The sequence below is a fragment of the Kineococcus deserti genome, from assembly GCF_050871945.1.
Classification (GTDB): Bacteria; Actinomycetota; Actinomycetes; order Actinomycetales; family Kineococcaceae; genus Kineococcus.
In genome coordinates, this window is record NZ_JBJLSI010000017.1 from 1 (window position 1) to 57,272 (window position 57,272).

The 57,272-nt window shown below is 74.0% G+C and carries 50 protein-coding genes, 2 pseudogenes and 1 riboswitch (1 of these 53 running past the window's edge); of the genes and pseudogenes, 23 read left to right on the forward strand and 29 right to left on the reverse strand.

Annotated elements, in window-relative coordinates; translation table 11 throughout:
• Positions 1–65 precede the first annotated feature (65 nt).
• Both ACRYR2_RS14010 and ACRYR2_RS14015 read left to right on the forward strand, forming a co-directional pair.
• Positions 66–716 carry an amino acid ABC transporter permease gene (locus ACRYR2_RS14010; protein ID WP_432563493.1) on the forward strand — a complete coding sequence of 217 codons (651 nt, stop codon included), beginning with the start codon at positions 66–68 and terminating at the stop codon, positions 714–716.
• Entirely contained in the window at positions 713–1,603 is an 891-nt protein-coding gene (locus tag ACRYR2_RS14015; RefSeq protein WP_432563494.1) for an amino acid ABC transporter permease, read from the forward strand. Before ACRYR2_RS14010 ends, ACRYR2_RS14015 begins: the two co-directional genes overlap by 4 nt.
• Before the next feature lie 19 nt (positions 1,604–1,622).
• Here ACRYR2_RS14015 and ACRYR2_RS14020 read toward each other — a convergent pair whose 3' ends face one another.
• From ACRYR2_RS14020 to recA, 3 genes are read right to left on the reverse strand one after another with little or no spacing between them, the layout of a single operon-like run.
• Complete coding sequence (locus ACRYR2_RS14020) at positions 1,623–1,916, reverse strand: putative quinol monooxygenase (protein ID WP_432563495.1); 294 nt, start codon at positions 1,914–1,916, stop codon at positions 1,623–1,625.
• A 9-nt stretch (positions 1,917–1,925) separates the two neighbouring features.
• Entirely contained in the window at positions 1,926–2,444 is a 519-nt protein-coding gene (locus tag ACRYR2_RS14025) for a regulatory protein RecX (protein WP_432563578.1), read from the reverse strand.
• Positions 2,441–3,481, reverse strand: coding sequence for a recombinase RecA (recA, locus tag ACRYR2_RS14030; protein ID WP_432563496.1), 1,041 nt, complete (start codon positions 3,479–3,481; stop codon positions 2,441–2,443). The genes ACRYR2_RS14025 and recA overlap by 4 nt, the downstream gene beginning before the upstream one ends.
• Before the next feature lie 197 nt (positions 3,482–3,678).
• Between recA and ACRYR2_RS14035 the strand changes: the two genes are divergently transcribed.
• Positions 3,679–4,653: an SMP-30/gluconolactonase/LRE family protein gene (locus ACRYR2_RS14035; RefSeq protein WP_432563497.1), complete on the forward strand. Its 975-nt coding sequence runs from the start codon at positions 3,679–3,681 to the stop codon at positions 4,651–4,653.
• Positions 4,650–5,171: a DinB family protein gene (locus ACRYR2_RS14040; protein WP_432563498.1), complete on the forward strand. Its 522-nt coding sequence runs from the start codon at positions 4,650–4,652 to the stop codon at positions 5,169–5,171. Before ACRYR2_RS14035 ends, ACRYR2_RS14040 begins: the two co-directional genes overlap by 4 nt.
• Positions 5,172–5,181: 10 nt before the next feature.
• Here ACRYR2_RS14040 and ACRYR2_RS14045 read toward each other — a convergent pair whose 3' ends face one another.
• A complete protein-coding gene (locus ACRYR2_RS14045) occupies positions 5,182–5,406 on the reverse strand; it encodes a DUF3046 domain-containing protein (protein ID WP_432563499.1) in 225 nt (74 codons plus the stop codon).
• A gap of 55 nt (positions 5,407–5,461) precedes the next feature.
• Here ACRYR2_RS14045 and ACRYR2_RS14050 point away from each other — a divergent pair, with 55 nt between their 5' ends.
• Positions 5,462–10,177: an ATP-dependent helicase gene (locus ACRYR2_RS14050; RefSeq protein WP_432563500.1), complete on the forward strand. Its 4,716-nt coding sequence runs from the start codon at positions 5,462–5,464 to the stop codon at positions 10,175–10,177.
• Positions 10,178–10,194: 17 nt separating this feature from the next.
• Complete coding sequence (locus ACRYR2_RS14055; RefSeq protein ID WP_432563501.1) at positions 10,195–11,082, forward strand: DNA-formamidopyrimidine glycosylase family protein; 888 nt, start codon at positions 10,195–10,197, stop codon at positions 11,080–11,082.
• A 252-nt stretch (positions 11,083–11,334) separates the two neighbouring features.
• Here ACRYR2_RS14055 and ACRYR2_RS14060 read toward each other — a convergent pair.
• From ACRYR2_RS14060 to ACRYR2_RS14085, 6 genes and pseudogenes are all read right to left on the reverse strand, one after another.
• Positions 11,335–11,706: pseudogene (locus ACRYR2_RS14060) on the reverse strand (helix-turn-helix domain-containing protein); the annotation flags it as partial.
• Between the two features lie 218 nt (positions 11,707–11,924).
• On the reverse strand, positions 11,925–12,398 hold the full coding sequence (locus ACRYR2_RS14065; RefSeq protein ID WP_432563502.1) for a CinA family protein: 474 nt from the start codon (positions 12,396–12,398) through the stop codon (positions 11,925–11,927).
• Entirely contained in the window at positions 12,395–12,967 is a 573-nt protein-coding gene (gene pgsA, locus ACRYR2_RS14070; protein WP_432563503.1) for a CDP-diacylglycerol--glycerol-3-phosphate 3-phosphatidyltransferase, read from the reverse strand. The genes ACRYR2_RS14065 and pgsA overlap by 4 nt, the downstream gene beginning before the upstream one ends.
• The gene (gene rimO, locus ACRYR2_RS14075; RefSeq protein ID WP_432563504.1) at positions 12,964–14,433 is read right to left on the reverse strand and encodes a 30S ribosomal protein S12 methylthiotransferase RimO; all 1,470 of its coding nucleotides are present in this window, start codon (positions 14,431–14,433) and stop codon (positions 12,964–12,966) included. Before rimO ends, pgsA begins: the two co-directional genes overlap by 4 nt.
• A gap of 35 nt (positions 14,434–14,468) precedes the next feature.
• Positions 14,469–15,287 carry an NYN domain-containing protein gene (locus ACRYR2_RS14080; protein ID WP_432563505.1) on the reverse strand — a complete coding sequence of 273 codons (819 nt, stop codon included), beginning with the start codon at positions 15,285–15,287 and terminating at the stop codon, positions 14,469–14,471.
• 82 nt (positions 15,288–15,369) lie between these two features.
• Positions 15,370–18,141 carry an FtsK/SpoIIIE family DNA translocase gene (locus ACRYR2_RS14085; protein ID WP_432563506.1) on the reverse strand — a complete coding sequence of 924 codons (2,772 nt, stop codon included), beginning with the start codon at positions 18,139–18,141 and terminating at the stop codon, positions 15,370–15,372.
• A 124-nt stretch (positions 18,142–18,265) separates the two neighbouring features.
• Here ACRYR2_RS14085 and ACRYR2_RS14090 point away from each other — a divergent pair, with 124 nt between their 5' ends.
• The 5 genes and pseudogenes from ACRYR2_RS14090 to ACRYR2_RS14110 form a co-directional block, all read left to right on the forward strand.
• On the forward strand, positions 18,266–19,402 hold the full coding sequence (locus tag ACRYR2_RS14090; protein ID WP_432563507.1) for a heparan-alpha-glucosaminide N-acetyltransferase domain-containing protein: 1,137 nt from the start codon (positions 18,266–18,268) through the stop codon (positions 19,400–19,402).
• Positions 19,378–19,486: riboswitch (TPP riboswitch) on the forward strand. It overlaps the preceding gene by 25 nt.
• Before the next feature lie 54 nt (positions 19,487–19,540).
• Complete coding sequence (locus ACRYR2_RS14095) at positions 19,541–20,194, forward strand: YkoF family thiamine/hydroxymethylpyrimidine-binding protein (protein WP_432563508.1); 654 nt, start codon at positions 19,541–19,543, stop codon at positions 20,192–20,194.
• Complete coding sequence (locus ACRYR2_RS14100; protein ID WP_432563509.1) at positions 20,191–20,793, forward strand: ECF transporter S component; 603 nt, start codon at positions 20,191–20,193, stop codon at positions 20,791–20,793. Before ACRYR2_RS14095 ends, ACRYR2_RS14100 begins: the two co-directional genes overlap by 4 nt.
• A gap of 2 nt (positions 20,794–20,795) precedes the next feature.
• Complete coding sequence (locus tag ACRYR2_RS14105) at positions 20,796–22,409, forward strand: ABC transporter ATP-binding protein (RefSeq protein WP_432563510.1); 1,614 nt, start codon at positions 20,796–20,798, stop codon at positions 22,407–22,409.
• 59 nt (positions 22,410–22,468) lie between these two features.
• Positions 22,469–22,957, forward strand: a pseudogene (locus ACRYR2_RS14110) (energy-coupling factor transporter transmembrane component T family protein); the annotation flags it as partial.
• 198 nt (positions 22,958–23,155) lie between these two features.
• Here ACRYR2_RS14110 and ACRYR2_RS14115 read toward each other — a convergent pair.
• The 5 genes from ACRYR2_RS14115 to ACRYR2_RS14135 form a co-directional block, all read right to left on the reverse strand.
• The gene (locus ACRYR2_RS14115; RefSeq protein WP_432563511.1) at positions 23,156–25,039 is read right to left on the reverse strand and encodes an FtsK/SpoIIIE domain-containing protein; all 1,884 of its coding nucleotides are present in this window, start codon (positions 25,037–25,039) and stop codon (positions 23,156–23,158) included.
• Between the two features lie 19 nt (positions 25,040–25,058).
• Complete coding sequence (locus ACRYR2_RS14120) at positions 25,059–25,667, reverse strand: hypothetical protein (protein ID WP_432563512.1); 609 nt, start codon at positions 25,665–25,667, stop codon at positions 25,059–25,061.
• A 279-nt stretch (positions 25,668–25,946) separates the two neighbouring features.
• Complete coding sequence (locus ACRYR2_RS14125; protein WP_432563513.1) at positions 25,947–27,632, reverse strand: ribonuclease J; 1,686 nt, start codon at positions 27,630–27,632, stop codon at positions 25,947–25,949.
• 49 nt (positions 27,633–27,681) lie between these two features.
• On the reverse strand, positions 27,682–28,608 hold the full coding sequence (gene dapA / locus ACRYR2_RS14130; protein ID WP_432563514.1) for a 4-hydroxy-tetrahydrodipicolinate synthase: 927 nt from the start codon (positions 28,606–28,608) through the stop codon (positions 27,682–27,684).
• A gap of 176 nt (positions 28,609–28,784) precedes the next feature.
• A complete protein-coding gene (locus tag ACRYR2_RS14135; protein ID WP_432563515.1) occupies positions 28,785–29,474 on the reverse strand; it encodes an HAD-IA family hydrolase in 690 nt (229 codons plus the stop codon).
• Between the two features lie 43 nt (positions 29,475–29,517).
• On the opposite strand from ACRYR2_RS14135, the gene ACRYR2_RS14140 reads away from it, so the two are divergent.
• Entirely contained in the window at positions 29,518–31,302 is a 1,785-nt protein-coding gene (locus ACRYR2_RS14140; RefSeq protein ID WP_432563516.1) for a bifunctional sugar phosphate isomerase/epimerase/4-hydroxyphenylpyruvate dioxygenase family protein, read from the forward strand.
• 3 nt (positions 31,303–31,305) lie between these two features.
• Here ACRYR2_RS14140 and ACRYR2_RS14145 read toward each other — a convergent pair whose 3' ends face one another.
• Positions 31,306–32,214: an NADP-dependent oxidoreductase gene (locus ACRYR2_RS14145; RefSeq protein WP_432563517.1), complete on the reverse strand. Its 909-nt coding sequence runs from the start codon at positions 32,212–32,214 to the stop codon at positions 31,306–31,308.
• Positions 32,215–32,489: 275 nt separating this feature from the next.
• Here ACRYR2_RS14145 and ACRYR2_RS14150 point away from each other — a divergent pair, with 275 nt between their 5' ends.
• Together ACRYR2_RS14150 and ACRYR2_RS14155 are read left to right on the forward strand one after the other, a co-directional pair.
• Complete coding sequence (locus ACRYR2_RS14150; protein ID WP_432563518.1) at positions 32,490–33,599, forward strand: S1C family serine protease; 1,110 nt, start codon at positions 32,490–32,492, stop codon at positions 33,597–33,599.
• A gap of 57 nt (positions 33,600–33,656) precedes the next feature.
• Positions 33,657–34,640: a TIGR03557 family F420-dependent LLM class oxidoreductase gene (locus ACRYR2_RS14155; RefSeq protein WP_432563519.1), complete on the forward strand. Its 984-nt coding sequence runs from the start codon at positions 33,657–33,659 to the stop codon at positions 34,638–34,640.
• Here the strand turns inward: ACRYR2_RS14155 and ACRYR2_RS14160 are convergent.
• Positions 34,609–34,917 carry a DUF6343 family protein gene (locus tag ACRYR2_RS14160; RefSeq protein WP_432563520.1) on the reverse strand — a complete coding sequence of 103 codons (309 nt, stop codon included), beginning with the start codon at positions 34,915–34,917 and terminating at the stop codon, positions 34,609–34,611. The genes ACRYR2_RS14155 and ACRYR2_RS14160 overlap by 32 nt on opposite strands.
• 105 nt (positions 34,918–35,022) lie before the next feature.
• Between ACRYR2_RS14160 and ACRYR2_RS14165 the strand changes: the two genes are divergently transcribed.
• Complete coding sequence (locus ACRYR2_RS14165; RefSeq protein WP_432563521.1) at positions 35,023–35,310, forward strand: DUF2795 domain-containing protein; 288 nt, start codon at positions 35,023–35,025, stop codon at positions 35,308–35,310.
• A gap of 9 nt (positions 35,311–35,319) precedes the next feature.
• Here the strand turns inward: ACRYR2_RS14165 and ACRYR2_RS14170 are convergent, their stop codons facing one another.
• A complete protein-coding gene (locus tag ACRYR2_RS14170; protein ID WP_432563522.1) occupies positions 35,320–35,970 on the reverse strand; it encodes a phosphoribosyltransferase in 651 nt (216 codons plus the stop codon).
• An 18-nt stretch (positions 35,971–35,988) separates the two neighbouring features.
• Positions 35,989–36,381: a phage holin family protein gene (locus ACRYR2_RS14175; RefSeq protein ID WP_432563523.1), complete on the reverse strand. Its 393-nt coding sequence runs from the start codon at positions 36,379–36,381 to the stop codon at positions 35,989–35,991.
• Between the two features lie 313 nt (positions 36,382–36,694).
• On the opposite strand from ACRYR2_RS14175, the gene ACRYR2_RS14180 reads away from it, so the two are divergent.
• The 3 genes from ACRYR2_RS14180 to ACRYR2_RS14190 all read left to right on the forward strand — a co-directional run bounded on the left by ACRYR2_RS14180 (position 36,695) and on the right by ACRYR2_RS14190 (position 41,278).
• Positions 36,695–37,831 (forward strand): glutathione-independent formaldehyde dehydrogenase, encoded by a 1,137-nt coding sequence (locus ACRYR2_RS14180; protein ID WP_432563524.1) that lies wholly within the window; start codon positions 36,695–36,697, stop codon positions 37,829–37,831.
• A 340-nt stretch (positions 37,832–38,171) separates the two neighbouring features.
• Positions 38,172–38,930 carry an HAD family hydrolase gene (locus ACRYR2_RS14185; protein ID WP_432563525.1) on the forward strand — a complete coding sequence of 253 codons (759 nt, stop codon included), beginning with the start codon at positions 38,172–38,174 and terminating at the stop codon, positions 38,928–38,930.
• Complete coding sequence (locus ACRYR2_RS14190) at positions 38,927–41,278, forward strand: glycoside hydrolase family 65 protein (RefSeq protein WP_432563526.1); 2,352 nt, start codon at positions 38,927–38,929, stop codon at positions 41,276–41,278. The genes ACRYR2_RS14185 and ACRYR2_RS14190 overlap by 4 nt, the downstream gene beginning before the upstream one ends.
• 6 nt (positions 41,279–41,284) lie before the next feature.
• Here the strand turns inward: ACRYR2_RS14190 and ACRYR2_RS14195 are convergent, their stop codons facing one another.
• From ACRYR2_RS14195 to ACRYR2_RS14225, 7 genes are all read right to left on the reverse strand, one after another.
• Complete coding sequence (locus tag ACRYR2_RS14195) at positions 41,285–42,445, reverse strand: PP2C family protein-serine/threonine phosphatase (RefSeq protein ID WP_432563527.1); 1,161 nt, start codon at positions 42,443–42,445, stop codon at positions 41,285–41,287.
• Positions 42,446–42,455: 10 nt separating this feature from the next.
• Positions 42,456–42,902, reverse strand: a complete 447-nt coding sequence (locus ACRYR2_RS14200; RefSeq protein WP_432563528.1) for a hypothetical protein — start codon at positions 42,900–42,902, stop codon at positions 42,456–42,458.
• Positions 42,903–42,914: 12 nt separating this feature from the next.
• Entirely contained in the window at positions 42,915–43,655 is a 741-nt protein-coding gene (gene dapB, locus ACRYR2_RS14205) for a 4-hydroxy-tetrahydrodipicolinate reductase (protein WP_432563529.1), read from the reverse strand.
• Positions 43,652–45,025 (reverse strand): M16 family metallopeptidase, encoded by a 1,374-nt coding sequence (locus ACRYR2_RS14210; protein WP_432563530.1) that lies wholly within the window; start codon positions 45,023–45,025, stop codon positions 43,652–43,654. The genes dapB and ACRYR2_RS14210 overlap by 4 nt, the downstream gene beginning before the upstream one ends.
• A gap of 1 nt (position 45,026) precedes the next feature.
• Positions 45,027–47,282: a polyribonucleotide nucleotidyltransferase gene (locus ACRYR2_RS14215; protein WP_432563531.1), complete on the reverse strand. Its 2,256-nt coding sequence runs from the start codon at positions 47,280–47,282 to the stop codon at positions 45,027–45,029.
• Positions 47,283–47,498: 216 nt separating this feature from the next.
• Complete coding sequence (gene rpsO / locus ACRYR2_RS14220) at positions 47,499–47,768, reverse strand: 30S ribosomal protein S15 (protein ID WP_432563532.1); 270 nt, start codon at positions 47,766–47,768, stop codon at positions 47,499–47,501.
• A 100-nt stretch (positions 47,769–47,868) separates the two neighbouring features.
• The gene (locus ACRYR2_RS14225; protein WP_432563533.1) at positions 47,869–48,840 is read right to left on the reverse strand and encodes a bifunctional riboflavin kinase/FAD synthetase; all 972 of its coding nucleotides are present in this window, start codon (positions 48,838–48,840) and stop codon (positions 47,869–47,871) included.
• 72 nt (positions 48,841–48,912) lie between these two features.
• On the opposite strand from ACRYR2_RS14225, the gene pgi reads away from it, so the two are divergent.
• Positions 48,913–50,598, forward strand: a complete 1,686-nt coding sequence (pgi, locus tag ACRYR2_RS14230; protein ID WP_432563534.1) for a glucose-6-phosphate isomerase — start codon at positions 48,913–48,915, stop codon at positions 50,596–50,598.
• Between the two features lie 53 nt (positions 50,599–50,651).
• Here pgi and ACRYR2_RS14235 read toward each other — a convergent pair whose 3' ends face one another.
• Both ACRYR2_RS14235 and ACRYR2_RS14240 read right to left on the reverse strand, forming a co-directional pair.
• Entirely contained in the window at positions 50,652–51,494 is an 843-nt protein-coding gene (locus ACRYR2_RS14235) for a hypothetical protein (protein ID WP_432563535.1), read from the reverse strand.
• Between the two features lie 161 nt (positions 51,495–51,655).
• Entirely contained in the window at positions 51,656–52,348 is a 693-nt protein-coding gene (locus ACRYR2_RS14240) for a GNAT family N-acetyltransferase (protein WP_432563536.1), read from the reverse strand.
• Between the two features lie 183 nt (positions 52,349–52,531).
• On the opposite strand from ACRYR2_RS14240, the gene ACRYR2_RS14245 reads away from it, so the two are divergent.
• From ACRYR2_RS14245 to ACRYR2_RS14260, 4 genes are read left to right on the forward strand one after another with little or no spacing between them, the layout of a single operon-like run.
• Entirely contained in the window at positions 52,532–53,563 is a 1,032-nt protein-coding gene (locus tag ACRYR2_RS14245; protein WP_432563537.1) for an NAD(P)-dependent alcohol dehydrogenase, read from the forward strand.
• Positions 53,560–54,330 (forward strand): SDR family NAD(P)-dependent oxidoreductase, encoded by a 771-nt coding sequence (locus ACRYR2_RS14250; RefSeq protein WP_432563538.1) that lies wholly within the window; start codon positions 53,560–53,562, stop codon positions 54,328–54,330. Before ACRYR2_RS14245 ends, ACRYR2_RS14250 begins: the two co-directional genes overlap by 4 nt.
• Positions 54,331–54,352: 22 nt before the next feature.
• Positions 54,353–56,371 (forward strand): TPM domain-containing protein, encoded by a 2,019-nt coding sequence (locus ACRYR2_RS14255; protein ID WP_432563539.1) that lies wholly within the window; start codon positions 54,353–54,355, stop codon positions 56,369–56,371.
• Entirely contained in the window at positions 56,371–57,048 is a 678-nt protein-coding gene (locus tag ACRYR2_RS14260) for a class I SAM-dependent methyltransferase (protein WP_432563540.1), read from the forward strand. The genes ACRYR2_RS14255 and ACRYR2_RS14260 overlap by 1 nt, the downstream gene beginning before the upstream one ends.
• A 31-nt stretch (positions 57,049–57,079) precedes the next feature.
• Here ACRYR2_RS14260 and ACRYR2_RS14265 read toward each other — a convergent pair whose 3' ends face one another.
• Positions 57,080–57,272: the 3' portion of a phytanoyl-CoA dioxygenase family protein gene (locus ACRYR2_RS14265; protein ID WP_432563541.1), read on the reverse strand. The gene runs 677 nt beyond the window's last position; the window shows 193 of its 870 coding nt (coding positions 678–870); its start codon lies beyond the right edge, outside the window; the stop codon is at positions 57,080–57,082.

The following is a 57,272-nucleotide window of genomic DNA, read 5'->3' on the forward strand; positions in this document are numbered from 1 at the left end:
GGGGTGGGTGGTCGCCCCGGTGACCACCCACCCCACGGGTCCCCCCACCCCAGGAGGCGGTCCGCGTGGATCCCGTGATCGACAACCTCGATCTGTACGCCGCAGGCTTCCTGCGGTCCCTCACCCTGGCGGCCTGGGCCGGCGTCGGCAGCCTCGTGCTCGGCACCCTGCTCGCGGTCTGCCGGGTCAGCCCCGTCCCCGTGCTGCGCGGGGTCGGCGCCGCCTACGTCACGCTGCTGCGGAACACCCCGCTGGTCATCGTGCTGTTCTTCTTCGTGTTCGGCGTCCCCACCCTGGGCTTCAACGCCTCGAACTACACGCTGGCCGTGCTCGGGCTCATCGTCTACACGGCCTCGTTCGTCTGCGAGGCCGTGCGCTCGGGCATCGCCACCGTGCCGGCCGGACAGGCCGAGGCCGCGCGGGCCATCGGGTTGCCGTTCGGCCTGACCCTGACCCAGGTGATCCTGCCGCAGGCGTTGCGGGCGGTCATCCCGCCCGTCGGCAACGTCCTCATCGCGATGATCAAGAACTCCGCCGTCGCCGGCGCCATGGGCGTCGGCGGGGACCTCTTCAGCGTCTACGCGCGGTTGGCCAGCGCTCAGGGCCTGCCCCGGCTGCCCGTCATCACGGGCATGGCGATCGGATACCTCATCATGACCCTCGGCGCCGCGCTCCTGCTGGCCCTGGCCGAACGGCGTACGGCGGTGGCCCGGTGACCGCCCCGACCGCCGTCCTGTTCGACGAGCCCGGCCCGGTCGCCCGGCGTCGCACCCGCACCGGCAGCATCGTCGCCGGCGTCCTGCTGCTCGCCACGCTGGTCCTCATCCTGATCCGGATGCAGCAGCAGGGGCAGCTGGACCCGGAGAAGTGGGGGCCGTTGATCGACCCCACGAACGCCGACTTCGCCGCCGTGTGGCAACTGCTCGGCCCGGCTCTGGGTGTCACGCTGCGGGCCGCGGCGGTCGCGATCGTCGCCTCGATCGTGCTGGGGCTCGTCATCGGCGCCCTGCGTCTCCTGCTGCCACGCGCCGGGCGGGTTCCGCTCATCGGGATCGTGGAACTGCTGCGCGGGCTCCCCGTCGTGGTCACGATCCTCTACGTCGACGTCCTGCTGCGGACCCTGGGCGTGCACCCGGGATCGTTCTGGGTCCTCGTGGTCGGCCTGACGCTCTACAACTGCGTGATCATCTCCGAGATCGTCCGGGCCGGCGTCCAGTCCCTGCCCAGGGGGCAGGTCGAGGCCGGGCTGGCCATCGGGATGACTCCCGCGCAGGTCATGGGGCAGATCCAGCTGCCGCAGGCCGTCCGCGCGATGCTGCCGGCGTTGATCAGCCAGATGATCGTCGTGCTGAAGGACACGGCGCTGGGCAGCGTCGTGCTGGTCTCGCTCGGCGACCTCGGCGAGATCGCGAACCGGTTGCGTCAGGTGCTGGACAACTCCGTCCAGACCTACCTCGTCGTCGGCCTGATCTTCGTCGTCATCAACCTGCTGCTCGACCTGCTGGCCCGTTGGGTGCAACGTCGCCTGTCCGGCAGTGGGCGCTCGACGGCCAAGGTCGAGGTCGACAACGGGATGCAGATGACCGGCGGCTCGAACACCTGAGCCACCGGTCACCGGAGCATCAGATGTCGTCGCGGACCGTGTACAGCGTGAGCTTGCGGTCCGCGACGATCGTCCCGAGCCGGGAGGAACCCTCGGGGGTCTGGCGGAACGCGCGGTAGGCGTTGTCGTTCTCGACCGACTCCCAGCGCTCGACGATCGACACGTGCGTCTCGTCGGCGTTGTCGAAGAGCACCTCGCAGCCGAGGTTGCCCTCGAAGGCGCGGGTGGCCTCGAGGGTCTCGGTGAGGATGGCCGGGGCGTCGGCGACGTTCTCGGGCTTGATGGTCAGTTCCAGGATGGCGATGGTGGTCACGCGCGGAATCTACGCCTGGTCCCGCAACTCCTCGCGCACGACCCGCAGGACCACGTCCGTCGGGAAACCCCGGCGGGCCAGCATCCCGAACAACCGGCGCTCCCGGACGGCGGGCTCGAGCCCGGCCGTGGAGCGCAGCTTGCGCCGCACCAGGTTCCGGGCCGCCTCGGTCTGCGACTCCCCGTCGACCACTTCGAGCGCCTCGGCGGCGGTCTCGTCGTCGACGCCCTTGCGCCGCAGTTCCTGCGCCAGCGCCCGCCGCCCCCGTCCGCTGCTGCGGGACTGCACGTAGCCGGCGGCGAAGGCGCGGTCGTCGACGAGGCCGACCTCTTCGAACCGGTCGAGCACCTCGACCGCGACGTCCTCGGGGACGTCCTTGGCGGCCAACTTCTGCTCCAGTTGCGCACGGCTGCGGGGAGCCATCGTCAGCTGGCGCAGGGCGATGGTGCGGGCGACCTCGCGCGGGTCGGCCTCCCGGTCCGGGTTCTCGTCCGGACCGGGAGGGACCTGCTCGTGGCGACGGCTCAGAAGTCGACCTTGGCGTCGGGCTCGGCCGGGGCGTCGAGGCGGGCACCGATGCCGAGCTTCTCCTTGATGCGCTTCTCGATCTCGTCGCCGAGGTCGGGGTTGTCGCGCAGGAAGGCCCGGGCGTTCTCCTTGCCCTGGCCGAGCTGGTCGCCCTCGTAGGTGTACCAGGCGCCGGACTTGCGGACGAAGCCGTGCTCGACACCGAGGTCGATGAGCCCGCCCTCGCGGGAGATGCCCTGGCCGTAGATGATGTCGAACTCGGCCTGCTTGAACGGCGGGCTGACCTTGTTCTTGACGACCTTGACCCGGGTGCGGTTGCCGACCGGGTTGGTGCCGTCCTTGAGCGTCTCGATGCGACGCACGTCCAGGCGGACCGAGGCGTAGAACTTCAGCGCCTTGCCGCCCGTCGTCGTCTCCGGAGAGCCGAACATGACGCCGATCTTCTCGCGCAGCTGGTTGATGAAGATGGCCGTCGTGCCGGAGTGGTTCAGCGCACCGGTGATCTTGCGCAGCGCCTGCGACATGAGGCGGGCCTGCAGACCGACGTGGCTGTCACCCATCTCGCCCTCGATCTCGGCCTTGGGCACGAGCGCGGCGACGGAGTCGATGACGATGATGTCGAGCGCACCGGAGCGGATCAGCATGTCCGCGATCTCCAGCGCCTGCTCGCCGGTGTCGGGCTGGGAGACCAGCAGCGCGTCGGTGTCCACGCCCAGCTTGGCCGCGTAGTCCGGGTCCAGAGCGTGCTCGGCGTCGATGAACGCCGCGATGCCGCCGGCGCGCTGGGCGTTGGCCACCGCGTGCAGGGCGACGGTCGTCTTGCCGGAGGATTCCGGGCCGTAGACCTCGACCACGCGGCCACGCGGCAGGCCGCCGATGCCGAGGGCGACGTCCAGGGCGATCGCGCCGGTCGGGATGACCTCGATGGGCGGGCGGACGTCGTCGCCCAGCCGCATGACCGAGCCCTTGCCGAAGTTCTTGTCGATCGCTGCGAGGGCGGCGTCGAGGGCCTTCTCGCGGTCCGCAGGAGCGGGCATGTCCTCACCTCAGGGTCTGGGTTCCAACTGACTGCGGGGAACGCTAGGACAGACCTCCGACACGACCCCCGTACGAGCGGGAGGGTGTGGACGAGCTGCCCGGCGAGCCCCCTGTGGACACCGCGATGCTATCCGTACACGTGTTCGATCCCAAGTCCTGCGACCGTGCGTGTCGGGAGATCACTAGGCTGCGCGGCGTGACGCAGACGTCTGCTCAGATCCTGGACCCGCGCGGTGCCGCCCTCGTCCCGGCCGGTGCCGTCCTCGAACGCCTCGGCTCGGGCAGCACCTGGGCCGAGGGCCCGCTCTGGCTGCCGCAGGAGCGGGCGCTGATCTTCAGCGACATCCCCGGCAACCGGATCCTGCGCTGGGACGAGAGCAGCGGGGTGGACGGTGGCCTGACCGTGCACCGCGACGACGTCGAGTTCACCAACGGCCGCACGCTGGACCGGCAGGGACGGGTCGTGGCCTGCTCGCACGGCCGCCGCGCGCTCGAGCGCACCGAGGCCGACGGCACCACGACGGTGCTCGTCGACCGCTTCGGCCAGGCACGCTTCAACTCCCCCAACGACGTCGTCGTCGCCTCCGACGGCGCGATCTGGTTCACCGACCCGCCGTACGGCATCACCGTGGCCGTCGAGGGCCACGAGGGCTTCCGCGAGTACGGCGACAACTTCGTCTTCCGCCTCGACCCCGACTCCGGCGAGCTGCGCGTCGTGGTCACCGACGTCGAGGAGCCCAACGGTCTGGCCTTCTCCCCCGACGAGAGGCTGCTGTACGTGGCCGACACCTCGGGGGCCGGCACGCCCGGCAACGGCACCCACCGGCTCATCCGCGTCTACGACGTGCTGACCGGGATCCGCGGCGGCCGCGGCCCGCAGGCGCGGCCGTCGGGACCGGTCGTCAAGAACGGGCGCGTCTTCGTGGAGGTCGACCGGGGTCTGGCGGACGGTTTCCGCGTCGACACCGCCGGCAACGTCTGGACCTCCAACGGCGACGCGGTCACGGTGTTCGCCCCCGACGGCACGCGCCTGCTCGAGGTCGTCGTCGGCGAGGTCGTCGCCAACGTCTGCTTCGGCGGGGCCGACGGCAGCGACCTGTTCGTGGCCGCCTCGACCAGCGCCTACCGGCTGCGGACGAACGCCGTGGGTGCGGGACTGTGGTGGCTGTGACGTTCACCGTTCCCGCCGCGCCGGAGCGCGAGGAGGCGCCGTACGTGGGCGACGAGCGCGCGACGCTCGAGGGCTTCCTGGACTACCACCGCGCCACCTTCGCCCGGAAGGTCGAGGGGCTGACCGCCGAGCAGTTGCGGCTCCGCTCCGTCGAGCCGTCGTCGATGTCGTTGCTGGGCATGGTCCGCCACCTGGCCGACGTGGAGCGGGGCTGGTGGCAGGGCGGGGTCGCCGGCGAGGACGTGGCGCCCCGCTACTGGTCCGAGGCCGATCCGGACGGCGACTTCGACGACGTCGACGACGCCGACCCGGCCGTCGACCTGGCCGAACTGGCCACCCAGCAGGACCTCGCGCGCGCCGTGCTGGCGGCGCACTCCCTCGACGACACCTTCGAGCACTCCCGGCAGGGCACCACGAGCGTGCGGTGGGTGCTCGTGCACCTCGTCGAGGAGTACGCGCGGCACAACGGCCACGCCGACCTCCTGCGCGAGCGGATCGACGGCGCCACCGGGGAGTAGCCGGCAGCGGTCACGGGCGGGGAGGGCGGCGGTCCCTGCCCAGGCGGCGCGAGTCCGGCACGTCCATCGCGTCGCACAGCGCCAGCCAGATCTGCTTGGGCTCCACGCCGGCGTCCAGCGCCTCGCGCGCGGTGCGGTCGTCCAGGGCCAGCAGGTGCTGGTCGGCCGCGAGCGACCGGCCGTAGCCGACTCCGAACTCGTCCTCCACCAGGGTCCAGAACTCGCTGACGCGCATGGGGCACAGAGTGCCACGGGGGGCACGTGTCGGAGGCGGGTGGTGTCATGACGACATGAGTCCGAAGAGCCCGCAGCCACCGTCCGCGCAGGAGGTGATGGGTCGCTTCTCCGAGGCCACCCGGGCGTGGTTCACGGGTGCCTTCGAAGCCCCGACCCCTGCTCAGCTGGGCGCCTGGGACGCCGTCAGCCGCGGGCAGCACGCCCTCGTTGTGGCCCCGACCGGTTCGGGCAAGACGCTCTCGGCGTTCCTGTGGGCCCTGGACGGCCTGGCGGGCGAACCGGTTCCGGAGGACAAGGACCACCGCTGCCGGGTGCTGTACGTCTCCCCCCTCAAGGCCCTGGCCGTCGACGTGGAACGCAACCTGCGCTCCCCGCTCACCGGGATCCGGCAGGCCGCCCAGCGCCTCGGGCTGCCCGTGCCCGACGTGCGCGTCGGCGTGCGCTCGGGGGACACCTCGACGGAGGAGCGGCGCGGGTTCACCCGCACTCCCCCCGACGTCCTCATCACCACGCCCGAGTCGTTGTTCCTGCTGCTGACGTCCAAGGCCCGCGAACAGCTGCGCGGCGTGCGCACCGTCGTGCTCGACGAGGTGCACGCCATGGCCGGGTCCAAGCGCGGCGCGCACCTGGCGATCTCGCTGGAACGCCTCGACGCGCTCGTCACCCAGGCCGGTGGCGAACCCACCCAGCGCGTCGGCCTGTCCGCCACCGTCCGTCCCGTGCAGACGGTGGCCGAGTGGGTCTCCGGTGGGCGGCCGGTCACCGTCGTGCAACCGCCCTCGACCAAGGAGTTCGACCTCAAGGTCGTCGTCCCCGTCGAGGACATGAGCGAGCTGGACGCCTCCGGTCGCGGCGCCGAGGACCCCGACGACCTCACCGGCCAGGCCGCCGGGAACCCCCGCCGGGCGAGCATCTGGCCGCACGTCGAGGAACGCATCGTCGACCTCGTCGCCGACCACCGGTCCACCCTGGTGTTCGCCAACTCCCGCCGGTTGTCCGAGCGGCTCACCGCCCGGCTCAACGAGGTCTGGGACGAACGGATCGACCCCGAGGACCCCGAGGAGACCGGCACCCCGGGCCGGGTCGCACCGGCCGAACTCATGGGTCAGGCCGGTCAGGCGGAGAACAAGCCACCCGTGCTGGCCCGCGCCCACCACGGCTCGGTGTCGAAGGAACAGCGGTCCCTCATCGAGGAGGACCTCAAGGCCGGCCGGCTGCCCGCCGTGGTCGCCACGTCCAGCCTGGAACTGGGCATCGACATGGGTGCGGTCGACCTCGTCGTCCAGGTCGAGTCCCCGCCCAGCGTCGCCAGCGGCCTGCAGCGCGTGGGCCGCGCCGGGCACCAGGTCGGCGCCGTCTCGCGCGGGGTGCTGTTCCCGAAGTTCCGCGGCGACCTGCTGCAGACGGCCGTCGTCGTCGAACGCATGCGCGACGGGCGTATCGAGGAACTCAAGATCCCGGCGAACCCGCTGGACGTCCTGGCCCAGCAGATCGTCGCGATGGTCGCCATGGACGAGTGGACGGTGCCCGACCTGCTGGCGCTGGCCAAGCGCGCCGCACCGTTCGCGACGCTGTCCCGGCCGATCCTCGACGCCGTCCTCGACATGCTGTCCGGCCGCTACCCCAGCGAGGAGTTCGCCGAGCTGCGCCCGCGGCTGGTGTGGGACCGGGTCACCGACGGCCTCACCGGACGCCCCGGGGCGCAACGGCTCGCCGTGACCAGCGGCGGCACCATCCCCGACCGCGGGTTGTTCGGCGTGTTCCTGGCCTCCGGGGAGGGCCCGGGCCGGCGCGTCGGGGAACTCGACGAGGAGATGGTCTACGAGTCGCGGGTCGGAGACGTCATCACCCTGGGCTCCTCGGCGTGGCGGATCGAGGACATCACCCACGACCGCGTCCTGGTCACGCCCGCCCCCGGCCAGCCGGGCCGGTTGCCGTTCTGGCACGGCGAGGCGCTGGGCCGGCCGGCCGAGCTGGGCCGGGCCCTGGGCGAGTTCGTCCGCGAACTCGGCTCCCTCGACGGCGGTTTCGCCGGCGACGCCGCCCGCGCGCGCGTGCACGAGGCCGGCCTGGACGACTGGGCGACGGACAACCTGCTCGCCTACCTGACCGAGCAGCAGGAGGCGACCCGGCTCGTCCCCGACGACCGGACCATCGTCGTCGAGCGGTTCCGCGACGAGCTGGGCGACTGGCGAGTCTGCATCCACTCCCCCTTCGGCGGCCAGGTCCACTCCCCGTGGGCGCTGGCCCTGGGGGCACGGATGCGCGAACGCTTCGGCGTCGACGTGCAGGCCATGCCCGCCGACGACGGCATCGTCCTGCGGCTGCCCGACCTGGACCTGCCCGACGGCCAGGCCCCCGACGTCGCCGACCTGGTGGCCCTGGAGGCCGACGAGGTCGCCGAACTGGTGACGGCCGAGATCGGTGGGTCGGCGTTGTTCGCCTCCCGGTTCCGCGAGTGCGCGGCCCGGGCGCTGCTGCTGCCGCGCCGCCAGCCGGGCCGCCGGCAACCGCTGTGGCAGCAGCGGCAGCGGGCGGCCTCGCTGCTGCAGGTGGCCAGCCGGTTCGCGAGCTTCCCGATCGTGCTGGAGACCGTGCGCGAGTGCCTGTCCGACGTGTTCGACGTGACGGGTCTGGAACAGCTCATGAAGGACCTCGCGGCCCGCACGGTCCGCGTCGTCGAGGTCGAGTCCCCGCAACCGTCGCCGTTCGCCCGCGGGTTGATGTTCGGGTACGTGGCCCAGTTCCTCTACGAGGGCGACTCCCCGCTGGCCGAACGGCGCGCCGCGGCGCTGGCCCTCGACCCGAGCCTGCTGGCCGAACTCCTCGGCCGTGGGGAAGGCGCCGCGCTGCGCGACCTGCTGGACCCGGCCGCGGTGCAGCGCACCGAGGAGGAACTGCAGCGGCTCGTGGCCGAGCGCAGGTGCACCGACGCCGAGGACGTCGCCGACCTGCTGCGCGTGCTGGGCCCGCTGACGACGGCCGAGGTCGCCGCCCGCAGCGAGGGCGAACCCTCGCGCTGGCTGGCCGGGCTGGAGGAGGCCCGCCGGCTCATCCGCGTCCGCATCGCCGGCCAGGAGCACTGGGCGGTCATCGAGGACGCCGGCCGGTTGCGCGACGGCCTGGGCACGCCGCTGCCGGTGGGGATCCCCGAGGCGTTCACCGAACCGGTCGCCGATCCGCTGGGCGAGCTGTTCGGCCGGTACGCCCGCACCCGCGGGCCGTTCACGGTCTCCGACGCCGCGGCGAGGTTCGGCGTCGGCCGCGCCGTGGCTCACGACGCGTTGCGCCGGCTGCAGGCCTCCGGCCGCCTCGTCGAGGGCGAGCTGCGGCCCGGCGGTACGGGGCTGGAGTTCTGCGACGCCGACGTGCTGCGCATCCTGCGCCGCCGCTCGCTGGCGGCCCTGCGCGCCGACGTCGAACCCGTCGCCCCGCGCGACCTCGCGCGGTTCCTGCCGGCCTGGCAGGGCGTGAGCACCGGGCTCCGGCAGCGTCTGCGCGGCGTCGACGGGGTGCTGCGCGCCGTGGAGCAGCTCGCCGGTGCGGTGGTCCCGGCCAGTGCCCTGGAACCGCTCGTGCTGGCCTCCCGGATCGAGGGGTACAGCCCCTCGATGCTGGACGAGCTCACCGCGGCCGGTGAGGTCGTCTGGTCCGGGCACGGCAGCCTGCCCGGGGACGACGGCTGGGTCTCGCTGCACCCGGCCGACCTGGCGCCGCTGACGCTGCCCGACCCGGACGACTCCGAGGTCGAGGTGGACACCGAACTGCACCGCGCCGTGATCGACGCGCTCAGCGGTGGCGGGGCCTACTTCTTCCGGGCGCTGTCGGAGGCCGTCGGCTCGACCGACGACACCGGGCTGACGACGGTGCTGTGGGACCTGGTGTGGGCGGGCCGGCTGACGAACGACACCCTGGCCCCGCTGCGCAACCGCATCGGCGGGCGCGGGGCGCACAAACCCCGCACCAGCGCGCCACGGACCCGGTACGCCCGGCCCGGGCGCGCGGCCCGCGGGGTGCGGCGGATGGAACTGCCCTCCCGCAGCGGTCCGCCGTCGGCGGCGGGGCGGTGGTCGCTGCTGCCGCAGGTCGAGACGGACGCGACGGTCCGCGCGCACGCCAGCGCCGAGGTGCTGCTGGACCGGCACGGCGTGCTGACCCGCGGTGCGGTCGGCAGCGAGCGGGTGCCCGGGGGTTTCGCCGCGGTCTACAAGGTGCTGGCGGCCTTCGAGGAGGCCGGCCGGGCCCGCCGGGGCTACTTCGTCGAAGGGCTGGGTGCGTCCCAGTTCGCCACGACGGGTGCGGTGGACCGGTTGCGGGACAGCGCCAGACCGGTCGGCGGGGCCAGTCCCTCGCAGCAGCGCGGCAAGGACCGCGACCGCGGACCCGGCGCGCTGGTGCTGGCGGCCACCGACCCGGCCAGCCCGTACGGCGCGGCACTGCCGTGGCCCGAGCGTCCGGAGGTGACCGCCGGGGCGAGCGGCCACCGGCCCGGCCGCAAGGCCGGCGCCCTGGTGGTCCTCGTCGACGGCGACCTGGTGCTCTACGTCGAACGCGGCGGCCGCTCGGTGCTGTCCTGGACGCAGGAGGAGGACCTGCTGCAGCCGGCCGCGGACGCCCTGGCGCTGGCGGTGCGCGACGGGGTGCTGGGCAAGCTGACCGTGGAGAAGGCCGACGGCAGCGGCGTCCTGTCGGCGCAGTCGCCGCTGGGCCAGGCGCTGGAGGCGGCCGGTTTCCACGCCACCCCGCGCGGCCTGCGGATCCGCTCGTGAGGGGCAGGAACTGAGGCGTGCCCGAGGGTGACACCGTCTGGCGGACCGCGGACCGCCTGCACCGGGCGCTGGCCGGACGCGAACTGCTCGGCAGCGACCTGCGCTGGCCCAGCCTGGCCACGGTCGACGTCTCGGGCCGCGAGGTGCTCGAGGTCGTCGCCGCCGGCAAGCACATCCTGACCCGCCTCGCCGCCGGCGGTGACGATCCCCCGCTGACCCTGCACAGCCACCTGAAGATGGAGGGTTCCTGGTACGTCGAGCGCACGGGCGATCCCCACGGCCGGCGGTCGGCCTCGGGGATCCGCGCGGTCCTGACGACGCGGGAGTGGAGCGCGGTCGGCCACAAGCTGGGGATGCTCGACCTGGTCCCCACCGAGGCCGAGCACGACCTCGTGGGTCACCTCGGCCCCGACCTGCTCGGTCCGGGGTGGGATCCGGCCGAGGCCCAGCGGCGGCTGACCGCACGTCCCGAACGCGAACTGGGGGCGGCCCTGCTGGACCAGCGGGTCCTCGCCGGCGTCGGCACGTTCTACATGGCCGAGGCGTGCTTCCTCGCCCGCCTCACGCCGTGGTCACCGGTGGCCGACCTGGCCGACCCGGCCGCGTTCGTCGCGCTGCTGCACCGGCTGCTGGACGTCAACAAGCACCGCGCGGACCAGGTGACGACGGGCGACCTGCGCCGGGGGCGGGAGAAGTTCGCGCACGCCCGGTCGGGCCTGCCGTGCCTGCGCTGTGGCGGCACCGTCCGCGTCGCGCCGATCGGGACGCCACCGCAGGAGCGGACTGCGTTCTACTGCCCGGGCTGCCAGCGCGGCCCGACGCCCACGGACGACGGGCGACCCCAGCGTCCGCTGGGCAGCTCCGGCCGGCCCACCGCGGCCCGGTCGTACCGCACCCGCAGATGACGAACCCCTGCGTGATCATGCACAATCGTGCTTGATCACGCAGGGGTCGCCAGGACGTCAGGCGGCGGAGACCAGACGGCGGCGCAGGATGAGCTCGAGCTCGTCGGGCAGACCTTCGAGCTCGACGGCGAACTCGCGGCCGTCGTGCGACACGCCGCCGGACAACGCCGAGTCGATGACGTGGTCGACGACGTGGTCGACGGCCTGCTCCACGAGGCTGTCGAGGTCGTCGTGCGGCTCGGGAGCCACCTGGGCGGAGGCGGGAACCGCCGGCTCGGTGACGGCCTCGGCCACGGGGGCCGGCGTGACCTTGGCCGGGGCCACCTTCGCCGGTGCGGTGGGTGCGGGGACGATGCCCTCGGCGGCGTAGCGCTGGCGGGCGCCGCCGCCCTCCTCGTCGGCGATGCGCCGGGTCACCTCACCCAGCACCTGGGACAGCGGGACGTCGAGGGCGGTGCAGATGGAGGCGAGCAGTTCGCTGGAGGCTTCCTTCTGGCCGCGTTCCACCTCGCTGAGGTAACCCAGCGAGACGCGTGCGGTCGAGGAGACCTCGCGCAGCGTCCGCTGCTGGCCGCGCCGTTCATCGCGCAGCACGTCACCGATCGTCCGGCGGAGCACGACCATGCGGCGGCCTCCCTCAGGGAGTCGAGGCGGCAGTCCTCGCAGCACCGGACGTCCGTCCGGCCCCACTCGGTGGCTGCCAGTAGTGGAGTCACTACCGTACCCCGGGCGGGGCGTCACGGCAGTGGCGGGAGCGGAGTTGCGCACGTCTGGCTCAACTCCTGGCGGGCCGATCCTGTTCCGAAGCGACGTTCCGCATCCGCGCCGGCACCGTCCGCCGCTCACCGGAGCAGCCGCGCGACCTCCGCCAGGGCGTGGTCCACCGTGGCCCGCCGGATGGCCGCGCGGTCCCCCGACAGCGCCAGCCGGACGTGGACGGCCCCCTCGGGCAGACCGTCGGCGGCCAGCCCGAGGAAGACCGTGCCCGCCGGGAAGCCGTCCGCGGGCCCCGGTCCGGCAACCCCCGTCGTGGCCACCCCGACGTCCGCGCCCAGCCCTCGCCGGGCGCCGCGCGCCATCTGCTCGGCGACCAGGCCGTCGACCGGCCCGGTGCGGGCCAACGCGTCCGCGTCGACGCCGAGCACCGAGGCCTTCAGCTCGGTGGCGTAGGCGACGATGCCGCCGCGCACGACCGCCGAGGCGCCGGGGACGTCGACCAGCGTCGCGCACAGCAGACCGCCGGTGAGCGACTCGGCGGTGGCGACGGTCGTCCGGCGCTCGATCAGCGCGGAGACGACCTGCTCGGCGGACGTCACCGGCGCAGCAGCCGCGCCCCGGCGACGAAGTAGGCCCAGGCGCTCCAGATCGTCAGGACGACGGCCACCCCCATGACCGCGGTGCAGAACGGGTCCAGCGCCGCCGGCAGCGGCAGGACGAACAACCCGACCGCGATGGTCTGCACGACCGTCTTGATCTTGCCGCCCTTGGCCGCGGGGATCACCCCGCGGCGGATGACGATGAAGCGCAGCAGGGTGACGAGCAGTTCGCGGGCGAGGATGACGACGGTCATCCACCACCACAGGCGGTCCTGCAGGGACAGCACGATCAGCCCGGCGCCGATGAGGGCCTTGTCCGCGATGGGGTCGGCGATCTTGCCGAAGTCGCTGACCACCTCCCACCGCCGGGCCAGGTGGCCGTCGTAGCGGTCGGTGATGCTGGCGGCGATGAAGACCGCCGACGCCGCCGTGCGCCACTTCCAGTCCGTGCCGCCGTCGGCGGCCAGGAACCACACGAAGACGGGGACGAAGACGATCCGCAGGACGGTCAGCGCGTTCGGCAGGTGCAGCTTGTGCGCCTGCCAGTCGGTCCCCGCCCTGGTGCTCATGCTCCGACCGTAACCCTCACGGGTTCGGCCAGCAGGTCCGCACCGGCGACGCCGGTGACCCGGGCCCGCACGACGTCACCGACGGCCACGGCGAACCCCGGCGGCAGGTCCAGCTCGGTCTCCCCGTCGACGTCCGGCCCCTGGTGGGCGGCGCGGCCCACGACGTGCGGATCGCCGTCCTCGTCCACGACCGACTCCACGAGCACCTCGACGACCTCGCCGAGGCGTTCCTCGGCGCGCTGGGCGACCAGTTCCTCGACCAGCCGGCTGACGCGGTCGGTGCGGGCGGCCACGACGTCCTCGGGCAGCTTGCCCTCCAGCGTGGCGGCCTCGGTGCCGTCCTCGTCGGAGTAGCCGAACACGCCGACGACGTCCAGGCGGGCCCGTTCGAGGAAGGAGCACAGCTCGTCGACGTCGTCCTCGGTCTCGCCGGGGAAGCCGACGATGACGTTGGAGCGGATCCCGGCGGTCGGGAAGCGTTCGCGGACCTGCTCCAGCAGCGCCAGGAAGGACTCGGTGCTGCCGAACCGGCGCATGCGGCGCAGCACGTTCGGCGCGGAGTGCTGGAAGGACAGGTCGAAGTAGGGCACGACGCCGGGGGTCTGCGTCAGCGCGTCCAGCAGCCCGGGCCGCACCTCCGCCGGCTGCAGGTAGGACACGCGCACCCGCTCGATGCCCTCGACGGCCGCCACGCGCGGCAGCAGCGCCTCCAGCGCGCGCAGGTCGCCGAGGTCCTTGCCGTAGGAGGTGGTGTTCTCGCTGACGAGGAACACCTCCTTGACGCCCTGCTCGGCCAGCCACTGCGTCTCGGCGAGCACCTCACCGGCGGGCCGGGACACGAAGGAGCCGCGGAAGGCGGGGATGGCGCAGAAGGAGCACCGGCGGTCGCAGCCGGCGGCGATCTTCACCGGCGCCCACGGGCCGGAGCCGAGCCGGCGGCGCACCACGCGCGGTCCGCTGGCCGGGGCCAGGCCTTCGGGCAGGTCCGGCTCGACGATCCTCGCGGCGCGCGCGGCCTGGCGTTCGGCCGGGGCCAGCGGCAGCAGCGTGCGCCGGTCGCGCGGCACGTGCGAGGCCGGCTTCTCCCCGTGCAGGATCGCCTCGAGGTGGCTGGACAGGTCGCCGTAGGAGTCGAAGCCGAGGACGGCGTCGGCCTCGGGCAGCGACTCGGCCAGGTCCTTGCCGTAGCGCTCGGCCATGCAGCCGACGGCCACGACGGCCCGGGTGCGGCCGGCCTCCTTGAGGTCGGCGGCGGCCAGGACCGTGTCGATGGAGTCCTTCTTGGCCTGCTCCACGAACCCGCAGGTGTTCACGACGGCCACGTCGGCGCCGTCGGCGTCGTCGACCAGCGTCCAGCCGGCGTCGGCGAGCCGGCCGGCCAGTTCCTCGGAGTCGACGTCGTTGCGGGCGCAGCCGAGCGTCACGAGCGCGACGGACCGCTGCGGTGTTGCGGGGGTGGGAAGCACGTTCCCAGGGTACGTGCCGCGGGAGGTCCCGGACCTCAGGCGGTGCCTGCCCGCTGGCCGTGCGCAACGGGCACCCGGCCCAGGTCCCCGACCTCCGGCGGCGGTGCGTGCGCGGACTCCTCGGCACCGGCCTGCGCGCCCGGGTCGTTCCCGCGCAACGAGTGGTCCAGCGGACCGGAGTCGTCGAGCAGGGCCCGCATGGGCCGGGTCGGGCGGAACCAGCCCCCGTCCGGCGGCAGGGCCGTCAACCGGGTGCGCCCCAGGGAGACCTGGAACGCGCCGGGCACGTCCTCGAGGTCGACGAACTCGATGAGCGGCGACTCCTGCGCGTACCCGGCGACCTCGGCGAAGGAGAGCACGACGACCCGCACCCCGGCCCGGTGCAGTTCCTCCAGCGGTGTCAGGAAGTTGCGCCCGTCCCCGCTGGCCACGACCAGCCGGCGCAGGCGGTGGCTGGCCTGCCGGGAGGCGATGTGCTGCAGCATCGCGTCGTCCACGTCGTCCTCGGGATGCACCTTGGGCCGGGCGAACACCGAGTAGCCGAAGCTGCGCAACGCCTCGATCCACCCGCGCAGCGAGACCGCGCTCGTGGGGTGCACGTTGGTGAACACGCACCCCTCGACCTCGTGGTCGGCGGCCTCGGACAGGAACCACCGGGCGATCGCGTCGAAGCGCGGCCGGTCGGAGGAGGCCGGCCGCGATCCGAGGATCGAGGACAGCGTCATGTCGATGTTCGGGGCGTCCCAGACCAGCAGGTCCAGGTCGCGTCGCTCCCCCGGCCGGTCGGCTGCCCGCTCGTGCGGTCGCTCGGGGGAGTCCCGCCGGACCGGCTCGTGTGGGCGCGGCGAGTCCATGACTCAAAGTTACACGGAGAGTCACCGATGTGCGACAGATTGCTCGCTCTCCGTGATGTGTCGTTTCCCGCGGCGGGGCCGCTCAGCGACGGTCGAGCAACTCCCACGCGTCCTCGTCGCCACCCTCGACCACGACGACCTCCGCCTCCCCCGACGGCTCCAGGGCGGTCGGCGGCTCCTCCCCGCGCATGAGGGCGAGCGTGGCCGGCAGGTCGTCGGGGCGCACGAGCACGTCCCGGGCCTTGGACCCCTCGCTCGGACCCACGACGCCGCGCGACTCGAGCAGGTCCATCAGCCGTCCGGCCTTGGCGAACCCGACACGCAGCTTGCGCTGCAGCATCGACGTCGACCCGAACTGCGTCGTCACGACGAGCTCGGCGGCCTGCAGCAGCACCTCGAGGTCGTCGCCGATCTCCTCGTCGACCTGCTTCTTCTGCGTCGGGGCCACGACGTCGTCGCGGTACACCGGCTGCAGCTGCGACTTCACGTGCGAGACGACGGCCTCGATCTCGCTCTCGGTCACCCAGGCGCCCTGCACGCGCATCGGCTTGGACGCCCCCATCGGCAGGAACAGGGCGTCACCCTGCCCGACGAGCTTCTCCGCGCCCGGCTGGTCCAGCACGACGCGCGAGTCGGCCAGCGAGCTCGTCGCGAACGCCAGCCGCGAGGGCACGTTGGCCTTGATCAGACCGGTGACGACGTCGACCGAGGGGCGCTGGGTCGCCAGCACCAGGTGGATGCCCGCGGCGCGGGCCAGCTGGGTGATGCGCTGGATCGAGGCCTCGACGTCGCGGGGGGCGACCATCATGAGGTCGGCCAGCTCGTCGACGATCACCAGCAGGTACGGGTAGGGCTGCAGCACGCGCTGCGAGCCCTCCGGCACCTGCACCCTGTCGGCTCGGACGGCCTTGTTGAAGTCGTCGATGTGCTTGAACCCGAACTGCGCGAGGTCGTCGTAGCGCTGGTCCATCTCGCGCACGACCCACTCCAGGGCCTCGGCGGCCTTCTTGGGGTTCGTGATGATCGGCGTGATGAGGTGCGGGATGCCCTCGTAGATCGTCAGCTCCACGCGCTTGGGGTCGACGAGCACCATGCGCACCTCGTCGGGCGTGGCCCGCATGAGGATCGAGGTGATCATCGAGTTCACGAAGCTCGACTTGCCGGCGCCGGTCGCACCGGCGACCAGCAGGTGAGGCATCTTCGCCAGGTTGGCGATGACGAACCCGCCCTCGACGTCCTTGCCGACCCCCATGACCATCGGGTGCTCGGTCGAGGTGGCCACGGTGGAGCGCAGCACGTCCCCGAGGGAGACCGTCTCGCGGTCGGTGTTCGGGATCTCGATGCCGATCGCGGACTTGCCCGGGATCGGCGACAGGATGCGCACGTCGGCGCTGGCGACGGCGTAGGCGATGTTCTTGCTCAGCGCGGTCACCCGCTCGACCTTCGTGCCCCGGCCGAGCTCGACCTCGTACCGGGTGACGGTCGGGCCCCGGGAGAAACCGGTGACCGAGGCGTCGATGTCGAACTGGTTCAGCACCTCCGACAGGGCCTCGACGACCCGGTCGTTGGCGGTGCTGCGCTCCTTGGGCGGCGTGCCCGGCACGAGCGCGGCGGCCTCGGGCAGCGTGTAGGTGACGTCGGGCGCCAGGGTCAGCTGCTCGATGCGCGGCGGCATCGGCGTGTGCGGCGGGGCCGGCAGGTCCTTCGGCTTGCTGGCCGGGACGGAGGCACCGTCGACCAGCGGGGCCCGGTCCTCGAGCTGCTCGCGCACCGAGGGCGGGTCGGACGGGACCGGCCGCCGCTCCCCCGGCCGGCGCCGGGGGCCGGAGTCCTCGACGTCGGCGGGCACCTCGGTCGTCCGGTCGGTGAGGGCGGCCTGCTCGAAGGCCTCGTCACCGACCCGGCCCTCGTCCTTCCTCCTGCGCCGCCTGGGCTTGTCCTGCGCCTCGTCCGGATCGGGAGCCGCCTCGAGCGCGCGGGCCGCCCGCTGCCGGGCCAGCGCCCGCGCCGGCAGGTCCCCGCGGGAGGACCGCGCCTCGGGTTCGGGCCGGTGCGGGTGGTGGGTCAGCCGCTCGTAGGCCTCCTGCAGCCGGGAGGGGATGGCGTGCACCGGCGTCGCGGTCAGGACGAGGACGCCGAAGAACCCGAGCAGCACCAGGATCGGCACCATCACCCACGAGGTCAGGGCCGTGGTGAGCGGTCCGGCGACGAGGAAGCCGAGCATCCCGCCGGCGTCGGTGACGACCCCGGCGCCCTCGGGGCCGGTCGGCGAGGGCGCCCCGGTGGCCAGGTGCACCAGGCCGGCGGCCGACAGCGTCAGCGCGATCGACCCGACGACGGCCCGGGTGGTGGTCTGCGTGTGGTCGGGGTGGCGCAGCAGGTGCACGGCCAGGCCGAGGAGGACGACGGGCAGCGCGAGCGCGACCTCACCGAACGTTCCGGCCACGACCGTGTGGATGATCTGCCCCGCGGTCCCCGGCAGGCCCCACCACTCCCGTGCGGCGACCACGATCGCCAGCGCCAGCAGGGCGAAGCCGGCGCCGTCACGGCGCAGGTCGGGGTCCAGGTCGCGGGCTCCGGAACCGAGGCGGCGGGCGGCGCCGCCGACGAGGTGCGCACAGCCCATCCAGGTGGCCGACACGGCGCGGACGGGCCACGAGGGGCCGCTGCGGACGGGGCGGGCGGGCGGGCGCTTGGCCGCCGTCTTGGCGGGAGTGCGGTTGCCCGCCGGCCGGGACGTGCCACGCGCAGGTGCCTTGGCAGCGGGCTTGGCGCCACCCCGAGAGCCTCCGGTCGCCACCTTGCTGGCCCCTCCCCTACCGCTGGTCGTGCGCGTGTTCGTCCGGGTGGCCATGCGATCACGGTACCCGGGCGCGACTGCTCCGACCGGGCGAGCACCCAGCCGGATCTCAGCCTGCCCCGGGGCCGGGCGGGGACCGCGGGCGACACGCCGGGACCCGGCCGCCAGACTGTCGGCCGTGACCTCCGGACGAGTGGTGCCCTCGGGCCGCCTGGTGGGTGTCGACCTGGCCCGGGCCGTCGCCGTCGTCGGGATGATGTCGATCCACGTGCTGCCCGGCGAGGAGGTCGGAGGGTTCGCCGGCGCCCTGTACTCCGTCTCCCACGGCCGGGCGTCGGGGTTGTTCGCCGTCCTGGCCGGCCTCTCCCTGGGCCTGGCCACCCGCCGCGGCGGCGACGCCCGCGCCGCCGCCCGCACCGGCGTCCTGGTCCGCGGCCTGCTCATCGCCCTGCTCGGGCTGGTCCTCGTCGACGCCGGCAGCCGGGTCGCCATCATCCTGGCCTACTACGGCGTCGCCTTCGTCGTCGTGCTGCCCTTCCTGTGGTGGCCGGCCCGCCGCCTGGCCGTCCTGGCCGGCGCCTGGCTCGTGCTGGCGCCGCTGCTGTCCTTCGCCGTGCGCGGCGCCTCCGGTCTGGACGCGCAGTACGAGCAGCCGACCCTGGGCTGGCTGGCCCGCCCCGGTGACCTGCTGGAGACGCTGGCGCTGACCGGGTACTACCCCGTCGTCGGCTGGGCCGGCTACCTGCTGCTGGGGCTGGCGGTCTCCAAGGTCGACCTGCGCGAGAGCACCGTCGCGATGCGGGTCGCCGGCGCCGGGGCGCTCGCCGCCGGCTCCTCCTGGATCGTCAGCGGTCTGCTGCTCGGGCCGGGCGGTGGCCGCGCCGCGCTCACCGGGCGCTTCGGGGCCTCCGCCCTGGACGCGCAGGACTACTACGGCACCGTCCCGACGGACTCGCGGTGGTGGCTGGCCGTGGTGGAACCGCACTCGGGCACACCGCCGGACCTGCTGCACACCGCCGGCACGGCGCTCGCGGTCGTCGGGGTGTGCTGCCTGCTGCCCTCGACGCTGACCCGGTTCCTCCACCCGGTCGCGGCGTTCGGCAGCATGCCGCTGACCCTCTACACCGCCCACGTGCTCGCGCTGGCCGCGTGGCCGCGGGAGACCACGACGCTGCTGGCCGTGCACGTGCTCCTGGGGATGCTGTTCGCCACCACCTGGCGGCTCGCCGTCGGCCGCGGGCCGCTGGAGCAGGTCGTGGGCCGGGCCGCCGCTGCGGCGGGTGCTAGGGTCCCGCGCAGCACGGGAGTCCGGTGAGCCGGGCTGAGAGGGAGTTCTCGAACTCCGACCGTTGAACCTGATCTGGATCATGCCAGCGCAGGGAGCGACCAGCACGGTTCCACCGTGCCCTCTCCGGAACCCCGCTCGTGCCCGCTGGACACGAGGACGGACGACGTGACGGGAACTCCCCTGCTCGACGACCGCGCGCGCCTGCGCGCCGACCCGCTGGCCTTCGGCGTGGGCGCCCGCGTCACCGTCGCGGTGATGGCCGACCGCTACGCCGACGTCATCCTCGGCGCCGTGCGCGGCGCCGACGCCACGGGGCTGGTGCTGGACACCGGCGACGTCAGCACCTACGCCGGAGGGTCGGAGGCGGACCTGCTGCGCTGGCTCACCGACCTGTCCGCGGCCGTCGCGGCCTCGGGTGAGCACGCCGCGATCGCGGTGCACCTGTCGCGCGGCTGCCCCGGGGAGGCGGTGTGCGAACTGCCCGGCGGCGCCGGTCCGCGCAGCACGGACGTTCCCGCCGGTCGCGAGACGGGGACCTTCGCGTCGGCGGAGTGGGCGCTGTACCCGCTGGCCGACCAGGTCACGGCCGGGGTCGAACCCGACCACATGCGCGACATCCACGCCGCCATCGACTTCGCGCGCGGCAACGGGACGTTCCGGAAGTCCGAGCACTTCGTGACGCGCCTGGAGGGTGACCTCGGCCGCGTCCTGGAAACCGTGCTGGCCGGGTGGACGATGGTCGGCCGCAGCGTCCAGCACGTCACCAGCCACCTGACGATCTCGGTGAACAGCCCCAGCCACCGCGGGGCGCGGCCGTGAGGCGACTGGAACTGCGGGACGTCGTCCTGCTGGTGGTGCTCGGCGTCGTCTTCGGGTTCCTGTACTGGGCGCTGGTGCAGGGCTGGAACGTCCTGGCCGTCGCGATGGGACCGGCCGGTGACCTGGCCCAGCACGTGCTGCTGGGCGGCTGGCTCATCGTGGCTCCCCTGGCTGTGGCGGTGGTCCGCCGCCCCGGCGTGGGGATCCTGGCCGAGGTCATCGCCTCGGTCGTGGAGGTGGTGTTCCTCGGCTCGGCGGTCGGTCCGATCCTGCTGGTGGCCGCGGCGCTGCAGGGTCTGGGCAGCGAACTGCCCTTCGCGCTGACCCGCTACCGCCGGTTCGGCTGGGGGGTGTTCGCGCTGTCGGGGATCTGCGGCGCGGCGCTGGTGTTCTTCTTCTCGGCCGTGCGCTTCGGCTGGTTCGGCCAGGACATCCTCGCCCTGCGGTTCGGCCTGCAGGTCGTCTCGGGCCTGCTGCTGGGCGGCTTGCTGGCGAGGGTCCTCGTCGAGGCGCTGCGCCGAACCGGGGTCGTGGACAACTTCGGCATCGTCCGCGACGGCCTGGCCGCGCAGCCCGCCCTGGTGCGGCGTGAACGGTGACGGTGCTCCACGCGCGGAACCTGGAGTCGGTGTTCCCCACCGGCGACGGCGTCGGCCCGGTCGACCTGGACCTGCGGGCCGGTGAGGCCCTGCTCGTGCTGGGCCCGTCGGGAGCAGGCAAGTCCACCGTCCTGCGGTTGCTGAACGGTGCGGTGCCGCAGGCGGTCCACGCCCAGGTGACCGGTTCGGTGCAGGTGGCGGGGCGAGCCGTCGGCGAGCACCGCGTCGCCGACCTCGCCGACGTCGTCGGCGTCGTCCACCAGGATCCCGAGTCCGGCGTCTGCCTGCCCGAGGTCGACGACGAGGTGGCGTTCGCCCTGGAGAACCTCGGGGTGGACCCCGCCGCGATGCAGGACCGCTCGGCCGCGGCGCTGGCCCGGGCCGGCGCGACCCACCTGCGGGGCCGGTCGACGACGGGGCTGTCCGGCGGGGAACTGCAGCGGGTGGCCCTGGCCGCGGCCACGGTCGCCGGTCCCGCGCTGCTGCTGCTCGACGAGCCGACCTCGATGCTCGACGCCGACGGCGTGGACGCGGTCCGCTCGGCGATCGCAGCGGTCCGCCGGGACACCGATGCGGCGTGCGTCCTGGTCGAGCACCGGCTGGACGAGTTCGCCGGCGACGCGGGGCTGGCCGGCCTGCCCGAACGGTGGCTGGTGCTGGGCCGCGACGGCCGCGTGCGTTTCGACGGGCCCTGCACGGAACTGGGCGCCGACGTGGCCCGCGACCTGGTGACCAGCGGGTGCTGGCTGCCGTTCGACCTGGAGTGCCTGGCGTTGTTCGGCACCGGCTGGTCGCCGGAGGTCCTGCAGCGGGCCCTGGCCGCCGCCGCACCCCCGCAGGTGCCGGCGCGCGGGCAGGTGCTGCTGGCGGCGCGCGGCCTGCGCGTCGGCCCCTCGCGCCACGAGGTCGTCCTCGGCCCGGTGGACCTGGACCTGCACGCCGGGGAGGTCGTCGCCCTCCTGGGCCCGAACGGCAGCGGGAAGTCGACGTTGCTGCGCACCCTGGCCGGCGTCGCGAAACCCCTGGGTGGGTCCATCGAGGGGCCGCGGCCGGGGCTGGTGTTCCAGAACCCCGAGCACCAGTTCGTCGCCGGTACCGTGCGCGGCGAGGTGGCCCACGGCGTCCGGGACCTCGCGCGGGTGGAGGCCGAACTGGGCCGGTTCGACCTGCTCGGCGTCGCCGGTCACGATCCGCACCGGCTGTCCGGTGGTCAGCAGCGCCGGCTCAGCCTGGCGGCCCTGCTCGTGCACGACCGGCCCGTCCTGCTGGCCGACGAGCCCTGCTTCGGCCTGGACCGGACGGCCACCACGGCCGCGACCACGGCGCTGCGCGGGGCCGCCGACGACGGTCGCGCCGTCCTGTTCTCCTGCCACGACCTGCGGGCCGTCGCCGGCTGCGCGGACCGGGTGCTCGTGGTGGCCGAGGGGGAACTGCTCGCGACCACCACCCGGGACCTGCTGGTCGACGACGACCTGTTGCGGCGGGCGCGGTTGCGTCCGGCGCGGTGGTTGTGCGACCTGGCCCGTTCCGTGCCGGACTCGGCCGGACTGCGCGCCGTGCTGACCGGACTGGACCGGCTCGCCGCCGGACTCGCCGCGCCGGTGGCGGTCTCGTGAACCGCGTCGTCGCGCAGAACTCGTGGCTGGCCCGCCGGAACCCGACCGTCAAGGCCGCGGTGCTGCTCGTCGTCTCGCTGGGGACCCTCGCGCTGACCGACCTCGTTCCCCTGCTGGCGCTGTACGCGCTGGCGGTCGCGGGCGTCCGCCTGAGCGCCGCGGTGCGGTGGCGGGCGCTGTTCCTCGCGCAGGTCCCGTTCGTGCTGTTCGGGATCGGCCTGGTGGCGGTGAACGCGGTCAGCCGCCCCGTCGACGGGTGGACCGTCGGCACGGCGCTGGCGGTGCGCGGACTGCTCATCGGGGTGCTCACGATCGGGTTCCTGGCGAGCACCCCACCCCGGGAACTGGTGGTGAGCCTGGTGCAGCACGCCCGGCTCAGCCCGCGGTACGCCTACGCGCTGCTGGCCGGGCACCGCATGCTGGCGGCGATGCCGCAGCGGTGGGCCACGATCCGCGCCGCCCACGCCGTCCGTGCGCCGCTGGACCGCCGGGGCCGGCCCCGCACGGGAGCCGGCGCCGCGGCGCGGTCGGCGTTCGCCCTGCTGGTCTCCTCCCTTCGCGCCGGCGAACGCACGGCCCTGGCGATGGAGACCCGCGGTCTGGGTGGCCCGCACGTCCGGGACGGTGCGGCGGCCCGTGCCGATCGGGTGGGCCGACGCGGTGTTCGCGGCCGGCGTCGTGGCGGTGTTCTCGGCCGCGGTGGCGGCGGGCTGGAGCTGACCGCCCAGCCGGCCGTCCGGCGGGAGTCAGTCCTGCCCCGCCGCGGAGGTCACCTCGTCCCACGCCCGGGCGATCCGCTCCACCGCCTCCCCGAGCGGAACCTCGACGCTGTGACCGTCCTGGGAGCGCAACGCCGTCGGCAGGCCGATCTGGGCGATCCGCCCGGTGCCGGAGAACACCCGGCCGGGCACCCCGTCCGGCTGCAGCTCCAGCCGGCCCGTGGAGTCCTCGCGCAGCGGTGCGGGCAGGTCGGCCCGCCGTTGCGCCGCCACGGCCACGTGCACCCCGTGGGCGCTGCCGCGACGGGCGATGGTGGTGACGGCCGCGGTCAGGTCGTCGTCGCCGGGGTCACCGCCGGGCGAGGGCCAGCCGTCGACGACGAGCACGACGTGACCCCGCCGCCCGGTCTCCTCCCCCTCGGCCGGGAGCGCGTCGCGGTCGTCGAGCACCGCGGTCACCAGCGCCAGGGCGCGGCGCACCAGGTCGGGGCGGTCACGTCCGACGACCGTCGCCACGTGCGGCAGACCCGCCAGGACGGACAGCCCGCCACCACCGAGGTCCAGGCACAGGAACCGCACCTCCGTCGGGGTGTGGGTCAGCGCCGTCGCGAGCACGGCCGTGCACAGGGTGGTGGTCCGGCCGGTGCGCGGTGCCCCGACGACGGCCAGGTGCCCCGACCCCTCGGTCCAGCGCAGCCACAGGTGCCCGAGCCGCTGCCGCCCCGGACCGCCGGCGATGCCGATGGGCGCGGTCAGGGTCCCGCCGGGACCGTCCACCCCGAGCCCACGGCCGGCCACCGGTCGGACGGTGCCCAGCAGCAGGCCCACCGGGAACTGCCGCGGCAACGAGCTCGGCTGGACCTGGTGCAGCGCTGCGGCTCCCGGTGCGGCCGCCCGGGTCACGACAGCGACGACGGAGTCGGCCGCCGCGATCGCGAACCGGCGCGGAGCGCTGGAGCCGCGGACGAGGTCGGCGGCTGCGGCCGGGGCGGCGGGCACCTCGATCCGCAGGGACGGCAGGACGTCCAGGGCGCGCAGCGGGTCCGCGTCCGCGTGGGAGGTGGCGAGCAGCAGGTGCATCCGCAGCCGGGCCCCGCTGCGGCCGACGTCCATGAGCACGTCGAGCAGCTCGGGGGTCCGCTCGAGCGGCTCGGCGACCTCCCCGAGGACGACCAGGAGGTGCGGCAGGACGGGGGCGCCGGGTTCGCGCAGGACCCGCAGCCGCCGCTGCAGCTCGGCGCGCAGCGTCGCGGCCGGGTCGCCGAGCGCCGCGACGTGCGGGGCCGGGACCAGGTCGGCGAGGGTTCCGGTGCCCTCGGCCAGCAGCACCGCCAGGTCGTCCGGCGGGTGCGTGGCCAGCAGGCCCGTCACGAACGTGCGCAGCACGTGCGAGGGGTCGGTTCCCCGGTCCCCGACCACGAGGACGTGCGGTGCGGCGCCGACCGCCGACTCCCCCAGGTCCAGCACGACGGCGGCCCCCTGCGCGTCGAGACCGACCGGCACCCGCAGTCCCGTCCCGGATCCGCGCCGCCAGGCGGCGGCGACGTCGAACTCGGCGGTGTCGCTGCTGCCGAGCAGGCCGGCCAGGTCGGGGACGGGCAGGGGCGCGGGCTCGGGCTCCGGTGCCTGTCCGGGCTCCGGTAGGGGGTCGGGTGCGGGAACGGGCCTGGGTGCGAGCACCGGCGCGGGCGCCGGCCGCAGCACGGGTGCCTGCCGGCGCGGGACGGGCGCCAGGACGGCCTCGCGCATCCGGGGGCGCCGGAAGCTGGCGAACCCGACGGCGAGGAAGGCCACGTACCCCGCCACCGCCGCCACCAGGTAGGAGGGGTCGCGTGTCGTCAGGGCGAGGACCAGCAACCCCGCGCTGGCCAGTGCGGGCAGCAGGAGCAGGACCATCCGGTTCAGGGCCACGACGGTTCCTCCTTCCGGCTCAGCGCCGGCCGCGGTCGCCGGAGCCGCGGTGGTCGCGATCCGCCCAGCCGTCCCCGTCGGTCCCGTCCGACCAGTCGGTCCCGTCGGTCCGGTCGGTTCCGTCGGTCCGGTCGGGCCAGTCCGTCCGGTCCTCGGGGGGGTCCTGCTGCGCGTCCCACCGCCAGTCGTCGTCACCCGGCGTGCCGGGTTCCCCAGCCGGTTCCTGGGCCGGTTCCTCGGCCGGTTCCTGGGGGGTCGCCAGCAGGGCGCGGTCCGGCGCCGGTTCGACGGGAGCGGGTTCGGCGGGAGCGGGTTCGGCGGGCGCGGGTTCGGCGGGCGCGGGCTGGGCGGGCGCCGGTGCCTGCGGGAGGGACGCGCTGGCAGACGGCTCCGCGGCGAGCGCGGGCGCCGCGCTGGGCGCCGGTGCGCTCGCGGGCGCACCGGGAGTGCCTGTGGCGGAGGGCGTGGTCGCAGCACTGGTCGTGGGGGTCGGCCGAGGAGCGCCGACGACGCTCGTGGCCGGCGCCGCGATCCCGGGGTCGTCCGGTTCCTGCGCCAGGGCGACCGCCCCGGCCGCCAGGGCGACTCCCAGCGTCAGGCCGACCAGGGCGAAACCGCCGCGCGTCATCCGCTCGGGGTGGGGGTTCGGACTGGTTCCAGCAGGGGGCATCGCCATCCGCTCCAGAGTCCGTGCGCCGGGGGCGCGATCGACAGGCCGTGCTGCCGGCGGACGCTAGCAGCGGGGGCGGGGCCTTCTGGAGATCCGCACCGGAAGCGGCAGGAGCCTGTCGAGCCTCCGCCGGAACCTCCCGCGCGGTGAACCTCGGGCCGGCCGGGTCCCGGACGCCTCGACGACGAAGCCGCCCGCGCCGGGACGAACCCGGCGGGGCGGCTGCGTGCGGGGAACTCAGGCGGTGACGACGACCGGGACGATCATCGGCCGGCGGCGGTGGGCCTGCGACACCCAGGTGCCGACCGTGCGGCGCACGATCTGCTGCAGCTGGTAGGTGTCCACCGGCCCCGTCGAGGCCTCGTTGAGCGCGTTCTCGACGCGCTTCTTCACCGTGGCGAAGCGGTCCTCGCCCTCACCGATGAACCCGCGGGCGTTGAACTCCGGGCCCGAGACGACCTTGCCGGTGACCGAGTCGACGGCGACGAAGATGGAGATGAACCCTTCCTCGCCCAGGATCCGCCGGTCCTTCAGGTCCGCCTCGGTGATCTCCCCGACGCTGGAACCGTCGACGTAGACGTACCCGACGGGCACGGCCCCGACGATGTTCGCCTCCCCGTCCACCAGGTCGATGACGACGCCGTTCTCGGCGATCGGCACCCGGTTGCGCGGCACGCCCGTCTTGACGGCGAGCTCGGCGTTGGCCAGCAGGTGCCGGATCTCGCCGTGCACCGGCATGACGTTGCGCGGTTTGAGGATGTTGTAGCAGTAGAGCAGTTCCCCGGCGCTGGCGTGGCCCGAGACGTGGATCTTCGCGCTCTGCTGGTGCACGATCGTCGCCCCGAGGCGGGCCAGGCCGTTGACGACGCGGAACACCGAGTTCTCGTTGCCCGGGATGAGCGAGCTGGCGAGGATGACCGTGTCGCCGCGGTCGATCGCGATGCGGTGGTCGCGGTTGGCCATGCGCGACAGCGCCGCCATCGGCTCGCCCTGCGACCCGGTGCACATGAGGACGACGCGGTCCTCGGGCAGGTCGTCGACCTGCTTGAGGTCGATGAGGATGTTCTTGGGGACCTGCAGGTACCCCAGGTCGGCGGCGATGCCCATGTTGCGCACCATCGAGCGGCCCACCAGGGCCACCTTGCGGCCGTGCGCGTCGGCGGCGTTGAGCACCTGCTGGACGCGGTGCACGTGCGAGGCGAACGAGGCGACGATGATGCGCTTCTCCGCACGGCCGAACAGCTGTTCCAGCACCGGGCCGATGTCGCGTTCGGGGGCGGTGAACCCCGGCACCTCGGCGTTGGTGGAGTCGACGCAGAACAGGTCCACGCCCTCGTCGCCCAGGCGCGCGAACGCGTTGAGGTCGGTGATGCGGTCGTCCAGCGGCAGCTGGTCCATCTTGAAGTCGCCGGTGTGCAGGACCAGGCCCGCGCCGGTGCGGATGGCGACCGCGAGCGCGTCCGGGATCGAGTGGTTGACCGCGATGAACTCGCACTCGAACGGGCCGAGCTGTTCCTTTTGGCCCTCGCGCACGCCCATCGTGTAGGGCTTGATGCGGTGTTCCTTGAGCTTGGCCTCGATCAGCGCCAGCGTCAGCTGGGACCCCAGCAACGGGATGTCCGGGCGCAACCTCAGCAGGTACGGGACGGCGCCGATGTGGTCCTCGTGCCCGTGCGTCAGGACGAGCGCGACGATGTCGTCGAGGCGGTCGGCGATGGGCCCGAAGTCGGGGAGGATGAGGTCGACACCGGGCTGGTGGTCCTCCGGGAACAGGACACCGCAGTCGACGACGAGCAGCTTGCCGTCGTACTCGAACACGGTCATGTTGCGCCCGACCTCGCCGAGGCCGCCGAGGCCGTAGACGCGCAGGGCGCCCCGGGCCAGTTTCGGCGGGCTCGTCAGTTCGGGGTGGGGGTGGCTCATGCGGCTCCTTCTGCGGCCTGGCGCGGCCGCGACCGTGGGACGGGTCGGATCAAGCGTTCACGGGCGCCGGGGTCAGCCCGGCGGGCGCGAGGTCGGCCGCGATGGCCTCGACCTCGTCGGGGGTGGCCGGCAGCAGCGGCTGCCGGACGGTGCGGCCGGTCAGGACACCGGTCAGCTCCAGGGCGGCCTTGACGGCGACGACTCCCTGGGTCCGCGTCATGATGGCGCGCACGACGGGCAGCAGCTGCGCGTGCAGCGAGCGGGCGGTCGCCAGGTCACCGGCGTCGACGGCCGCGACCATCCTCGCGTACTCACGGCCGGCGACGTGGCTGACGACCGAGACGACGCCGGACCCGCCGAGCGTCAGCAGCGGCAGGTTCAGGGCGTCCTCGCCGGAGTAGTAGGCCAGCTCGGTGCGGGCCATGACCCACGAGGAGGCGTACAGGTCGCCCTTGGCGTCCTTGACCGCCACGATCCGGTCGTGCTCGCCGGCGCGCACGAGGGTCTCGGTCTCGACCGGCACCCCGGAGCGGCCGGGGATGTCGTAGAGCATGACCGGCAGCCCGGTCGCGTCGGCGACGGTCGTGAAGTGCTGCAGCAGGGCCTGCTGCGGCGGCTTGCTGTAGTACGGCGTCACGACGAGCAGCCCGTGGGCGCCGGCCTTCTCGGCCGCGCGGGCCAGCTCGACGGTGTGGGCGGTGTCGTTGGTGCCGACCCCGGCCAGGACGTGCGCGCGGGCACCGACGGCCTCCAGGACCACCCGCAGCAGGGCGTCCTTCTCCTCGTCGGAGGTGGTGGGCGACTCCCCCGTCGTGCCGGAGACGACCAGACCGTCGTGGCCGGTGGCCACGAGGTGCTCGGCCAGCGCCGCGGCGGCCTGCAGGTCCAGCGAACCGTCGGGCGTGAAGGGGGTCACCATCGCGGACAGCACCGTCCCGAAGGGACGAGGGGGCACTGCGGCGGTGGCGGTCGGCATAGGTGGAGGTTACCGCGCGCGCCGTGCGCGCTCCGACCCGCCGAGGACCCCACCGAGGAGCCGACCGGGGACCCGGCGCGGGAGGCCGCGGACGTGGAGGGACCCGGTCGCTGCCCGCTCGGGGGTCCGGGCAGCGACCGGGTCCCGGGTGGTCATCGCGACGACGTCCGGCGGCGTTACACCTGGCGCTGCGGGCCCGGGCCGCCGTCCTGCTGACGAACCCGCAGCCCGTCCGGCCCGGCGGTGATCCGCACGCCCGACAGCAACGGCACGACGAGGTCGGCCTCCAGCGGCCCCTCCGGGTGGGTCGTGCGGACGGCCAGGGTCGCGCACCCGGCCGCCCGGGCCGCCGCCAGCCCGGCCGGGGCGTCCTCGACGACCAGGCAGTCGGCCGGGTCCACCCCCAGCCGCTGCGCGCCCAGCAGGAAGCAGTCCGGCGCCGGCTTGCCGTTCTCGACGTCGTCGAAGGTCACCAGCGCCGTGGGCTCGGCCAGCCCGGCCGCGTACCGGCGGGCGTCGGCCAGCGGCCGCGAGCAGGACGTGACGATGGCCCACGCCTCGGCCGGCAGCCCGGCGAGCAGGTCGGGCACGCCCGGCAGTTGCACGACGCCCTCGACGTCGGCGATCTCCAGCTCGAGGATGCGCGCGGCGGCCTGCTCGGCGCTGCCGGCGCCCACCAGCTCGGCGACGATCTCGGGCGCCGGCCGCCCGTGGCCGTGGGCGGCCACCAGCTGCTCGCCGGTGATCCCGTGCTCGAGGGCCCACGTCGTCCAGCACCGGGCGATGGCCGCGGTGGAGTCGACGAGGGTGCCGTCCATGTCGAACAGGATTGCGGCGAACGGGCGATCCAGGACCGGGGAACTCACTCCCGCAGCCTACGTCGCCCTCCTGCCGTGACAGGCTGTGCCGGTGCGGACCTCCATCGCGACCGTCAGTCTCGCCGGAACCCTGCCGGAGAAGCTGCGGGCCGCGGCCACCGCCGGTTTCGACGCCGTGGAGGTCTTCGAACCCGACCTGGTGACCTGCCCGCTGCGACCGGCGCAGATCCGCACCCTGGCCGCCGACCTGGGCCTGCGCATCGCGCTGTACCAGCCGTTCCGCAACCCCGACGACACCGATCCCGGTGTCGTGGCCGGGGTGCGGGAACGGCTGCGCCGCAAGAGCGAACTCGTCCGCGAACTGGGCTGCGACCTGATGCTCGTGTGCTCCTCGGTCCACCCCGGCGCGGTGCGCGACGACGAGGAACTGGCCGCGCAGCTGGCGCGGCTGGCCGACACCGCCGCCGACGCGGGCGTGCGGCTGGCCTACGAGGCGCTGGCCTGGGGAACGCACGTGAACGACTACCGGCACGGTGCGCGGGTCGTTCAGCTGGCCGACCACCCCGCCCTGGGAACCTGCGTCGACTCCTTCCACGTGCTCTCGCGCGGGGACGATCCCGACGACGTCGCCGGGCTGGAGAAGCTGTTCTTCTACCAGGTCGCCGACGCCCCGCCGCTGGGGATGGACGTCCTGCCGCTGTCCCGGCACCACCGCCTGTTCCCCGGCCAGGGCAGTTTCGACCTGCCCCGCTTCCACCGCGCCGTGCTCGCCGCCGGGTACGACGGCCCGGTGTCGCTGGAGGTGTTCAACGACCTGTACCGGCAGGCCGACCCGGCGCGCACCGCCGTCGACGGCCTGCGCTCGCTGCGGCTGCTGGGCGACCGCACCGCCGCGGAACCGACCGCGGCGCCGGAACCCACGGGCTGGGAGTTCGTCGAGGTCGCCACCTCGCCGGAGGGTTCGGACGCGGTCACGGCCCTGCTGTCGCGCCTGGGTTTCACCCGCACCGGAACCCACCGGCGCGGGGAGGTCGACCTGTGGACCAACGGGCAGGTGCGGGTGGTGCTGAACCGTCGCCCCACCACCGAACGCGCCAAGCTGACCTCCCTCGGGCTGCGGGTCGGGCAACCGCAGGCGCTGGCCGACCGGGCCCGGGACCTGCTGGCCCCGGTGGTGCACCGGCCCGTCGGTCCGGGTGAGGCGGAGATCCCCTCGCTGATCGCGCCGGACGGGACGTGGTTGCAGTTCTGCGGCACCGGACCGGACTGGCTGGGCGACTTCCTGCCGACCCCCGGGCGCCCGGCCTCCGGGCCGCGCCTGCTCGGCGTCGACCACGTCGCCCTGCCGCAGCCGTTCGCGGGTTTCGACTCCGCCGGCCTGTTCCTCACCGCGGTGCTGGGTCTGGGTGCGGGCGAGGTCAGCGAGATCGCCGCACCGGACGGACTGGTGCGTTCCCGCGCCCTGCAGACCCCCGACGGTGCGGTCCGGATCGCGCTGAACGTCGGGCCCACGACGGCCACCCTGCGCGGGCGGCCGCTGACCTCCGGGCACGTCGCCTTCGGCACCGACGACGCCCTCGTCGCCGCGCAGGAGTTCGCCGCCGCGGGCGGGGAGGTGCTGCCGGTCCCGGACAACTACTACGACGACCTGGGCGCGCGGTTCGGCCTGGACCCGCAGTTCTGCGACGCACTGCGCCACCGGGGCGTGCTGTACGACCGGGACGAGTCCGGCGGGGAACTGCTGCACTTCTTCGCCCGTGCGGTGAGCCGGGAGTTCTTCGTCGAGGTCCTCGAACGCCGCGGCGGGTACTCCGGTTTCGGCGCCGCGAACACCCCCGTCCGGCTGGCCGCGCAGCGGACCGCCCCCGCGGAGTAGTCCTCAGGGCAGCAGGACGATCCGGCCGCGGCGGTGCGGGAGTTCGGCGGTCGCGAACGCCTCGGCGACCTCGGTCAGCGGGAACGCCTCGGCGATCGGGACGTGCAACCGGTCCGCCGCCACCAGCTCGACGAGTTCGGCCAGGACCTCCGCGCGCCGCGCCGGCGGCGTGCCGAACTCCAGGTCGGCCTCCCGCGGCAGCGTCGCGACGCACCGCCCGGGGTCGACGCCCAGCGCCTGCGCGAGGTGGTCGGCGTCGGCGCCGGTGGTGTCGATGACGACGTCGACGCGCGACGTCCGGGCCCGCACGACCCGCGCCAGCAGGCCGGCGTCGCCGGGCACGACGGCGTCGGCGCCGTGGGCGTGCAACCACTCGTGGTGCTCGGCCTCGGCCACCCCGAGGACGCTCGCCCCGCACAACCGGGCCAGCTGCACGGCGAGGGTTCCCACGTCGGAGGTGGCGCCGACGACCAGGACGACGTCCCCGTCACGCACGGCGGTGTCCTGCACGCACGTGTAGGCGGTCACCCCGGCCACGTACAGCGCACCGGCGACCTCCCAGGACACCGCAGCGGGTTTGGCCACGAGGGCCTCCGCGGGCACGACGACCGCCTCGGCGTGCCCGCGGTGCTCCGGGCTCCAGCCGAGCACCTCGTCGCCGACGGCGAAGTCCTGGACGCCCTCACCGACGCCGGTGACCACGCCGGCGAACTCCGCACCGGTCCCGGCCGGGAAGGTCATCGGGTACAGCTGGGCGAGCGCGCCCTCGCGGGCGGCGGACTCCCCGGCGGTGATTCCGGCCGCCCGCACGGTCACCCTCACCTCGCCCCGTCGGGGCGCCCCGGAGGGCACGTCGACGACCTGCAGGACGTCGGGTCCGCCCCAGCGCTCGAAGCGCACCGCTCTGGTCATGGCGGGCAGAGTGGCCTCATCCGGGGCTGTGGGCAAGCCGGGGCCGCACGCTCAGCCGCTGGGGTGGCGCCGAGGGGGTCCGCGAGGTCGCCTCCCGCCGGTCGCGGGCAGCGCCGGGCCGGACGCATGGCGGGGCCGGGACCGGGTACTGGACCGTCAGTTCGCCCTGAGGACAACCGGAGGTCGCTCGTGAAGATCGTCGTGTCGCCGTACCCCGCACCCGGCACCGTCGCCGACGGGCCGCTCGCCGGCGGGACCCACCGCGCGGGGCCCGCGTGAGGGCGCCGGGACACGGCACCGCACCGGCAGGTCTCCTGCTGGTCCCGGTGCTGCTGGTGGCCGGTTGCACCGGGCAGGACGCCGACGGGGACGCCGCCACCGGCGCCGCCTCGTCCGCGGCGTCCCCGTCCTCGTCCGCGTCGGCCTCCTCCGGCGGGTCCGGCGCCGGGATGTCGGCGGCCGACCTGCAGGGCTCCTACCAGCAGGTCATCACCCAGGTGCTGCCGTCCGTCGTCGAGATCAGCACCGGCAGCGGGCTGGGCAGCGGTGTCGTCCTCGACGACCAGGGCAACATCGTGACCAACGCGCACGTGGTCGGGACGGCGACGCAGTTCCAGGTGCAGTTCGCCAACTCCGCGACCGCCTACCCGGCGACCCTGGTCGGCACGTACCCGGCGAACGACCTGGCCGTCGTCCACGTCCAGGGTGCTCCGGAACTGCACCCGGCGACGTTCGGCGACTCCAGCGCCGTCGACGTGGGCGCCATCGTGCTGGCGATGGGCAACCCGCTAGGCCTGTCCAGCAGCGTCACCGACGGCATCGTGTCCGCGGTCGGGCGGACCGTCAGCGAACCCGCGGGAGAGGGCTCCCCCGGCGCGACGCTGCCGGGCACGATCCAGACCTCGGCGTCCATCAACCCGGGCAACAGCGGTGGGGCGCTGGTGAACCTGGACGGTGAGGTCATCGGGATCCCGACGCTGGCCGCGACCGACCAGCAACTCGGCGGCGCCGCCCCCGGCATCGGGTTCGCCATCCCGTCCAACACCGCCAAGGACATCGCGACGCAGCTGGTCGAGAACGACGGCAAGGTCCTCGATTCCAACCGCGCGGCGCTCGGCGTCACGGTGACGACGGTCGCGAACGCGTCCGGGCAGGCCGCCGGCGTGGGCGTCGTCGCCGTGGAGTCCGGCGGCGCCGCGGACCGCGCGGGCATCCGCGCCGGTGACGTCATCACCTCGGTGGCCGGGCAGGACCTCACGAGCACCGCTCAGCTGTCGGCCGTGCTGGCCGGCCAGCAGGTCGGCGCGAGCGTCGACGTGACGTTCGTGCGGGACGGCGACGAGCAGACCGTGGGCGTCGTGCTGGGCGAGCTGACGACGGGCTGACCGCTCCGCTCCGGCGCGGGCATGGACACGGGCAAGCACCGACCAGAGGAGGACCACGTGCAGATCGGCTACAAGCTCGCCACCGAGGCGTTCGACCCCAAGGAGATCGTCCGGCAGGCCGTCGCGGCCGAGCAGGCCGGGTACGACTTCGTCGAGATGAGCGACCACTACCACCCGTGGCTCGACGTCCAGGGCCACTCCGGGTTCACCTGGGACATGCTGTCGTTCATCGCGGCGCGCACCGAGCGCGTCGGCCTGGTGACCGGCGTGACCTGCCCGAGCGTGCGGTACCACCCGGCGATCATCGCCCAGGCCGCCGCCACACTGGCGATCCTGTCCGACGGCCGGTTCACCCTCGGTGTCGGCGCGGGGGAACGGCTCAACGAGCACGTCGTCGGCCGGGGTTTCCCGGGGGTCGCCGAACGCCACGAACGGTTCCGCGAGGCGCTGGAGATCATCCGGTTGCTGTGGCAGGGCGGGTACCGCAGCTACGAGGGCAAGCACCTGCGGCTGGAGGACGCACGCGTCTTCGACCTGCCCGACGAACTGCCCGTCATCGCGGTGGCCGCCAGCGGGAAGGCGTCCGCCCGCATCGCCGCCGACCTCGGCGACGGACTGTTCGCCACCGAGCCGAAGGGCGAGATGGTCGCGGCCTGGAAGGGGTCCGGCGGGTCCGGCCCGGCGTACGCCGAGGTGCCGATGGCCTGGGCACCGGACGAGCAGTCCGCCGTCGACGCGGTGCTGGAGAAGAGCCGGTGGGCGGTGACCGGGTGGAAGGTCATGTCCGAACTGCCCAACCCGGTGAACTTCGACGCCGCCACGCAGACCGTCACCGCCGAGAACGTGCGCGCGCAGTTCGCCCTCGGTCCCGACGTGTCCGCCTACCTGCCGGTGGCCCAGCAGTTCGTCGACGCCGGGTTCGACCACCTCGTGACGCAGAACGCCGGCCCGGACCCGGACGGGTTCCTCGAGTTCGCCGCCCGTGACCTGCTGCCCGCGCTGCGGGGGCTCAGCGCCGGCGGCGGCGCAACCGCCGGCTGACCACCACGAGGTCCGCGAGCGCCACCGCGGCCAGCACGGCGAGGACCCAGCCGGGTGCCCGGCTGCCGCCCGGCGGGTCCTCGACGGCGAACCACAGGGCCGCCAGGACGGTGCAGGCGACGAGGCCGAAGGCGGCGAGGACGGCGCGCAACCGCAGCGGGGAGCGTGCCGTGCGGGCTTCGTCGCCGGTCCGGCCCCGCGGCTGACCGGGGTCGTCGGGCACGGGACCGACGCGGAGCCGGTCGGCGGGACGGTCGGTGCGGTGGGCTCGGGTCATGCCCGTCACCTACCCGCCCGCGCCGTCCACCACGCGCCGCGCCGGTGGGGACGGCCACCGTCCGCTGAGCCGTGTACCGGCGTCCGCAGCGGGTAGGGACCGGCCATGGTCACCACCGAGCAAGTGCTGAGCACGCTGAAGGACGTCAGCTACCCCGCCGAACGGGAGGACCTTCTGCGGGCGGCCGAGGAGGCCGGCGCCGGCGAGGACGTCCTGAAGGTCCTGCGGGCCGTTCCCGCCGAGGAGTACGGCAACGCCGAGGAGGTCGCCCGGTCCGTCGCGACCGACGAGCCCGTCGACGCCCGCACCGCCGGCGAACAGGCCCGGCAGCAGTCCACCTCGCACATCGCGGCCGGTGAGCGGCCCGTGCCACCCGACCCGACGGACTACTGAGCGCGACGCTCACCCCGTCGCCAGCAACCGCCCGACCTCGGCGTCGGAGGTCGGCGAGAAGTCGGCGTAGGCCTGACCCACCGCGGTGAAGGGCCGTGGCCGCCACGGGCACACGACGGCGTCCGCGGTGCGGCCCAGCAGCGTGCACGCCTGCGCCGAGCCGACCGGGGCCGCCACCACGACGCGCCCGGGACGTCGGTGGCGCACCGCGGCCACGGCGGCCCGCAGGGTGGCCCCCGTCGCCAGCCCGTCGTCGACGAGGAGCACGGTCCGGCCGGCGAGGTCCAACGGCGGGCGCTCGCCCCGCCAGCGCTGCTCCCGGTCGCGCACCTGCTCGCTCTCCCGGCGGCGGACCGCGTCGAACTCGGCCTCGGGAACGGCGTGGGAACGCAGCACGTCCTCGTTGCGGACGACTTCGAGCTCACCGCCGACTCCGGCCACCGCCCCCATCGCCAGTTCCTCGTGCCCCGGCAGGCCGAGCTTGCGCACCACGAGCACGTCCAGCGGGACGTGCAGCGCCGAGGCCACTTCAGCTGCCACCGGCACCCCACCGCGGGGCAGCCCGAGCACGACGGTGTCGTCGGCGCGCCGGTCCGGGGCCAGGAGCCGGCCCAGTTCCCGCCCCGCCTCGGCGCGGTGGGCGTAGGGAGGCCGGGACACGACCACCTCCTGCGGGTCTCAGCCCGTCGTGGGCCGAGCGGCCCGCACGTCCTCACGGATGCTGGCCAGGGTCTCCTCGGGCCACAACGGACCGACGCGGCGCAGTTCGGCCAGGCCCGCCGACACCAGCAGCGCCGCACCACCGCCGTAGGCCAGCGTCCCCACGAACGCGGCGGTGGTCGGCGGCAGCACCTTCCCCAGCAGGCGTACCGTGAAGGCCGCGGACGTGCCCGCCGCCAGGCCCCCCAGCACCGCGCCTCCGCCGATCATGGCGGCCGCCCTGGACGCCTCCTTGGCCTTGGTCAGGAGTTCCTGCTGCCCCCTGCGCACCTCGGCCCGCACCAGCTTCGCGGTGTCGGAAGTGAGTTCGTCGACGAGTTCACCCGCCGTGCGGTTGGTGCGATCGGTCATCGGTGGCCTCCGGCAGATCTCGCGTGTCCCGTCCCGTCCTTCGCGGCCCGCCCGGCTGACCGTCGACGCGCCGTGGACCGTACGCCCGGAACCGTACGCCCCGGGTCCGGTGCCCGCCCGTCGATGGACGCCCGCGACGCGTGGACCGTCGACGAACGGGTAGCGGAACGTCCTGGCCGTACCTGACCACCCGTCCGTGGATCCGCACGGCCACGGGAGGTCCTCGGACCGCGCACCGTCGGTTGAGCGTGCGACCACCTCACCTCCGGGGTGAGGATCAGAACATCCACCAACGACCAGGAGGTCGGATCACGTGAAGGCCGTCGTCTACCAGGGCCCCAAGGACATCGCGGTGAAGGAGGTCCCCGACGCGAGCGTCGCGGACCCCACCGACGCCGTCGTCCGCATCACCACGACCAACATCTGCGGGTCCGACCTGCACATGTACGAGGGCCGGACCAGCGTCGAGGAGGGCAAGGTCCTCGGCCACGAGAACATGGGGATCGTCGAGGCCGTCGGCTCCGGCGTCACGCGCGTCAAGGTCGGCGACCGCGTGTCCGTGCCGTTCAACATCGGCTGCGGCAGCTGCCGGAACTGCGTGCACGGCTGGACGTCGTTCTGCCTGCGGATGAACCCGATCGAGGGCATGGACGGCGCCGCCTACGGCTACGCCAACATGGGTCCCTACGACGGCGGGCAGGCCGAGTTCCTGCGGGTTCCGCACGCCGACTTCAACCTGCTCGAACTGCCCGAGGGCAGCGAGCACGAGAACGACTTCACGATGCTGTCGGACATCTTCCCCACCGGCTGGCACGGGGTGGAACTGTCCGGGATGGTGCCCGGAGACGACGTCGCCGTGTTCGGCGCGGGCCCCGTCGGCCTCATGGCCGCGCACAGCGCCCTGATCAAGGGCGCGTCGCGGGTCTTCGTGGTCGACAAGGAAGCGGACCGGCTGGAGCTGGCGGCGAGCATCGGCGCGATCCCCGTCGACTTCTCGACGGGCGACCCGGTGGAGCAGATCACCGAGCAGACCCGGGGCCGGGGCGTCGACCGCGGCGTCGAGGCCGTGGGGTACCAGGCGCACGACCCGTCCGGCGACGAGCACCCCGAACTCGTCCTCGACAACCTCGTGAAGGTCGTCCGCAGCACCGGCGGGATCGGCGTCGTCGGCGTCTACATGCCGCAGGACCCCGGCGCGGCCACCGAGGGCGCGAAGGAGGGCCGGATCGGCTGGGACTACGGGACGTTCTTCACCAAGGGCCAGTCGATGGGGACGGGGCAGGCGCCCGTCATGCGCTACAACCGGCAGCTGCGCGACCTCATCGTCGCCGGCCGGGCGACGCCGGGGTTCATCGTGTCCCACGAACTGCCGCTGGACCGGGCGCCGGAGGGCTACCGGAACTTCGACGACCGCGTCGACGGGTGGACCAAGGTGCTGCTGCACCCCTGACCGGTCCGCACCGCACGCAGGACGCCCCCGGCCGCTCGGCCGGGGGCGTTCTGCCGCGGACGTCAGCCGGGGCCCTCGACGAGCAGGGTCAGCCAGGCACCCTCCGGACCGCCCGCAGCCCGCACGGGACTCGGTCCCGCCGGTCACGGCCTCCCGAGCCGTGCCGGCCAGGGCGGACCTCCTCGTCGCTGGGTTCGCACGGGCGGTCGGCCCGCACTGGCCGGGCGGTACCCGGTGGCAGCCCGGCGAAACCTTCCTCCGTGCGAGCTCGGCGCGCGGCGTCGTCCTGCCCCGCCTACGGTCGGTGCTGCGGAGACGGCGCACAGGACGGGAGTGGACGGTGCTGGGACTGCCCGACGGAGTGAGGGCCTGCTTGTTCGACCTCGACGGGGTCCTGACGGACACCGCGGCGGTGCACAACGCGGCGTGGAGGGCGACGTTCGACGGGTTCCTGCGCGAGCGCGCCGCAGCGACCGGCGAGCCGTTCGTCCCGTTCGACCCCGACGCCGACTACCGCCGCTACGTCGACGGCAAGCCCCGGCTGGACGGGGTGCGCGACTTCCTCGCCTCCCGCGGCGTCGACCTGCCCGAGGGATCGGCGCAGGACCCGGCCGACCAGCCGTACGAGGGGGCCACGGTCGCCGGGCTGGGGAACCGCAAGAACGCGGACCTGTTGCGGCGCATCGCTTCCGACGGCGTGGAGGTGTTCGAGGGGTCCCGCCGGTACCTGAAGGAGGCCCGGGACGCCGGCCTGCGCCGGGCCGTGGTCTCCTCCAGCGCCAACACCGCGCAGGTGCTGGCGGTGACGGGGCTGGCCGACCTGGTCGAGGCCCGCGTCGACGGGGTGACGTTGCGCGAACAGGGGCTGAACGGCAAACCGGCCCCGGACAGCTTCCTCGCCGGCGCGCAGGCTCTCGGGGTCGACCCGGCGCAGGCCGCGGTCTTCGAGGACGCGCTGTCCGGTGTCGAGGCCGGTCGTGCCGGGGGTTTCGGCGCCGTCGTGGGCGTCGACCGGGTCGGCCACGCGGACGCCCTGCTCGCGCACGGGGCGACGGTGGTCGTGCGCGACCTGGGGGAACTGCTGCAGGACGACCGGTGATCGCGCAGGGCACCTTCCCCGTCGAGCCGTGGACGGTGCGGGAGAAGTCCCTGGACCTGACCCTGCTCGGGTCGGCGGAGTCGCTGTTCGCGTTGTCCAACGGGCACATCGGCTTCCGCGGCAACCTCGACGAGGGGGAACCGCACGGCCTGCCGGGCACCTACCTGAACTCCTTCCACGAGGACCGCCCGCTGCCGTACGCCGAAGCGGGGTACGGCTACCCCGAGGTGGGCCAGACCGTCGTCAACGTGACCGACGGCAAGATCGTCCGGTTGTTCGTCGACGACGAGCCGTTCGACGTCCGCTACGGGCGGTTGTCCTCGCACGAGCGCGTCCTGGACCTGCGCGCGGGAACGCTCGTGCGGGCGGCCGACTGGACGTCCCCGTCGGGCAAGCGGGTGCGGGTGCGTTCCACCCGCCTGGTCTCCTTCGTGCAGCGGGCGGTCGCGGCCGTCGAGTACGTCGTGGAGGCCCTCGACGACGTCCGCGTCATCCTGCAGTCCGAACTGGTCGCCAACGAGGCGCTGCCGCAGCAGTCCGGTGATCCCCGTGTGGCGGCCGTGCTGACCTCGCCGCTGGTCAGCGTCGAGCACGACTCCGGCCTGGCCGGGGCGACGCTGGTGCACCGCACCCGCAGCAGCGGGCTGCAGATGGCGGCGGGCATGGAGAACCACGTCGAGGCGCCCGGTCGCGTCGAGGTGGAGACGCACGACGCCCCCGACTGGGCCCGCACCACGGTCGTCTGCGTCCTGGCCGCCGGTGAGCGGCTGCGCCTGGTCAAGTTCCTGGCCTACGGCTGGTCGGCCCAGCGGTCGCAGCCCGCGCTGCGCGACCAGGTGGCCGGTGCGCTGTCCGGCGCCCGGTTCGCCGGTTTCGAGGGGCTGCTGAGCGAGCAGCGCGCGTACCTGGACGACTTCTGGAACGCCGCCGACGTCGTCGTCGAGGGTGACGCCGAGGTGCAGCAGGCCGTGCGGTTCGGCCTCTTCCACGTCCTGCAGGCCGGCGCGCGCGCCGAACAGCGCGGCATCGCGGCCAAGGGACTGACCGGACCCGGGTACGACGGGCACGTCTTCTGGGACACCGAGGGCTACGTCCTGCCGGTGCTCAGCTACACGGCCCCGCAGGCCGCGGCCGACGCGCTGCGCTGGCGGGCGCGGACGCTGGACCAGGCCCGCCGGCGGGCGCGCGAACTCGGCCTGGCCGGTGCGGCGTTCCCCTGGCGGACCATCCGCGGGCCGGAGTCCTCGGGGTACTGGCCGGCCGGCACGGCGGCCTTCCACGTCAACGGCGACATCGCCGCGGCCATCGAGCGGTACCGCATCGTCACGGGTGACACGAGCCTGGAGACCGACGGTGGCCTGGAGGTCCTCGTCGAGACGGCCCGGTTGTGGATGTCGCTGGGCCACCACGACGCCGACGGCCTCTGGCACGTCACCGGGGTCACCGGGCCCGACGAGTACACCGCCGTCGTGGCCGACAACGTCTTCACCAACCTCGTCGCCGCGCAGAACCTGACGGTGGCGGCGAAGGCCTGCCACCGTCACCCCGACCTGGCCCGCTCCCTGGGCGTCGGGCTGGAGGAGACCGCCGCCTGGCGCCACGCCGCCGACGCCGTGCACGTGCCCTACGACGAGGACCTGCGGGTCCACCAGCAGTGCGAGGGTTTCACCCGCCGACCGGAGTGGGACTTCGCGGCGAACTCCGACTACCCCCTGCTGCTGCACGCGCCCTACTTCGACCTGTACCGCAAGCAGGTCGTCAAGCAGGCCGACCTGGTGCTGGCCCTGTTCTGGTTCGCCGACCGCTTCAGCGCCGAGGACAAGGCGCGCGACGTCGACTACTACGAACGCCGCACCGTGCGCGACTCCTCGCTGTCGGCGGCCATCCAGGCGATCGCCGCGGCCGAGGTCGGGCACCTGGAACTGGCCCACGACTACGTCTACGAGGCCGCCAGCATCGACCTGCGCGACCTGCACCACAACACCGGGGACGGGCTGCACATCGCCTCCCTGGCCGGGACGTGGCTGGCGCTGGTCAACGGTTTCGGCGGGATGCGCGACGCCGGCGGCCGGCTGGTGTTCAACCCCGCGCTGCCCTCGGGCATCTCACGGCTGATGTTCTCGGTCCGCTGGCGGGGCACCACGTTGTGCGTCGACGTCGGGCACTCGCAGGTCACGTACTCGGTGCGCGACCACGACGAGTCGGTCGAGTTCAGCCACGGCGAGGAGGTGCTGCACCTGCACGCCGGCGACTCCGCCACCCGGCCCGTGGTGGCCCCGACCCCGCTGCTGCCCCGCCCGCCCCAGCCGCCCGGCCGCGCCCCGGTGCGCCGGGGCGCGGACCACTGACCCGCGTCAGCCGTTCCAGTCCAGGCACAGCACGGTGGCGTCGTCCTCGAGCTCGGGCCCGGCGGCGTCGCGCACCGCCGCCGACAGTTCCTGCACCAGCTGCCGCGGGTGCAGGTCCTGGTGGTCGTGCAGCAGCGCGGGCAGGTCCACGTCGGCCGCGGCGCGTTCGAGCATGCCGTCGGTCACCAGCAGCAACCGGTCACCCGGTTCGATCTTCCACTCGTGCTCGACGTACCGCAGCGCCGGCGAGATGCCCAACGGCAGGTTGGGGGCGAACTCCAACCGCTCCACCCGCCCGTCGCGGACCAGGAACGGCGACGGGTGTCCCGCGTTGACGACGCGCGCGCGGCCGGTGTCCAGGTCGAAGGCCGCCATCCACCCGGTCACGTAGCCGAAGCCGTGCTGCCGCTCGTCGATCGCCTCGGCGGCCGACCCCGCCGCGGTCGCCAGCGAGTCGCCGGCCCGGCGGGCGTTGCGCAGCCCCGCCACCGCCAGGGTGGCCAGCAGCGCGGCGTCCACCTCGTGCCCCATCGCATCGGTGATCGAGACGTTCAGCGAGTTCGAGTCCAGCGAGTAGTCGAAGGTGTCCCCGCCGACGCTGCTGGCCGGTTCCAGCCACCCGGCCAGGGAGAACTGCCCGGCGTCGCAGCTGAAGGCGTCCGGCAGCAGCCGCCGCTGGATCTCCGCCGCCAGCGACACCGGCCGGCTGCGCTGACCCCACTCGTACAGGTCGGTGTAGCGGCGCTCGCTGGTGACGAGGTAGGCCAGCGCCTTGGCGGCGTCCTCGATCTGCCGCCGCTGCGGGACGGCGTGGGTGGGCACGACGAGCTCCAGGACGCCCATGGCGTCGCCGCGCGCGCTGACCGGCGCGAGCACCCGGACGCCGCCGTCCTCCTCGACGAACACCACGTCCTGGTCGGTCAGCGCCCGCACCGGGGGCGAGGAGGGGTCGGCGAGCGGGACCTGCTCCGCGTCCTCGGCACCGGGGCCCTGCCGGCGGGACTGGGTCAGCCGCACGAGCTGGCCGCCGTTGAGGTCGGTGATCAGGAAGCTGACCTGCTCCGCGCCGAACTGCTCGGCCAGCTCGAAGGCGAACAGCTCGACGGCCTGCACCGGCGCAGCCGCCTCGACCGCCCGGAGCAGTTGGGGCACCTGCACGTCGCCCACGATCCCGATCCTAGGGATTCCCGGCTCGGTGCAGCTTGACCGCGTGCCTGGCCGCGGCCCGGCCCCGCCGCCGGTCCCCCGAGGCGTCGTAGGCGATCGCGAGGCGGTACCAGGCGCCGGCGTCCTGCGGCGCGGCCTCGACCTCGGCACGGGCCCGCTCCCAGGACGCCTTGCCGGCCTCCCGGTCGATGCGCCCGGCCGCGGTGCGGTCCAGGTCGTCGACGGGCAGCTCACCGCGCTGCGCGAGCTCGCGGCCCAGGCGCTCGGTGGCGACCCCGAACACCAGCTCGCGCACGACCGCCCACAACCCGACGACCGGCAGCAGGAACAACGCGACGCCCAGGGCGATGCCGGCCCACTGCCCCGTCGCGATGAGCTGGTAGCCCAGCCGGCCGAGGAAGACGAAGTAGAACAGCAACGCCGCGACGCTGACGGCGACGACGATCTTGGTGCGCACGGGTCCGCCCGCTCAGCCCAGGTCGAGGTAGTGCTCGAGCCCCACGGTCACGCCCGGGCGGGAGGCGACCTGCCGCACCCCCACGAGCAGACCGGGCATGTAGGCGGCCCGGTCGTAGGTGTCGTCGCGGATGGTCAGCGTCTCCCCCGGCCCGCCCAGGACGACCTCCTGGTGCGCGGTCATCCCGCGCATCCGCACGGCGTGCACGTGGATCCCGTCGACGACGGCTCCGCGCGCCCCGGGCAGTTCGGTGGTCGTGGCGTCCGGCGAGGGGCCCAGCCCGGCCTGAGCGCGGGCCGCGGCGACGAGCTGGGCGGTGCGGATGGCCGAGCCGCTCGGCGCGTCGACCTTGCCCGGGTGGTGCAGTTCGACGACCTCGACGGACTCGAAGAACTTCGCGGCCTTGGCGGCCAGCTGCATGACCAGCACGGCCCCGATGCCGAAGTTCGTCGCGATGAGGACGTTGCGGTCCGCCGCCGCGGCCCACTCCCGCACCTGCGCGACGCGCTCGGGGGTGAACCCCGTGGTGCCGGTGACGACGTGCATCCCCTGCGCCAGCGCCCACTCGACGTTGCCCATGACCTGGTCGGGCACGGTGAGGTCGACGAACACGTCGGAACCACCCGCCGCGGCGAGGTCGTCGCCCCGCCCCAGCGCCGCGACCAGGTCCAGGTCCTCGGCGGCCTGCACCGCGGCGACGGCGAGGGAACCCATGCGTCCCCTCGCCCCCGCGACGGAGACCCGGATCGTCACTGCACGACCCCGGCGAAGGCGGAGTCGTCGGCGAACGGTCCCACGACCGTCACCGACCGCGGACGGGCCAGCAGGTCGGCCGCCATCTCCTGCACCTGCTCGGCCGTGACCGCGCGGATCCGGGCCAGCACGGCGTCGACGTCGAGGAACTGCCCATGGGTCAGCTCGGACTTGCCGAGGCGGTTCATGCGCGAGCCGGAGTCCTCCAGGCCCAGCACGAGCCCGCCGGACAGCTGCCCGACGCCGCGTCCCAGCTCGTCGGCCTCCAGCGGCGTCTTGGCGAGGCCCGCCAGTTCGGCGAGCATGAGGTCGGCGACCTGCCCGGCCTTGGCCGGCGAGCAGCCCGCGTACAGCCCGACGTAGCCGGAGTCGGCGTAGTTGGCGTTGAACGAGTACACCGAGTACGCCAGACCGCGCTTCTCGCGGACCTCCTGGAACAGCCGCGAACTCATCCCCCCGCCCAGGACGGCGTTGAGCACCGACAGGGTGAAGCGGCGGTCGTCGGTCGCGGTGATGCCGGTCATCCCCAGCAGGACGTGCGCCTGCTCGGTCTGGCGGTCCACCACCAGCGCCCGGCCCCGTTCCAGCCCGCCCTCGACCTGCCCGCTGACCCGCCGCGGCCGCGGCGCGGCCTCGCCCAGGTCGCCGGCGGCGCGGTCGAGTTCGCGCTGCACCGTGGCGACGACCTCGTCGTGGTCGAGGCCACCGGCGGCGGTGAACACCAGCGAGGAGGGCTGGTAGTGCTCACGGTAGTGCGCCCACACGTCGTCGCGGCCCACGGCCCGGATGGTCTCCGGGGTGCCGCCGATCGGCCGGGCCAGCGGGTGCCGGCCCAGGACGAGCTCGGCGAACTTCTCGTGCGCGACGTCGCCGGGGTCGTCGTCGTTCATCGCCAGCTCCTCGAGGATGACCTCGCGTTCGCTGGTGAAGTCGTCGTCGTCCAGGACGGCGGAGGTGACCATGTCGGTGACGACGTCGATGGCCATCGGCAGGTCGGCGTCGAGCACGCGCGCGTAGTACGTCGTGTGCTCCTTGCCGGTCGCGGCGTTCGCCTCACCGCCGACGGCGTCGAAGGCCGAGGCGATGTCCATCGCGTCGCGACGTTCGGTGCCCTTGAACAGCAGGTGCTCGAGGAAGTGCGTGGAGCCGAAGTGGCCGCTGGTCTCGTCGCGCGAGCCGACGCCCACCCAGCAGCCGACGCTGGCCGACCGCTGACCGGGCATCGCCTCGGTCAGGACACGTGCGCCGCAGGGCAGGACCGTGCGCTTGACGACGGCCCCGTCGGCGACGGACAGGACGGTGGTAGCGGGAACCCCGCCGGCTGCCGTGGTCGGCAGCTCGACGGGGTTCCCGGGGAGGTTGGACGTCACGTCAGGCGTCGGCCGTCTCGGTGCCCGTCTCGGTGCCCTCGGCGGCTTCCTCGGAAGCCTCCTCGGCGACCACGGGGACGAGCGACAGCTTGCCGCGCGGGTCGATCTCGGCGATCTCGACCTGGACCTTCTGGCCCACCGAGACGACGTCCTCGACGTTGTCGACGCGCTTGCCGCCGGAGAGCTTGCGCAGCTGCGAGATGTGCAGCAGGCCGTCCTTGCCGGGCAGCAGCGAGACGAACGCGCCGAAGGTCGTCGTCTTGACGACGGTGCCGAGGTAGCGCTCGCCGACCTCGGGCATCGTCGGGTTGGCGATGGCGTTGACCGCTGCGCGGGCCGCCTCCGCCGAGGGGCCGTCGACGGCCCCGATGAACACCGTGCCGTCGTCCTCGATGGAGATGTCGGCGCCGGTGTCCTCCTGGATCTGGTTGATCATCTTGCCCTTGGGCCCGATGACCTCGCCGATCTTGTCCACGGGGACCTTGACGGTGATGATGCGCGGCGCGGTCGGCGACATCTCGTCCGGGGTGTCGATGGCCTCGGCCATGACGTCCAGGATGTACAGGCGCGCGTCGCGGGCCTGGGTCAGCGCACCGGCCAGGACCGAGGCCGGGATCCCGTCGAGCTTGGTGTCGAGCTGGATCGCGGTGACGAACTCCTTGGTGCCGGCGACCTTGAAGTCCATGTCGCCGAAGGCGTCCTCGGCGCCCAGGATGTCGGTCAGCGCCGCGTACTGGGTCTCACCGTCGACGGTGTCCGACACCAGGCCCATGGCGATGCCGGCCACGGGGGCGCGCAGCGGGACACCGGCGTTGAGCAGCGACAGCGTCGAGGCGCAGACCGAGCCCATCGAGGTGGAGCCGTTGGAGCCCAGCGCCTCGGAGACCTGGCGGATCGCGTAGGGGAACTCCTCGCGGGCCGGCAGGACCGGGACGAGCGCGCGCTCGGCCAGGGCGCCGTGACCGATCTCGCGGCGCTTGGGCGAACCCACGCGGCCGGTCTCACCGGTCGAGTACGGCGGGAAGTTGTAGTTGTGCATGTAGCGCTTGCGCGTCACCGGCGACAGCGTGTCCAGCTGCTGCTCCATGCGCAGCATGTTCAGCGTGGTGACACCCAGGATCTGGGTCTCGCCGCGCTCGAACAGCGCCGAACCGTGCACGCGGGGCAGGACCTCGACCTCGGCGGACAGCGTCCGGATGTCGGCCAGCCCGCGGCCGTCGATGCGGACCTTGTCCTTGAGGATGCGCTGGCGGACCAGCTGCTTCTGCACCGAGCGGTAGGCCGCGGAGACCTCCTTCTCGCGGCCCGCGAACGCCTCGGCCAGCTCGCCCTTGACGCGGTCCTTGATCTCGTCGATCCGGGTCTCGCGCTCCTGCTTGCCGCCGATGGCCAGCGCGGCGGCCAGCTCGGTCGCGGCGGCGTCGAAGACGGCCTGGTAGGCGTCGTCGGCGTAGTCGGGGAACAGCGGGAAGTCCGCGGTCGGCTTGGCGGCCTTGGCGGCGACCTCGGCCTGCGCCTTGACGAGCTTGGCGATGTGCGGCTTGGCGGCCTCCAGGCCCTGCGCGACGATCTCCTCGGTCGGGGCGGTGGCGCCCTGCTCCTTGATGAGCGTCCAGGAACCCTCGGTGGCCTCGGCCTCGACCATCATGATCGCGACGTCCTCGGAGCCGTCCGCGGCGGTCACGACACGGCCGGCGACGACCATGTCGAAGACGGCGCGCTCGACCTCGGAGTAGCGCGGGAAGGCGACCCACTGGCCGTCGATGAGCGCGACGCGCACGCCACCGATCGGGCCGGAGAACGGCAGACCCGACAGCTGGGTCGACATCGAGGCGGCGTTGATGGCCACGACGTCGTAGGCGTCGTCGGGGTGGATGGCCATGACGGACACGACGACCTGGACCTCGTTGCGCAGGCCCTTGACGAAGCTGGGGCGCAGCGGGCGGTCGATGAGGCGGCAGGCCAGGATCGCCTCGGTCGAGGGACGGCCCTCACGACGGAAGAACGAGCCGGGGATCTTGCCGGCGGCGTAGCTGCGCTCTTCGACGTCGATCGTCAGCGGGAAGAAGTCGAACTGGTCCTTCGGCGTCTTGCCGGCGGTCGTGGCGCTCAGCAGGAACGTCTCGCCGTCGAGGTAGACGCTCGCGGAACCGGCGGCCTGCTTGGCGAGGCGGCCGGTCTCGAAGCGGACGGTGCGGGTGCCGAACGAGCCGTTGTCGAGGACGGCTTCGGCGGCGGTGATCTCGGGACCCTCCAAGGGGGGTTCCTCCTCCGGGTGTCGGAACGGGTGGGTGTGGACCCGCGCGCCCCGGCCTTCGATCGAGACCCACGGAGGAGAACCTCCGGAGGCCACTACCGAGGACCGGTGAAACGCTGCGGGTCCCTCAGGAGTCTGCCGCGAGTGCGGCCGGAATGCGCAGCAGGGGCGGTCCCGTGTCGCGGGACCGCCCCTGCTGCCCGCCTGACGCCAGGGTCAGCGGCGGATGCCGAGCCGCTCGATGATCGAGCGGTAGCGGTTGATGTCCTTCTTGGCCATGTACTTCAGCAGGTTGCGGCGCTGGCCGACCAGCAGCAGCAGCCCGCGGCGGCTGTGGTGGTCGTGCTGGTGCGTCTTCAGGTGCTCCGTCAGGTCGCGGATGCGCTGGGTCAGCATCGCGACCTGGACCTCCGGCGAGCCGGTGTCGCCCTCGCTGGTGGCGTACTCGGCCATGATCTGCTTCTTCACTGCGGCGTCGAGGGGCACTCGTCTCTCCTTGCACTCGTTGCGCGGTGCCTCGGGGCTGATCCACCCGGGCGCTCTGGGTCCGCGGCCGATCGAACGGCGACGACCAGACTACCAGCGGTCAGTGCGCGGCTTCACCGAGCAGCAGCTCGCGGCACCGGGCGACGTCGCGCTCCATCTGCTGCACGAGCACCTCGATGCCCTCGAAGCGCAGCGTGGGTCGCAGGTGGGCGACGAAGTCGAGGTCGACGCGTTCGCCGTACAGGTCCAGCTCCGGCCCCACGCCGGGCTGGCCCGGCAGGCAGTACGCCTCCAGCTGGCGGCGCTGGCCGTCGAAGGTCGGGTTGGTCCCGATGGACACCGCCGCGGCCAGCCGCTGTCCCGAGGGCCGGGTCAGCCAGCCGGCGTAGACGCCGTCGGCCGGGACCAGGCCCTGCGCGTGCGCGGTGTCCAGGTTCGCGGTGGGGTAGCCCAGCTCCCGGCCGCGGTGGTCGCCGTGCACGATCGTCGAGGTGACCCGGTGCGGGTGCCCGAGCATCTCGGCGGCCCGCTGGACGTCGCCGTCGGCCAGCGCCTCGCGCACGGCCGTCGAGCTCCAGCGGTGCACCACGCGTCCCTCGTCCCCCAGGTCCTGCAGCACGACGACCTCGAAGCCCAGCCGGTCCCCCAGCTCCTGCATCGTGGACAGGTCCCCCGCGTTGCCCCGGCCGAACCGCACGTCGTGACCGACGACGACGACCTGGGCTCCCAGCCCGGTGACGAAGACGTCCTCGACGAAGCGCTCGGGGCTCCAGTCGGCCAGCTCGCGGGTGAACGGCATGACGAGCACGGCGTCCAGGCCGGTCGCGGCGAGCAGGTCCAGCCGGCGCTCCAGGCCGGTCAGCAGGCCCGGGGCCCGCTCGGGGTGCAGGACCTGCAGCGGGTGCGGGTCGAAGGTCACCGCCACCGAGCGCAGGCCGCGGGAGCGGGCCAGGCCGACGACCTCGCCGAGCACGGCCGCGTGCCCGCGGTGCACGCCGTCGAAGTTGCCGATGGTGACGACCGAGGGGCCGAACCCGGGTTCGACGTCTGACAGGTCTTCCCACCGCTGCACGGGAACACTGTGCCAGCAGCTGCCCGCGCACCCCGAACGCGGCCCGACCGCGCGCGCACTAGCGTCTTGCCCATGACCACAGGACCCGTCGACCCGACCACCACCGAGGCCTGGGCGTCGCTGACCGAGCACCAGGCCTCCACCACCCCCGACCTGGCGGGCTGGTTCGCCGCCGACGCCCAGCGCGCCACGCGGCTGAGCTTCACCGCCGCCGACCTGTTCGTGGACCTGTCCAAGAACCTCGTGACGTCGGACACCGTCGGGCTGCTGCTGCAGCTGGCCGAGCAGACCGGCGTCCTGGCCCGTCGCGACGCGATGTTCGCCGGCGAGCACATCAACGTCACCGAGGACCGCGCCGTGCTGCACACCGCGCTGCGCCGGCCCAAGGGCGCGACCCCGGCCCTGACCGTCGACGACCAGGACGTCGACGCGGACGTGCAGCGCGAGCTGGACAAGGTCTTCGCCTTCGCGCAGGCCGTCCGCAGCGGCGAGTGGAAGGGCGTCACCGGCAAGGCGATCACCCACGTCGTCAACATCGGCATCGGCGGTTCCGACCTCGGTCCGGTGATGGCCTACGAGGCGCTCAAGCCGTACGCGCAGGCCGGGCTGGAGTGCCGGTTCATCTCCAACATCGACCCCACCGACGTCGCCGAGACGACCAAGGACCTCGACCCGGAGACGACGCTGTTCATCGTCGCCTCCAAGACGTTCGGCACGCTGGAGACGCTGACCAACGCCCGGCTGGCGCGCGCCTGGCTGTGGTCGCGGCTGTCCGGGGCCGGCGTCCTGGCCGACGACGACGAGGCCCGTCGGGACGCCGTCGCCAAGCACTTCGTCGCCGTGTCGACGGCGCTGGACAAGGTGTCGGCGTTCGGGATCGACCCGGCCAACGCGTTCGGGTTCTGGGACTGGGTGGGGGGCCGCTACTCGGTCGACTCCGCCATCGGCACCTCCCTGGCGGTGGCGATCGGGCCGGAGAACTTCCGCGAGTTCCTCGCCGGGTTCCACGCCGTCGACGAGCACTTCCGCACCGCCGAGCCGGAGCGGAACGTCCCGCTGCTCATGGGTCTGCTCAACGTCTGGTACGTGAACTTCCTCGGCGCCCACACCCACGCGGTGCTGCCGTACTCGCAGTACCTGCACCGGTTCGCGGCCTACCTGCAGCAGCTGACCATGGAGTCGAACGGCAAGTCGGTGCGCTACGACGGCGAGGCCGTCACCACCGACACCGGCGAGGTGTTCTGGGGCGAGCCCGGCACCAACGGCCAGCACGCGTTCTACCAGCTGATCCACCAGGGAACCCGGATCATCCCGGCCGACTTCATCGCCTTCGCCACCCCGGCGCACCCGCTGGTGGACGGGGACGCCGACGTGCACGCCCTGTTCATGGCGAACTTCTTCGCCCAGACCAAGGCGCTGGCGTTCGGCAAGTCCGCCGAGGAGGTCCGCGCCGAGGGCACGGCCGAGGAGATCGTCTCGGCGCGGGTGTTCTCCGGCAACCGCCCGACCACCTCGATCATGGCGCCGGAACTGACGCCGTCCGTGCTCGGCCAGCTCATCGCGCTGTACGAGCACGTCACGTTCGTCGAGGGCGCGGTCTGGGGCATCGACAGCTTCGACCAGTGGGGTGTGGAACTGGGCAAGAAGCTGGCGCTAGAGATCGCGCCCGCGCTGACCGGTGACAGCGCGGCGCTGGAGGCGCAGGACCCGTCGACGGGTTCGCTGATCAGGTACTACCTGGAGAACCGCAGGAACTGACGTCCGCGGGTCCACGGCGCCGGCACCGGTGCCGTGGACCCGGACGCACCCGTTCACAGGCCCGGGTGAGCCGGGAACTCGAACCCGAGGTGCACGTGGTCCCGGTGGACGTCGTCGGTGAAGAACGGACGGCGTCGCCGGGCGCGGTCCGGACCGCCGATCTCGTCGGAGCCGAGTTCCTCGGCGGCCAGGGCGAGCTCGCGCCAGGGGGCGGGGCCCGCGACGTCCTGGTCGACGACCGGGACGCCGTCCAGGGCGTGCAGGTCCACGGCCCGGCCCAGGGTGTGGTTCGAGGGCCGGCCGGTCTCGAACACGTCCCACGGGTGGCCGGCGGCGAAGACCTGCACCGACAGTTCCCAGCGGGCCGACAGCGCCGTGAGCAGGGTCAGCACCCGGTCGTCGACCAGACCCCCGGCGACGTCCAGCCGCGCCAGGGCCGGCATCGCGATCCGCGGGTTCTGCAGCACCGCCGCGGCCGGCGCGGGGACCGGCTGCACCGAGCGCACCGCGTCCGGGACGAGCACCTCGACCACCCGCCACCGCCCGTCGCGCCACCGCCCGTCCCGCTGCAGCCGGACGTCGAGCGTGGAGCCCTCGCGCCGCAACGCCGTCGGGGTCGACGACCACAGGTCGACCGTGAGCACCACGCAGGCGCGGCGGCGGTCGCGGGACAGACCGCCGTACTGCGGGTACAGGACCTGCACCGCCGTGGGTCCGGCCGCCGGGAGCAGGCGCGCCAGCGGCGCGAGCGGCCGGGGCAGGGACGAGGAGGCGTCGGGAGGGACGGTCAGGGCCGCCGTGACGGCCTGCACCGCCGCGAGCTTGCACTCGGGTTCGACCTCCTGCGGCGACGGTGCCCAGTCCACCGGAACGGGGAGCCCGGGGGGCACGGACATCCGCACGGACGGTGACGGCGCCGGCGTCGTGACCGTGGTCGTCGCCGAGGGGGTCGCCGAGGTCGTCGCCGGTGGCGGCGGCGGGGAGCGCGTGCACCCGGTGGCGGGCACGGCGAGCGCCCCGAGCGCTGCGAGGAGGCGACGGCGGCCGACCGGCCGCGTCACCGCGGCGCGCCCGCGAGCCCGCCCGCCCGCTCGTCGCCACCCCGGCGCATGTGCGTCCACTCCGCACCGTCGCGCACGCGCACTCCCGTCGTCTCGAACCCGAACCGCTCGTAGAGGGCGACGGCCTCCTGCTCCTGGGTGAGCAGCACCACCTCCCGGACACCGCGCCGGGAGATCTCCTGCAGCGCCCGGCCGAGCAGTTCGGTCGCGACACCCTCGTGGCGGTGCCGTTCGTCGGTGACCAGGGCCTGCAGCACGGCCGGTGCGCCGGAACGGGCGCGGGGCGCCGGCGTCCGCTTCCCGATCCAGGTCCGCAGCGCCCGGCGCCCGTAGCGCACCAACCGTGTCCGCACGAAGAAGAACGCCACGTGCGGCCGCCGCGCCATCCCCCGCGACGCCGCGCGCACCAGCGGTCCCCGGTGCACGACCATCGCGTGCCGGCGGTGCCGCGGCGGGTCCACGGACACCAGGACGTAGCCGACGACGGTGCTCCGCTGGTCGCCGCGGTCGTCCACGCACACGGCCGCCCACGCGCTGTCGGTGTCGGTGAACGTCGCGTGCCAGCGCGCCAGGAACTCCGGTCCCAAGCGCGGGAACAAACCCTGCCGCAGGCACCGCGCGTGCAGTTCCGCGGTCGCGGTCACGTCGGTGAGGGCCAGCGGCCGGACGTGCCGTTGCAGGAGGTCCATGACCGGCGAACGGGCCGGTGCGGGCGCGGGTTCACGCCGTGGCAGGTACCTGCCGGGGCCCGTCAGACCCTCCGCCGCGCCTCCCGCCACCGCTGCCGGTGGGAGGCGGGTGCACGCGCCTGCGGGCGTCGGGCACTCTTGGCACCGCACCGACGAGCGCCACCCCGTCCGAAGGAGTCACCGATGACCGTCCCGACCACCATGCGCGCCAGCGTCCTGCTGAAGCAGGGCGTCATCGAGATGCAGGAACGCCCCGTCCCCACCCCCGGCGACGGCGAGGTGCTGGTCCGGGTGGCGTCGGTGGGCGTGTGCGGGTCCGACGTGCACTACTACAAGCACGGCCGCATCGGCGACATGGTCGTCACCGCGCCGATCGTCCTGGGCCACGAGGTGTCCGGCACCGTCGTCGGCGTGGGCCGCGGCGTGGCCGAGGACCGCGTCGGACAGCGCGTGGCGATCGACCCGCAGGTGCCGTGCGGGACGTGCCGGCAGTGCAAGAACGGCCGGTCCAACCTGTGCCCGTTCATGGAGTTCTACGCCACCCCACCCTTCGACGGGACGTTCTGCGACTACGTCACCGCACCCGAGCACCAGGTGCACCCGGTGCCGGACAGCCTGTCCGACGAGGCCGCCGCGCTGCTCGAACCGCTCAGCGTCGGGTTGTGGGCCGCGCACAAGGCCGACGTCGGCCCGGGCGACCAGGTCCTCATCGCCGGCGCCGGCCCGATCGGGGCCATGTGCGCGCAGGCCGTCCGCGCCCGCGGCGCCACCGACGTGGTCGTCACCGACTTCGTCGACTCCCGCCGCGAGCGGATCACGTCCTTCGGCGCGACCCGCGCCCTGCACCCGGTGCAGGACGCCGACGAGCTGGCCGCGTTGCGCGCCGACGCGTTCATCGACTGCTCCGGCGCCACCCCCGCGGTGCTGTCGGGCATCGGCTCGACCCGCGGCGGCGGGACCGTCGTCCTCGTCGGGCTGGGCGCGGAGGAGATGCCGCTGCCGGTGCAGCTGATCGCCACCCGCGAGATCACCGTGACCGGGGTGTTCCGGTACATCGACACCTGGCCGCGCGGCATCGCGCTGACCGCCTCCGGTGCGGTGCACCTGGACGACATGGTCACCGCCCGGTACCCGCTGGAGCAGGTCGAGGACGCGCTGAACGCCGACTCCGACCCGCTGAGCATGAAGGCCGTCGTCGTGGTGAACCCCGCGTGAGCGTCCTGGCGAAGTTCTCCCTCGAGGGGAAGGTCGCCCTCGTCACCGGTGGCTACCGGGGTCTGGGCCGGGCGTTCGCGCAGGCCCTGGCCGAGGCCGGCGCCGACGTCGTGGTCGGCGCGCGGGACGAGGCGAAGTCGGTGCAGGCGGCCGGGGAGATCGCCGCCGCGACGGGGCGCAGGACGCTGGGCCTGCGCCTGGACGTCACCTCCCGCGCCGAGGTCGAGGCCGCCGTCGAGCGGATCACCGGGGAGTTCGGCCGGTTCGACGTCCTGGTCAACAACGCCGGGACGTGCGTGCACCGGCCGGCGCTGGAGGTGAGCGACGAGGAGTACGACGACGTCATCACCACCAACCTCAAGGGCGTCTGGCTGCCCAGCACGGTGGCGGCGCGGTGGATGGCCGGCCACGGCGGCGGCAGCATCGTCAACATCGGCTCGATCAGCGCCTCGATCGTCAACCGCCCGCAGCTGCAGCCGGTCTACAACGCCTCCAAGGCCGCGGTGCACCAGCTGACGAAGTCGCTGGCCGCGGAGTGGGCGCCGCTGGGGATCCGGGTCAACGCCGTCGCGCCGGGCTACGTCAAGACCGAGATGGCGCCCGTGGACCGGCCGGAGTTCCGGCGGATGTGGATCGAGGACGCCCCCATGCAGCGCTACGCCTCCCCCGAGGAGATCGCCGCGACCGTGGTCTACCTGGCCTCGGAGGCCTCGAGCTTCTCCACCGGCGCGGTCGTGGTGACGGACGGGGGCTACACGCTGTTCTGAGCTCGCGCGAGAGACTGCCTGCGTGCTGCGAACGCGACTGACCGCCCTCGCCCTGGCCGGCGCCGTCCTCCTGGCCCCGGCCGTGGGCCTGGCCGGGGCGGCGAGCGCCGTCCCGCCGTTCCGGGTGGACGGTCAGGTCACCGACCAGGTCGGCGCCCTGGACGGGGAGGAGCAGCGGGTGACGGCGGCCCTGGAGGACCTGCGCACCGGCACCGGTGTGCAGTTGTGGGTCGTGTACGTCGACTCCTTCGACGGACAGGACGGGCAGTCGTGGGCGGACGCGACGGCGACGACGTCGGGACTGGGCGTCGACGACGTGCTGCTCGCGGTCGCCACGGGTCAGGGCGAGTACGCCTACTCGGTCGACGAGGACTTCCGCCTCGACGACTCCGCCGTGGCCGAGGTCGCGCGGGACACCGAGGCCGAGCTGGCCGAGGGCGACTGGGCCGGGGCGGCCGTCGCGGGCGCCGAGTCCATCGACGGGCAGCTGTCCGGCTCCTCGTCACGCGTGTGGTGGGTGGTCGGCGGCCTGTTCGCGGCCGGTGTCGCGGTCATCGCGGTGGTGGCGCTGGTGCGCCGGCGCCGTTCGCGGCCGGAGGTCACCGGCCCGACGCCGGAGTTCGCGGGCACACCGACGGAGGAACTGCGCGAGCTCGCCGACGGGTTGCTGGTGCAGGCCGACGACGCCGTGCGGTCGGCGGGTCAGGAACTGCAGTTCGCCGCCGCGGAGTTCGGCACCGAGCGGACAGCGGAGTTCGCGGTCGTCCTGGAGCGGGCGCGGACCGCGCTGACGCAGGCGTTCACCGCGCGCCAGTCCCTCGACGACGACCAGCCCGAGACCGAGGAACAGCGTCGGCAGGTCCTCGCCGACGTCATCGCCTCGTGCCGCACGACGGGCGGCACGCTGGAGGAGGCCTCCGACGCCGTCGACGGACTGCGGGACCTGGTGCGCCGGGCTCCGGGGATCCTGGACGCGCTGGCGCCGAGGCTGCCGGGGTTGCGGGCGCAGCTGGAACCCGCGCGGGCCCAGCTGTCGGTGCTGCGCGGGGAGTTCGGCGCGACGGCGCTGGCGTCGGTGACCGATTCCGTCGACGAGGCCGCCGACCGGATCGGCACGGCGGAACGGTCGGTGGCGGCCGCCCGGGAGGCACTGGCCGACGCGAGCCGGTCCGGTGAGGTGGTCGACGCGGTGCGGACCGCCGAGGCCGCTGCGGCGCAGGCCGAGCAGCTGCTGGCAGGGGTCGGGCGGACCGAGGCGGACCTGCGCCGTGCCGTCCAGGAGGTCCCGGTGGCGATCGCCCGTCTGCAGGCGTCCGCGAACACCCCGGTCGCCGGCGCCGACGGGGTCCCCACCGCGCAGTTCACGACCGCCGCGGCCGCGGCCCGCACCGTCGCGGAGTCGGCCGGGTCCCAGGCCGGCACCGACCCGCTGGGCGCGATGCACCGGCTGCTCGAGGCCGAGCGGGCGCTGGACGCGGCGCGCGACGCGGTCGAGGAGGCCGTCGAGGTCCGCCGGTCGGCCGTGGCCGCCCTGGACCAGGCGCTGGTGGCGGCGCGGGCGGAGATCTCCGCCGCCGACGACTTCGTCTCGATGCGCCGCGGCGCCGTCGGACCCGCCGCCCGCACGGCGCTGGCCGAGGCGCAACGTCACCTGGAGCAGGCGGTGGGTCTGGCCGGCCGGGATCCGGCCGCGGCGCTGGAGCACGCGCGGCAGGCCGACGCGCTGGCCGAGCGCGCGAACGCCCGAGCCCAGGCCGACGTGAGTTCCTGGCGCAGCACCACCACGAGCGCCGACCCCGACCTGGGTTCGGTGCTCGGCGGGATCCTGCGCGGCGGCGGGGGTCCGTCGTACCGACGGCCCGGCGGGTTCGGGGGCGGCTTCGGCGGCGGGTTCGGGGGCGGCTTCGGCGGCGGCTTCGGCGGCGGCTTCGGCGGCGGCTCGTCCGGTGGTCGCTCGCGGTCGTCGGGTGGACCCCGGCGCTCCTCCGGCGGTGGACGCCGTTCCGGTGGCGGGCGGCGCGGCGCGGGCGGGCGGTTCTGATGGGCGCGGGAGCCGACGGGAACGGGCTGGAGGAGACCGAGGCGATCGGCCTCTACTACGACGACTTCGCCCCGCACTACGTGCCGGGCTGGCGTTCCCTGGAGCACTACGGCCCCCTGGTGGCCGACTTCCTGCTGCGCGCCACGACGCCCGAGTGCCGGGTGCTCGACGTGGGCTGCGGGCCGGGACAGCTGACGAGGAACCTCGCCCCGGACGTGTCGGTGACGGGCATCGACCTGTCGCCGGGGATGCTCGCGGCCGCGAGCGCAGCCCGGCCGGGGGGCCGCTACGTCCAGCACGACTTCCACGACCCGTTGCCGGCGGACTGGGACAGCTTCGACGTCGTCGTCGCCGTGGGGTGCCTGGAGTTCTGCCGCGACCTGCCCGGAACGCTGAGGAACCTCGCCGGCGCCTGCGCCCCCGGGGCGCGGCTGCTGGTCGGGGTCGTGGAGGACCGGGAGGCCGGTGCGGGACGGTCCCGGCGGGCCTTCTCCGACGACGGCCTGCCGGGGATCGACATGCACGCCTACGACGCCACCGCGCAACTGGCGGCGATCACGGCCGCGGGGTTGTCGCCGTGGTCGTACCGGTTCGTCCCGGCCTGGCGGCACGAGGAGTACTCCTACGTCGTGCAGTACGGGTTGTGGGAGTTGCGCAAGGACGTCGCCGCGGGGTGACGAGCGACGCGCCGCGCTCCCCCGTCTGCGATCAGCGCGCCGCCTCCGCCGCGTCCTGCCGCGCGCGCAGCCGTGCCGGCACGACGGCCTCACGGGGGGCGGTGGGCCGGAAGGCGAGGCGCTCCACGCCCAGTCCGCGCAGGACCGCGCGTTCCACCGGGGAGGACTGCGCGGGGTCGGCGCGGTCGAAGTCGAGGGGTTCGCGCAGCGTGATCGGCGGGTTG

Excerpts from the sequence above, each read along its gene's own strand:
- ACRYR2_RS14125 (WP_432563513.1), bottom strand. The coding sequence starts at position 27,632 with ATGAGCCACCCCCACCCCGAACTGACGAGCCCGCCGAAACTGGCCCGG.
- ACRYR2_RS14085 (WP_432563506.1), bottom strand. The coding sequence starts at position 18,141 with ATGGCCACCCGGACGAACACGCGCACGACCAGCGGTAGGGGAGGGGCC.
- ACRYR2_RS14240 (WP_432563536.1), bottom strand. The coding sequence starts at position 52,348 with ATGGACCTCCTGCAACGGCACGTCCGGCCGCTGGCCCTCACCGACGTG.
- ACRYR2_RS14245 (WP_432563537.1), top strand. The coding sequence starts at position 52,532 with ATGACCGTCCCGACCACCATGCGCGCCAGCGTCCTGCTGAAGCAGGGC.
- ACRYR2_RS14165 (WP_432563521.1), top strand. The coding sequence starts at position 35,023 with ATGGTCACCACCGAGCAAGTGCTGAGCACGCTGAAGGACGTCAGCTAC.
- dapA (WP_432563514.1), bottom strand. The coding sequence starts at position 28,608 with ATGCCGACCGCCACCGCCGCAGTGCCCCCTCGTCCCTTCGGGACGGTG.
- pgi (WP_432563534.1), top strand. The coding sequence starts at position 48,913 with ATGACCACAGGACCCGTCGACCCGACCACCACCGAGGCCTGGGCGTCG.
- ACRYR2_RS14145 (WP_432563517.1), bottom strand. The coding sequence starts at position 32,214 with ATGACCAGAGCGGTGCGCTTCGAGCGCTGGGGCGGACCCGACGTCCTG.
- ACRYR2_RS14260 (WP_432563540.1), top strand. The coding sequence starts at position 56,371 with ATGGGCGCGGGAGCCGACGGGAACGGGCTGGAGGAGACCGAGGCGATC.
- recA (WP_432563496.1), bottom strand. The coding sequence starts at position 3,481 with ATGCCCGCTCCTGCGGACCGCGAGAAGGCCCTCGACGCCGCCCTCGCA.
- ACRYR2_RS14120 (WP_432563512.1), bottom strand. The coding sequence starts at position 25,667 with ATGACGCGCGGCGGTTTCGCCCTGGTCGGCCTGACGCTGGGAGTCGCC.
- ACRYR2_RS14235 (WP_432563535.1), bottom strand. The coding sequence starts at position 51,494 with ATGTCCGTGCCCCCCGGGCTCCCCGTTCCGGTGGACTGGGCACCGTCG.
- ACRYR2_RS14175 (WP_432563523.1), bottom strand. The coding sequence starts at position 36,381 with ATGACCGATCGCACCAACCGCACGGCGGGTGAACTCGTCGACGAACTC.
- ACRYR2_RS14160 (WP_432563520.1), bottom strand. The coding sequence starts at position 34,917 with ATGACCCGAGCCCACCGCACCGACCGTCCCGCCGACCGGCTCCGCGTC.
- ACRYR2_RS14080 (WP_432563505.1), bottom strand. The coding sequence starts at position 15,287 with ATGGACTCGCCGCGCCCACACGAGCCGGTCCGGCGGGACTCCCCCGAG.
- ACRYR2_RS14050 (WP_432563500.1), top strand. The coding sequence starts at position 5,462 with ATGAGTCCGAAGAGCCCGCAGCCACCGTCCGCGCAGGAGGTGATGGGT.
- pgsA (WP_432563503.1), bottom strand. The coding sequence starts at position 12,967 with ATGAGCACCAGGGCGGGGACCGACTGGCAGGCGCACAAGCTGCACCTG.
- ACRYR2_RS14045 (WP_432563499.1), bottom strand. The coding sequence starts at position 5,406 with ATGCGCGTCAGCGAGTTCTGGACCCTGGTGGAGGACGAGTTCGGAGTC.